General features: G+C 58.4%; 59 protein-coding genes (2 of these 59 running past the window's edge). 38 read left to right on the top strand and 21 right to left on the bottom strand.

Annotation, left to right across the window (positions count from 1 at the left end; all coding sequences use genetic code 11):
- Together uvrA and ACZ5C3_RS15205 are read right to left on the bottom strand one after the other, a co-directional pair.
- Positions 1-466: the 5' portion of an excinuclease ABC subunit UvrA gene (gene uvrA / locus ACZ5C3_RS15200; RefSeq protein ID WP_464030938.1), read on the bottom strand. The gene continues 2,525 nt to the left of window position 1, outside the view; 466 of the gene's 2,991 nt are visible here — the first part of the coding sequence; its start codon is at positions 464-466; its stop codon lies beyond the left edge, outside the window.
- Positions 467-739: 273 nt separating this feature from the next.
- Entirely contained in the window at positions 740-1,462 is a 723-nt protein-coding gene (locus ACZ5C3_RS15205; protein WP_464030940.1) for an outer membrane protein, read from the bottom strand.
- A 477-nt stretch (positions 1,463-1,939) separates the two neighbouring features.
- Here ACZ5C3_RS15205 and ACZ5C3_RS15210 point away from each other — a divergent pair, with 477 nt between their 5' ends.
- Positions 1,940-2,422 (top strand): single-stranded DNA-binding protein, encoded by a 483-nt coding sequence (locus ACZ5C3_RS15210; protein ID WP_464030941.1) that lies wholly within the window; start codon positions 1,940-1,942, stop codon positions 2,420-2,422.
- A gap of 149 nt (positions 2,423-2,571) precedes the next feature.
- Here ACZ5C3_RS15210 and ACZ5C3_RS15215 read toward each other — a convergent pair whose 3' ends face one another.
- Both ACZ5C3_RS15215 and ACZ5C3_RS15220 read right to left on the bottom strand, forming a co-directional pair.
- Positions 2,572-2,928, bottom strand: a complete 357-nt coding sequence (locus tag ACZ5C3_RS15215) for a hypothetical protein (RefSeq protein WP_464030943.1) — start codon at positions 2,926-2,928, stop codon at positions 2,572-2,574.
- 141 nt (positions 2,929-3,069) lie between these two features.
- Positions 3,070-3,696, bottom strand: coding sequence for a MarC family protein (locus ACZ5C3_RS15220; RefSeq protein ID WP_464030945.1), 627 nt, complete (start codon positions 3,694-3,696; stop codon positions 3,070-3,072).
- A 245-nt stretch (positions 3,697-3,941) separates the two neighbouring features.
- On the opposite strand from ACZ5C3_RS15220, the gene gyrA reads away from it, so the two are divergent.
- On the top strand, positions 3,942-6,662 hold the full coding sequence (gene gyrA, locus ACZ5C3_RS15225) for a DNA gyrase subunit A (RefSeq protein ID WP_464030947.1): 2,721 nt from the start codon (positions 3,942-3,944) through the stop codon (positions 6,660-6,662).
- Between the two features lie 32 nt (positions 6,663-6,694).
- Here the strand turns inward: gyrA and ACZ5C3_RS15230 are convergent, their stop codons facing one another.
- Positions 6,695-6,967 carry a hypothetical protein gene (locus ACZ5C3_RS15230; protein ID WP_464030949.1) on the bottom strand — a complete coding sequence of 91 codons (273 nt, stop codon included), beginning with the start codon at positions 6,965-6,967 and terminating at the stop codon, positions 6,695-6,697.
- Between the two features lie 327 nt (positions 6,968-7,294).
- Between ACZ5C3_RS15230 and coaD the strand changes: the two genes are divergently transcribed.
- The 6 genes from coaD (at position 7,295) to tgt (ending at position 11,567) form a co-directional block, all read left to right on the top strand.
- On the top strand, positions 7,295-7,792 hold the full coding sequence (gene coaD / locus ACZ5C3_RS15235) for a pantetheine-phosphate adenylyltransferase (protein WP_464030951.1): 498 nt from the start codon (positions 7,295-7,297) through the stop codon (positions 7,790-7,792).
- Positions 7,793-7,813: 21 nt separating this feature from the next.
- A complete protein-coding gene (locus ACZ5C3_RS15240) occupies positions 7,814-8,356 on the top strand; it encodes a peptidylprolyl isomerase (protein ID WP_464030952.1) in 543 nt (180 codons plus the stop codon).
- A gap of 24 nt (positions 8,357-8,380) precedes the next feature.
- The gene (locus ACZ5C3_RS15245; RefSeq protein WP_464030954.1) at positions 8,381-8,827 is read left to right on the top strand and encodes a hypothetical protein; all 447 of its coding nucleotides are present in this window, start codon (positions 8,381-8,383) and stop codon (positions 8,825-8,827) included.
- Entirely contained in the window at positions 8,800-9,270 is a 471-nt protein-coding gene (locus ACZ5C3_RS15250) for a peptidylprolyl isomerase (protein WP_464030956.1), read from the top strand. The genes ACZ5C3_RS15245 and ACZ5C3_RS15250 overlap by 28 nt, the downstream gene beginning before the upstream one ends.
- Before the next feature lie 68 nt (positions 9,271-9,338).
- Complete coding sequence (gene queA / locus ACZ5C3_RS15255; protein ID WP_464030958.1) at positions 9,339-10,415, top strand: tRNA preQ1(34) S-adenosylmethionine ribosyltransferase-isomerase QueA; 1,077 nt, start codon at positions 9,339-9,341, stop codon at positions 10,413-10,415.
- Between the two features lie 15 nt (positions 10,416-10,430).
- The gene (gene tgt, locus ACZ5C3_RS15260) at positions 10,431-11,567 is read left to right on the top strand and encodes a tRNA guanosine(34) transglycosylase Tgt (protein WP_464030960.1); all 1,137 of its coding nucleotides are present in this window, start codon (positions 10,431-10,433) and stop codon (positions 11,565-11,567) included.
- Between the two features lie 103 nt (positions 11,568-11,670).
- On the opposite strand, the gene ACZ5C3_RS15265 is transcribed toward tgt, so the two are convergent.
- Positions 11,671-11,889 carry a hypothetical protein gene (locus tag ACZ5C3_RS15265; RefSeq protein ID WP_464030961.1) on the bottom strand — a complete coding sequence of 73 codons (219 nt, stop codon included), beginning with the start codon at positions 11,887-11,889 and terminating at the stop codon, positions 11,671-11,673.
- Positions 11,890-12,123: 234 nt separating this feature from the next.
- Between ACZ5C3_RS15265 and cysK the strand changes: the two genes are divergently transcribed.
- Positions 12,124-13,101 (top strand): cysteine synthase A, encoded by a 978-nt coding sequence (cysK, locus tag ACZ5C3_RS15270; RefSeq protein WP_464030963.1) that lies wholly within the window; start codon positions 12,124-12,126, stop codon positions 13,099-13,101.
- A gap of 16 nt (positions 13,102-13,117) precedes the next feature.
- On the top strand, positions 13,118-13,363 hold the full coding sequence (locus ACZ5C3_RS15275; RefSeq protein WP_464030965.1) for a BrnA antitoxin family protein: 246 nt from the start codon (positions 13,118-13,120) through the stop codon (positions 13,361-13,363).
- Here the strand turns inward: ACZ5C3_RS15275 and ACZ5C3_RS15280 are convergent.
- A complete protein-coding gene (locus tag ACZ5C3_RS15280) occupies positions 13,360-14,286 on the bottom strand; it encodes a glycine/sarcosine/betaine reductase selenoprotein B family protein (RefSeq protein ID WP_464030966.1) in 927 nt (308 codons plus the stop codon). The two genes, ACZ5C3_RS15275 and ACZ5C3_RS15280, sit on opposite strands and share 4 nt — an antisense overlap.
- A gap of 112 nt (positions 14,287-14,398) precedes the next feature.
- On the opposite strand from ACZ5C3_RS15280, the gene ACZ5C3_RS15285 reads away from it, so the two are divergent.
- From ACZ5C3_RS15285 to ACZ5C3_RS15330, 10 genes are all read left to right on the top strand, one after another.
- Positions 14,399-14,611, top strand: coding sequence for a hypothetical protein (locus ACZ5C3_RS15285; protein WP_464044134.1), 213 nt, complete (start codon positions 14,399-14,401; stop codon positions 14,609-14,611).
- 439 nt (positions 14,612-15,050) lie between these two features.
- Positions 15,051-16,883, top strand: a complete 1,833-nt coding sequence (locus ACZ5C3_RS15290; RefSeq protein ID WP_464030968.1) for an arylsulfatase — start codon at positions 15,051-15,053, stop codon at positions 16,881-16,883.
- Between the two features lie 177 nt (positions 16,884-17,060).
- A complete protein-coding gene (locus ACZ5C3_RS15295; protein WP_464030970.1) occupies positions 17,061-18,122 on the top strand; it encodes an SDR family oxidoreductase in 1,062 nt (353 codons plus the stop codon).
- A 132-nt stretch (positions 18,123-18,254) separates the two neighbouring features.
- Complete coding sequence (locus tag ACZ5C3_RS15300) at positions 18,255-19,901, top strand: class I adenylate-forming enzyme family protein (protein WP_464030971.1); 1,647 nt, start codon at positions 18,255-18,257, stop codon at positions 19,899-19,901.
- A 216-nt stretch (positions 19,902-20,117) separates the two neighbouring features.
- Entirely contained in the window at positions 20,118-21,764 is a 1,647-nt protein-coding gene (locus ACZ5C3_RS15305) for a class I adenylate-forming enzyme family protein (protein ID WP_464044135.1), read from the top strand.
- Positions 21,765-22,020: 256 nt separating this feature from the next.
- The gene (locus ACZ5C3_RS15310; RefSeq protein WP_464030975.1) at positions 22,021-23,646 is read left to right on the top strand and encodes a class I adenylate-forming enzyme family protein; all 1,626 of its coding nucleotides are present in this window, start codon (positions 22,021-22,023) and stop codon (positions 23,644-23,646) included.
- Positions 23,647-23,789: 143 nt separating this feature from the next.
- Positions 23,790-23,999, top strand: coding sequence for a hypothetical protein (locus tag ACZ5C3_RS15315; protein ID WP_464030976.1), 210 nt, complete (start codon positions 23,790-23,792; stop codon positions 23,997-23,999).
- A gap of 116 nt (positions 24,000-24,115) precedes the next feature.
- Positions 24,116-24,370, top strand: coding sequence for a DUF2171 domain-containing protein (locus ACZ5C3_RS15320; protein ID WP_464030977.1), 255 nt, complete (start codon positions 24,116-24,118; stop codon positions 24,368-24,370).
- A gap of 228 nt (positions 24,371-24,598) precedes the next feature.
- Entirely contained in the window at positions 24,599-26,182 is a 1,584-nt protein-coding gene (locus ACZ5C3_RS15325; RefSeq protein ID WP_464030978.1) for a tetratricopeptide repeat protein, read from the top strand.
- Between the two features lie 24 nt (positions 26,183-26,206).
- Positions 26,207-26,779, top strand: a complete 573-nt coding sequence (locus ACZ5C3_RS15330) for a hypothetical protein (RefSeq protein WP_464030980.1) — start codon at positions 26,207-26,209, stop codon at positions 26,777-26,779.
- A 57-nt stretch (positions 26,780-26,836) separates the two neighbouring features.
- On the opposite strand, the gene ACZ5C3_RS15335 is transcribed toward ACZ5C3_RS15330, so the two are convergent.
- Positions 26,837-27,007: a hypothetical protein gene (locus ACZ5C3_RS15335; protein ID WP_464030982.1), complete on the bottom strand. Its 171-nt coding sequence runs from the start codon at positions 27,005-27,007 to the stop codon at positions 26,837-26,839.
- A gap of 28 nt (positions 27,008-27,035) precedes the next feature.
- On the opposite strand from ACZ5C3_RS15335, the gene ACZ5C3_RS15340 reads away from it, so the two are divergent.
- Positions 27,036-27,419, top strand: coding sequence for a hypothetical protein (locus ACZ5C3_RS15340; protein WP_464030984.1), 384 nt, complete (start codon positions 27,036-27,038; stop codon positions 27,417-27,419).
- A 15-nt stretch (positions 27,420-27,434) separates the two neighbouring features.
- Here ACZ5C3_RS15340 and ACZ5C3_RS15345 read toward each other — a convergent pair whose 3' ends face one another.
- The gene (locus ACZ5C3_RS15345; protein ID WP_464030985.1) at positions 27,435-27,653 is read right to left on the bottom strand and encodes a hypothetical protein; all 219 of its coding nucleotides are present in this window, start codon (positions 27,651-27,653) and stop codon (positions 27,435-27,437) included.
- A gap of 481 nt (positions 27,654-28,134) precedes the next feature.
- On the opposite strand from ACZ5C3_RS15345, the gene ACZ5C3_RS15350 reads away from it, so the two are divergent.
- Positions 28,135-29,646 carry an amidase gene (locus ACZ5C3_RS15350; protein ID WP_464030987.1) on the top strand — a complete coding sequence of 504 codons (1,512 nt, stop codon included), beginning with the start codon at positions 28,135-28,137 and terminating at the stop codon, positions 29,644-29,646.
- A gap of 237 nt (positions 29,647-29,883) precedes the next feature.
- Positions 29,884-31,209: a TAXI family TRAP transporter solute-binding subunit gene (locus ACZ5C3_RS15355; RefSeq protein WP_464030989.1), complete on the top strand. Its 1,326-nt coding sequence runs from the start codon at positions 29,884-29,886 to the stop codon at positions 31,207-31,209.
- A gap of 49 nt (positions 31,210-31,258) precedes the next feature.
- On the opposite strand, the gene ACZ5C3_RS15360 is transcribed toward ACZ5C3_RS15355, so the two are convergent.
- On the bottom strand, positions 31,259-32,005 hold the full coding sequence (locus tag ACZ5C3_RS15360) for an SDR family oxidoreductase (RefSeq protein ID WP_464030991.1): 747 nt from the start codon (positions 32,003-32,005) through the stop codon (positions 31,259-31,261).
- Positions 32,006-32,146: 141 nt separating this feature from the next.
- On the opposite strand from ACZ5C3_RS15360, the gene gcvA reads away from it, so the two are divergent.
- Positions 32,147-33,073, top strand: coding sequence for a transcriptional regulator GcvA (gcvA, locus tag ACZ5C3_RS15365; protein ID WP_464030992.1), 927 nt, complete (start codon positions 32,147-32,149; stop codon positions 33,071-33,073).
- Between the two features lie 80 nt (positions 33,074-33,153).
- The gene (locus ACZ5C3_RS15370) at positions 33,154-35,088 is read left to right on the top strand and encodes an ABC transporter ATP-binding protein/permease (protein WP_464044136.1); all 1,935 of its coding nucleotides are present in this window, start codon (positions 33,154-33,156) and stop codon (positions 35,086-35,088) included.
- Between the two features lie 25 nt (positions 35,089-35,113).
- On the opposite strand, the gene ACZ5C3_RS15375 is transcribed toward ACZ5C3_RS15370, so the two are convergent.
- The 3 genes from ACZ5C3_RS15375 to ACZ5C3_RS15385 form a co-directional block, all read right to left on the bottom strand.
- The gene (locus ACZ5C3_RS15375; protein WP_464030993.1) at positions 35,114-35,431 is read right to left on the bottom strand and encodes a DUF1476 domain-containing protein; all 318 of its coding nucleotides are present in this window, start codon (positions 35,429-35,431) and stop codon (positions 35,114-35,116) included.
- Positions 35,432-35,678: 247 nt separating this feature from the next.
- A complete protein-coding gene (locus ACZ5C3_RS15380) occupies positions 35,679-36,485 on the bottom strand; it encodes an RMD1 family protein (protein WP_464030995.1) in 807 nt (268 codons plus the stop codon).
- A 108-nt stretch (positions 36,486-36,593) separates the two neighbouring features.
- Positions 36,594-36,812 (bottom strand): DUF6894 family protein, encoded by a 219-nt coding sequence (locus tag ACZ5C3_RS15385; RefSeq protein ID WP_464030996.1) that lies wholly within the window; start codon positions 36,810-36,812, stop codon positions 36,594-36,596.
- 276 nt (positions 36,813-37,088) lie between these two features.
- On the opposite strand from ACZ5C3_RS15385, the gene ACZ5C3_RS15390 reads away from it, so the two are divergent.
- From ACZ5C3_RS15390 to ACZ5C3_RS15400, 3 genes are all read left to right on the top strand, one after another.
- Complete coding sequence (locus ACZ5C3_RS15390) at positions 37,089-37,511, top strand: PRC-barrel domain-containing protein (RefSeq protein ID WP_464030998.1); 423 nt, start codon at positions 37,089-37,091, stop codon at positions 37,509-37,511.
- Positions 37,512-37,647: 136 nt separating this feature from the next.
- The gene (locus ACZ5C3_RS15395; protein WP_464031000.1) at positions 37,648-37,800 is read left to right on the top strand and encodes a hypothetical protein; all 153 of its coding nucleotides are present in this window, start codon (positions 37,648-37,650) and stop codon (positions 37,798-37,800) included.
- Positions 37,801-37,955: 155 nt separating this feature from the next.
- Positions 37,956-38,168: a hypothetical protein gene (locus ACZ5C3_RS15400; protein ID WP_464031001.1), complete on the top strand. Its 213-nt coding sequence runs from the start codon at positions 37,956-37,958 to the stop codon at positions 38,166-38,168.
- A 57-nt stretch (positions 38,169-38,225) separates the two neighbouring features.
- Here ACZ5C3_RS15400 and ACZ5C3_RS15405 read toward each other — a convergent pair whose 3' ends face one another.
- From ACZ5C3_RS15405 to ACZ5C3_RS15430, 6 genes are all read right to left on the bottom strand, one after another.
- The gene (locus ACZ5C3_RS15405; protein WP_464031003.1) at positions 38,226-38,585 is read right to left on the bottom strand and encodes a PRC-barrel domain-containing protein; all 360 of its coding nucleotides are present in this window, start codon (positions 38,583-38,585) and stop codon (positions 38,226-38,228) included.
- A 96-nt stretch (positions 38,586-38,681) separates the two neighbouring features.
- Positions 38,682-39,020, bottom strand: a complete 339-nt coding sequence (locus tag ACZ5C3_RS15410) for a hypothetical protein (RefSeq protein ID WP_464031005.1) — start codon at positions 39,018-39,020, stop codon at positions 38,682-38,684.
- Positions 39,021-39,065: 45 nt separating this feature from the next.
- Entirely contained in the window at positions 39,066-39,233 is a 168-nt protein-coding gene (locus ACZ5C3_RS15415; protein WP_464031007.1) for a hypothetical protein, read from the bottom strand.
- Between the two features lie 51 nt (positions 39,234-39,284).
- Positions 39,285-39,752, bottom strand: coding sequence for a hypothetical protein (locus ACZ5C3_RS15420; protein WP_464031009.1), 468 nt, complete (start codon positions 39,750-39,752; stop codon positions 39,285-39,287).
- Positions 39,753-39,769: 17 nt separating this feature from the next.
- Entirely contained in the window at positions 39,770-40,729 is a 960-nt protein-coding gene (locus ACZ5C3_RS15425) for a S1C family serine protease (RefSeq protein ID WP_464031011.1), read from the bottom strand.
- Positions 40,730-40,946: 217 nt separating this feature from the next.
- A complete protein-coding gene (locus tag ACZ5C3_RS15430; protein WP_464031013.1) occupies positions 40,947-42,581 on the bottom strand; it encodes an acetolactate synthase large subunit in 1,635 nt (544 codons plus the stop codon).
- 286 nt (positions 42,582-42,867) lie between these two features.
- Between ACZ5C3_RS15430 and ACZ5C3_RS15435 the strand changes: the two genes are divergently transcribed.
- Entirely contained in the window at positions 42,868-43,467 is a 600-nt protein-coding gene (locus ACZ5C3_RS15435; protein WP_464031014.1) for a biliverdin-producing heme oxygenase, read from the top strand.
- The gene (locus ACZ5C3_RS15440) at positions 43,464-46,019 is read left to right on the top strand and encodes an HWE histidine kinase domain-containing protein (RefSeq protein WP_464031016.1); all 2,556 of its coding nucleotides are present in this window, start codon (positions 43,464-43,466) and stop codon (positions 46,017-46,019) included. The genes ACZ5C3_RS15435 and ACZ5C3_RS15440 overlap by 4 nt, the downstream gene beginning before the upstream one ends.
- 1 nt (position 46,020) lies before the next feature.
- Here the strand turns inward: ACZ5C3_RS15440 and ACZ5C3_RS15445 are convergent, their stop codons facing one another.
- Positions 46,021-46,257, bottom strand: a complete 237-nt coding sequence (locus ACZ5C3_RS15445; RefSeq protein WP_464031018.1) for a hypothetical protein — start codon at positions 46,255-46,257, stop codon at positions 46,021-46,023.
- Positions 46,258-46,771: 514 nt separating this feature from the next.
- Between ACZ5C3_RS15445 and ACZ5C3_RS15450 the strand changes: the two genes are divergently transcribed.
- The 6 genes from ACZ5C3_RS15450 to ACZ5C3_RS15475 all read left to right on the top strand — a co-directional run bounded on the left by ACZ5C3_RS15450 (position 46,772) and on the right by ACZ5C3_RS15475 (position 52,310).
- Positions 46,772-47,530, top strand: a complete 759-nt coding sequence (locus ACZ5C3_RS15450) for a GntR family transcriptional regulator (protein WP_464031020.1) — start codon at positions 46,772-46,774, stop codon at positions 47,528-47,530.
- Between the two features lie 3 nt (positions 47,531-47,533).
- On the top strand, positions 47,534-48,349 hold the full coding sequence (locus ACZ5C3_RS15455; protein WP_464031022.1) for an ABC transporter ATP-binding protein: 816 nt from the start codon (positions 47,534-47,536) through the stop codon (positions 48,347-48,349).
- Between the two features lie 25 nt (positions 48,350-48,374).
- Entirely contained in the window at positions 48,375-49,205 is an 831-nt protein-coding gene (locus tag ACZ5C3_RS15460) for an ABC transporter permease (RefSeq protein ID WP_464031024.1), read from the top strand.
- Positions 49,206-49,247: 42 nt separating this feature from the next.
- The gene (locus tag ACZ5C3_RS15465; RefSeq protein ID WP_464031026.1) at positions 49,248-50,303 is read left to right on the top strand and encodes an ABC transporter substrate-binding protein; all 1,056 of its coding nucleotides are present in this window, start codon (positions 49,248-49,250) and stop codon (positions 50,301-50,303) included.
- Between the two features lie 73 nt (positions 50,304-50,376).
- Positions 50,377-51,774, top strand: a complete 1,398-nt coding sequence (locus ACZ5C3_RS15470) for an LLM class flavin-dependent oxidoreductase (RefSeq protein ID WP_464031028.1) — start codon at positions 50,377-50,379, stop codon at positions 51,772-51,774.
- Positions 51,771-52,310, top strand: coding sequence for a flavin reductase family protein (locus ACZ5C3_RS15475; RefSeq protein WP_464031030.1), 540 nt, complete (start codon positions 51,771-51,773; stop codon positions 52,308-52,310). Before ACZ5C3_RS15470 ends, ACZ5C3_RS15475 begins: the two co-directional genes overlap by 4 nt.
- A gap of 21 nt (positions 52,311-52,331) precedes the next feature.
- Here the strand turns inward: ACZ5C3_RS15475 and ACZ5C3_RS15480 are convergent, their stop codons facing one another.
- On the bottom strand, positions 52,332-53,123 hold the full coding sequence (locus tag ACZ5C3_RS15480; RefSeq protein WP_464031032.1) for a DeoR/GlpR family DNA-binding transcription regulator: 792 nt from the start codon (positions 53,121-53,123) through the stop codon (positions 52,332-52,334).
- 250 nt (positions 53,124-53,373) lie between these two features.
- Between ACZ5C3_RS15480 and ACZ5C3_RS15485 the strand changes: the two genes are divergently transcribed.
- Both ACZ5C3_RS15485 and ACZ5C3_RS15490 read left to right on the top strand, forming a co-directional pair.
- Positions 53,374-54,387 carry an ABC transporter ATP-binding protein gene (locus tag ACZ5C3_RS15485; protein ID WP_464031034.1) on the top strand — a complete coding sequence of 338 codons (1,014 nt, stop codon included), beginning with the start codon at positions 53,374-53,376 and terminating at the stop codon, positions 54,385-54,387.
- Positions 54,388-54,427: 40 nt separating this feature from the next.
- A protein-coding gene (locus ACZ5C3_RS15490) for an ABC transporter substrate-binding protein (protein WP_464031035.1) crosses the window boundary here: on the top strand, positions 54,428-54,524 show its start. The gene runs 1,181 nt beyond the window's last position; the window shows 97 of its 1,278 coding nt (coding positions 1-97); the start codon lies at positions 54,428-54,430; its stop codon lies off the right edge, out of view.

Below are 54,524 nucleotides of genomic sequence, written 5' to 3' on the forward strand. Positions count from 1 at the left end.
CGCGATCGACCATTTGCGAAACGATCTGGCTTTCGATCGGCAGGCCCGTTGCCGGCGAATAAGGATTGCCGACGCGCGCCCACAAGAGGCGCATGTAATCATAAATCTCTGTGACGGTGCCGACGGTGGAGCGAGGATTTTTCGAGGTTGTCTTCTGCTCGATAGAGATGGCCGGCGACAGCCCGTCGATTTGATCGACGTCCGGCTTCTGCATCATCTCGAGGAATTGACGAGCATAAGCCGATAGCGATTCAACGTAGCGCCGTTGTCCCTCGGCGTAGATCGTGTCGAACGCCAGCGAGGATTTGCCCGATCCCGACAAGCCAGTGAACACCACGAGCTTGTCACGCGGAATTTCGAGATCAACGTTCTTGAGATTATGTTCGCGGGCACCGCGGATCGTAATCGCGCGCAGACTTGATGCTGCAGCAGTCGACTTGCGGCTCGCCTTCACTACTTCATCCATGGAATCGTTTCCGGTGACGCGCCGGGCGCAAACAGAACGTCATCCCCGGAAACGCGGAGAGACTGTCACCAGTTGCTCGGCCAGATTTCAATGCTCGGAACATAGGAAGAACGGTTGGAGATTTCCAGTCCCCACGTCGCGCCATCAACCGTTTGATTCGGTTCCGGGGATGGAGTTCCGTTCAATGTCGCCTCATCGGCGCACGAAACAAAAAAGCCGGCTCGAAGAGCCGGCTTTTCCGCAATTCCCTGAGAAGCTCAGGTCAGGCGAAGATCAATACTTCGCGACGACCGGGCCGGCCCAGTTGAAGTGATAGTTCACGCCAACCTTCACAGTGTGCAGGTCGTCCTTGTAGCTGACGAAAGCGGGACCACCGGCGACCACAACGTTGGTGGTGTCGAAGTTGTAGTACTGGTACTCAACCTTCGCCGACCAAGCCGGAGCGAACATGTACTCGAAACCGCCGCCGACTGTGTAGCCGGTGTCCTTGCGATCGGTCACGGCCGGCAGGAAGCCAGCAGTTGCTTCGAGGCTCTTGTCGTCACGGAATGCGACACCGCCCTTAGCGTAGATCATGCCGGGACCCCAGGTGTAGCCGAGGCGACCGGTGACCGAAGCGAGCCAGTCGGAACGATCACGAAGCGAATCGACTCCGTTCGAGAAGTTGCGGTCGCTGTTCGACAGGCCGCTGATCTGGCCTTCAACACCGACAACCCAGTTCGGAGCGAACTGATAGTCAGCACCGATCTGACCACCGCCGAGGAACGCTGCGTCGCGGTTCGAGCCGGTGATGCCGAGGATGTTCGACGAGAAGCTGTCGTCACCACCGAATGCAGCGCCGATGTGACCGCCGACGTAGATGCCCGACCAGTTGTAGACAGGTGCCGGAGCGTAAGCAGGAGCCTTGGTGTAGGTGCGAGCCGGCAGGTCAGCCGCGAACGCCGATGCGGTACCGAAAGCAACGAGTGCTACGGTGCCGAGCAGAAACTTCTTCATTTCAATTCTCCAGTTATGCCTGCTTCATTTGTCTGAAGCAGTTTTTCTTGAAAGCGAACGCAGTGGCATTGCGATTCCATGAGGGGAATATACTGGCTTCTGCCAAAAATGCCGTCTCCCAAAAGCAACACTCGATGGGGAAGTCATTCCTTCTAACGCAAGGAATTGTTTGGAACTTTTCAACTTTTCACTCCACGTTTCGATCACGCTTTCGACACATTCCGGGGCCGCATTCGTAAAATTGTCAGATATTCAATGAGTTCCAGTGGAGGTAAGGGCTTGCCTAGGAACAAATAGAGTACATACTGTGTTGACAGTGCCTCCGGCTCAGCCGGATGCGGTGGATAACCGCACAGTGGGCGTCGTCGGGAGGACCAGAACGTATAGGGTCAGCCCAGACACGGCGTCCGGCATTTGAGGTCGGGGCCCGACGACATAAGTAGAGGGCGCATTGGAGCGCCAGAGTGGAGATCGATCATGGCGGGAAGCGTCAATAAAGTAATCCTGGTTGGCAACCTTGGCGCCGATCCTGAAATCAAGCGCACGCAGGATGGACGCCCCATCGCCAACCTGAGCATTGCGACATCGGAAACCTGGCGGGACCGTGCGACTGGCGAGCGCAAAGAGAAGACGGAATGGCACCGGGTCGTGATCTTCAACGAAGGGCTCTGCAAGATTGCAGAGCAATATTTGAAGAAGGGGGCCAAGGTTTATCTCGAGGGTCAGTTGCAGACCCGCAAATGGCAGGACAAGGACGGCAAGGACCGCTATTCGACGGAAGTCGTCCTTCAGAACTTCAATTCGACCCTGACCATGCTTGATGGGCGAGCAGGCGGCGGCTCGTTTGCGCCTGAAGAAGGTGGCGGCGATTTCGGATCGTCGGGGCCGCGTTCAGCGCCTCCGCGCCGGGTGGCTGCAGGCGGCCGCAACGACGACATGAACGATGACATTCCGTTCTGATTGTTCAGGACGAGCATTTCTGCGGGTGTCCCAAGCGAGGGACACCCGTTTTCTTTTTGGATATTGGTCGCAGCGGGAATAACGGCGCGAAACTCACCTCGAATGCGCGGCGATCTTCGGCAAAAATATCTGCCAGGACAGGCCTACAGTCACGCCGCCTTGGTGAACATTGTCAGCGTGCCTTTCTCGTCGATGTTGATCGCGACAACTTGGGCTGAGGTGACACCTTTGGCTTTCAGCGCAGACGAAATCGCAGGCGATGCATCAATCGATGTTCGCAGTGACTTCAAGTCCTCGTCGCTCGTCCGCGACACAAGCGCGTCAACCTGCGAGCGCACTTCCGGTGACAAGTCCTTGACGTCCACCACCTGAACGTTGCGAATTGTCGGCTGTGTTTGAGATTGTGCCTGAGACTGCGCGGGAGGCTGTTTAGCAGGGGCCTGTGCCAGCGCTGGTACGCCGAACACGAGTAATGTGCCGGTGGCGACTGTTGTAAGCATTCGCATGATCGATACCTTTCAAGATCGGGGTACGGAACACGCGTGGTATCGTCGAAAGGTGGTGAGGGACTGGTGCTGATGCGGTCATTCAATGAAAGATGTGATCACAATGTGCACTCTTTATCGAGGACGCGGCAGCGAGATCCGCTAGCCCTGGCCAAATGCGGTCCGGGCTCCGTCAATCACGAACTGTACTGCCAGTGCTGCGAGCACTACGCCAAGCAACCGTGAGAGCACGACGTTCCCGGTAATCCCGAGCAGCTTCGCCACGCGTCCCGCAAAGGCGAAAGCAGCCGCGCACAGCACCGCCACAATGGCGATGATGGCAATTAGAGCAGCCAACATCAGCGGATCATTTCCGGTTCGTCCCGCCAGCAGCAGTGTGGCGGTGATCGCACCCGGACCCGCGATCAATGGCGTGGCGACAGGAAATGCCGCGATATCGCGGACTTTCTCTTCGATGGCCTGTTCCGCTTCGCGCACTTCGCGCGCCGGGCGCGTCCCCAACACCATTTCAAAGGCAACCACGAACAGCAAAATGCCTCCCGAAATCCGGAAGGCGGGCAGACCGATACCCAAGCGATCGAGCAGCCAGTTCCCAACCAGTGCAGTTCCCGCAAGAATGACGGCTGCAATCACGGCAGCGCGTAAGCCAACGCCTTTACGGGCTTCGGCAGGAAGACCGTGCGTTGCAGACAGAAAGGCTGGGACGATCCCAACCGGATCGACGACCACGATCAATGTCACGAAGGCAGTCAAAGCGTAGTCAAGCACGGCGATCTTTCTGCCTTTTCAGAAGGCTTTTGGCGAGCCGGCGAACTATATCGCAAGGAAAGGAATCACGCGCTAAACGCGTGTTTTGCCGCAGCCAGAACGGGCATCCAAAGGCGGGTTTTTCGCCCTCGTAACCCGCTGAAAGTGTGGCGTTTTTCTGGTCGTTTTTGAGTGCTGCTGCGGTTGGCTTTGCCGAATGAATTCGCCTATATAGCGGTAGCAATTTCGCACTCAGGATTCGCATTTTGGCTGACCCGCAAGATCCGCCGTCCGGTCCCACCGAGACGAACGATATCCGTCCCGTTTCAATCACGGATGAGATGAAGCGCTCCTACCTCGATTACGCGATGAGCGTGATCGTGGCGCGTGCGTTGCCGGATGCGCGTGACGGTCTGAAGCCCGTTCACCGCCGCATTCTCTATGCGATGTATGAAAACGGGTTTGAGTGGAACAAGCCGTATCGCAAGTCCGCGCGAACCGTCGGCGACGTGATCGGTAAATACCATCCCCACGGCGACCAGTCGGTGTACGACGCAATGGTGCGCATGGCGCAGGACTTTTCCATGCGCGTGCCGCTGATCGACGGGCAGGGCAATTTCGGCTCGGTCGACGGCGATATGGCGGCGGCCATGCGTTACACCGAAGCGCGCCTGCAGAAGGTCGCGCATTCGCTGCTCGATGACATCGACAAGGACACTGTTGACTTCCAGCCGAACTACGACAGCTCCGAGCGCGAGCCGAAGGTTCTGCCGGCGAAGTTCCCGAATTTGCTGGTCAACGGTGCGGGCGGCATCGCGGTCGGCATGGCGACCAATATTCCTCCTCACAATCTGGGTGAGGTAATCGACGCATGTATCGCGCTGATCAACGATCCAGCGCTCAGCATCGATGATCTCATCAATATCATTCCGGGGCCGGATTTCCCGACCGGCGGCATTATCCTCGGCCGTCAGGGCATTCGCTCGGCCTATCACCTCGGCCGTGGCTCCATCGTGATGCGCGGAAAGGTGACGATCGAGACGATCCGTAAGGACCGTGAGGCGATCGTCGTCTCCGAAATCCCGTATCAGGTAAACAAGGCCAGCATGGTCGAGCGCATCGCAGAACTGGTGCGCGAAAAGAGGATCGAAGGCATTGCGGACCTGCGCGACGAGTCCGATCGCGATGGCTATCGCGTCGTGGTCGAACTGAAGCGCGATGCCGTTCCGGATGTTGTGCTGAACCAGCTCTATAAGTTCACGCCTCTGCAGACGAGCTTCGGCGCCAACATGGTGGCGCTGGACGCTGGCCGTCCACTGGTGATGAACCTGAAAGATCTGCTGACGATCTTTGTTACGTTCCGCGAAAACGTGGTTTCGCGGCGGACCAAGTTCCTGCTCAACAAGGCGCGTGATCGCGCGCACATTTTGGTCGGCTTGGCGATTGCGGTTGCCAATATCGATGAAGTCATTCGCGTCATCCGGACTTCGCCTGATCCAGCTACCGCGCGTGATACTCTTATGTCGCGCGACTGGCCTGCTCAAGATGTCGCGACGATGATCACTTTGATCGACGATCCGCGTCATAAGCTGTCCCCCGATGGCACCGCACGGCTGTCGCTGGAGCAGGCAAAAGCGATCCTCGATCTGCGCTTGCAGCGCCTCACCGCACTTGGTCGTGAAGAAATTTCCGACGAACTCGACAAGCTTGCCACCGAGATCGCCGACTACCTCGACATTTTGCGTTCGCGTGCGCGCATCCAGGGAATCGTCAAGGACGAACTCACCGCTGTGAAGGACGAGTTCGCCACGCCACGCCGGACCGTGATCATCGATCAGGAAGGCGAGGTCGAGGACGAAGACCTGATCCAGCGTGAGGATATGGTCGTGACCGTGTCGCACGCCGGTTATGTGAAGCGTGTGCCGCTCTCCACCTATCGCTCGCAGAGGCGTGGCGGCAAGGGCCGCTCGGGTATGCAGACGCGCGATGAGGACTTCGTCAGCCGCCTGTTCGTTGCGTCGACCCATACGCCGGTGCTGTTCTTCTCCTCACGCGGCCAGGTCTACAAAGAAAAGGTCTGGCGTCTGCCGGTGTCAGCTCCGAACTCGCGCGGCAAGGCGCTGATCAACATCCTGCCGCTGGAGCAGGGTGAGCGCATCACCACCATTATGCCGCTGCCCGAGGATGAATCGTCGTGGGCCAACCTCGACGTGATGTTCGCCACCACCGGCGGCAACGTCCGGCGTAACAAGCTGTCCGATTTCGTCGATGTTCGTCGTTCCGGCATCATTGCCATGAAACTCGATGAGGGCGAGGCGATCGTTGACGTGCAGATCGCCACCGAGAACGACGATGTGCTGCTGACCGCTGGAGGCGGACAGTGCATCCGCTTCCCGGTCACCGATGTGCGCGTATTCACCGGCCGCACCTCGATGGGCGTTCGTGGCATCGCGCTGAGCGAAGGCGACAAGCTGATCTCGCTGACGATCTTGCGCCACATGGACGTCAATGCCGATGAGCGCGCTGCCTATCTGCGCCGTGCCAATGCGGTGCGTCGTGGCGGTGCAGAAGAAGAAGTGGCTCCGGATCAGGAGGAAGCCACCGGCGCAATCGAGCTCGGCGAGCAGCGCTATGTCGAGATGTCGGCCGCCGAGCAGTTCGTGCTGACTGTCTCCGAAAACGGATATGGCAAGCGCTCGTCGTCTTACGAATACCGCACCACTGGCCGCGGCGGTAAAGGCATCGTCGCGATGTCGGTCAACAACCGCAATGGCAAACTGGTGGCATCCTTCCCAGTGGAAGACAGCGACCAGATCATGCTGGTGACCGACAAGGGCCAGCTCATCCGCTGCCCGGTGGAGGACATCCGCATCGCTGGCCGTTCGACGCAGGGTGTGATCGTGTTCGACACCGCCGACGACGAGCACGTGGTGTCGGTCGAACACATTACTGAAGAGACTGAGAACGGAAACGGGAACGGCGGTTAATCCGCCGTTCTTCGGCCGAGAATGCGCCGGCCTTACCGCCGGTCCGTGGTGATCACACGCACAGGTTGGATTGCAGTGTTACCGCTGCCGCGCAGACATGCCGCGTCGATGTGGGGCCAGGACTGGGCGGCACAACCCGTGTCAGGCAGTACGACGGCTGGGGCGGGCGCCTCAGCTTTGGCAATGGTGGTTTGGCTGGCTTCGGTCGTTTGGCCTGCTTCCACTTCAGGAGCGAGGCCCGGCGCAAAGGTAATGGCTGCTGCAATCGCTGCCGCGGCAACGATCGCCGAAATCGCTTTGATCATGGTGGTGTCCCTGTCCCTGTGGCCTTGGCTAGTGTCCCGAATCCAAAGTTCGCTTAATCGCGCAGAGAGCTCCGTAGCGAACTTTGGATTCGAGAGGACACTAGGAAGCTTATGATTCTAGTGTGGTTTAGGTTCAGAAGTTCGCTGGAAGGACTCGCAGGAAAGATCGAGCGAACTTCTGAACCACCACACTAGCCTGCTTGCCAAGGAGACGCGGAAGCGGGCCGAAAGGTTCACAAGTCCTTAAAAATATAACTGCCGGACTTTGCGGACTGGGCGGGAACTATGCGCGCTTGCGGGCGTTCGCCGGGCAGGGTAGGACGGAGCATGTCCCGAGTTGCATTCTATCCGGGGTCGTTCGATCCCGTTACCAACGGTCATCTGGATGTCGTGCGGCAGGCCTGCGGCCTGGTGGACCGCCTCGTCGTGGCCATCGGCATCCATCCCGGCAAAGCGCCGCTTTTCTCGACGGAAGAACGGCTTGAGATGGTGATGGAGGTGTTTGCGCCCATCGCTGCCAAGGTTGGCTGCAAGATCGAGTGCGTCACCTTCGGTGACCTGACCGTGACTGCTGCCCAGCGGGTTGGCGCGACCATTCTGATCCGCGGCCTGCGCGACGGCACCGACCTCGATTACGAAATGCAGATCGCAGGAATGAACCAGACGATGGCACCCGAGGTCCATACGGTTTTCATCCCTGCCTCCACCACCGTCCGCCCGATCACCGCCACACTGGTGCGGCAGATCGCTAGCATGGGCGGCGACATCTCTCCCTTCGTGCCCAAGGCCGTGGCAACACGCCTCAAGACCAAATTCGCTGGATAGTCAGCCTTCCTCGGAGTTTCCATGATCCGCATTCTCGCTGTTTTCGCGGCCCTCGTTCTTGCTTCGCCCGCATTTTCGCAGGCGCTGCCCGCCGGCCTCGATAAGAACAACGCCATCGTGATCGACACCAACAAAGGTCGTGTCGTCATCAAGCTGCGTCCCGACCTTGCTCCCCAACACGCCGAGCGCATCAAGCAGCTTGCGCGTGATGGCTACTACAACAACGTGCCGTTCCATCGCGTGATCGAAGGGTTCATGGCACAAACTGGCGATGGCCAGCGCTTTAACGGCACAGGTGGTTCCAAGTATCCGAACTTGCAAGCTGAATTCTCCAACGTGCCGTTCAAGCGCGGCATTGTCGGCATGGCCCGCGCTGGCGACCCTAATTCGGCCAATTCGCAGTTCTTTATTATGTTCGCTGAGGGTTCGTTCCTGAACGGCAAGTACACCGTGGTCGGTGAGGTCGTCTCGGGGATGGATGTCGTCGACAAGATCAAGCGCGGCGAGCCGGTTCAAGACCCGGACAAGATGATCAAGGTGCAGGTCGCGTCCGACATCAAGTAGGACACCACCATTCACGAGGCGGCGATGCTGCGAAAGCGAATTATAGTTGTTTTCGCGGCATTGCTCGCCATATCAGTCCTGACGACGGGCACCCAGGCGCGTGCCGAAGAAGCCCAGGCCAACACCCTTCAGGAGATTTTCGCGAAGCTGAAACAGTGCTGGAAACCTCCCAGATTGTCGCCTTCGCATCCTGGAATGCAGGTCACGGTGCTCGTCAGCTTCACGCGCAATGGCGAGATCCTTGGTCACCCTCGGATTACCTATGAATCTCCTGATGCGACCGATGACGACCGGCTCCAGTACCGGATTGCCGTGATGAACACACTGCAGGCCTGCACGCCGATGCCTTTTAGCGATGGCCTTGGCAATGCAGTAGCTGGACGCCCATTCACCGTGCGGTTCGACGACCGCAGACGTAAACCCAAACCGACAGAGAGACAGGCATGGCTGAGACCACCGAAAATACTTTGATCCTCGAAACCACCCAGGGCCCCGTGACCATCGAAATGCGTCCTGACCTTGCGCCGGGCCATGTTGCCCGCATCAAGGAATTGGTGCGTGATGGCTTCTACGACGACATCGTCTTCCATCGCGTCATCGACGGCTTCATGGCGCAGACCGGTTGCCCGGAAGGCACCGGCATGGGCGGTTCAGGCCAGAAGTTGAAGGCCGAGTTCAACGAGGAGCCGCACGTGCGTGGCACCGTGTCGATGGCACGCGCTGCCAACCCGGATTCCGGCGACAGCCAGTTCTTCATCTGCTTCGACGATGCCCGCTTCCTGGACCGTCAGTACACCGCGTGGGGCAACGTGACCGACGGCATGGACAACGTCGACAAGATCAAGCGCGGCGAGCCGGTCCAGAATCCGGACAAGATCGTTAAGGCCTATATGGCTGCTGACGAAGCCGCTTGATCGGGATACTAATCTCTATTCGATCGCGGATGGCCGGGCATGTCCCGGCCATCGACATTTGAGCCACCATGCGTACCGATCTGTTCGATTTCGACCTGCCCGAAACCAGCATCGCGCTGCGGCCCGCGAGCCCGCGCGACGCCGCGCGCATGCTTGTAGTGCGCCCCGGCCAAGGTTTGCAGGACACGACGGTTCGCAACCTTACAGAATTTCTCAGGCCCGGCGATCAGATCGTGGTCAACGACACCAAGGTGATCCCGGCGCAGCTTTCCGGCCGACGGATCGGCCGAGAGACCGAACCGAAAATCGAAGCGACGCTGATCAAGCGGCTCGATGGATCGCGCTGGCAGGCGCTGGTGAAGCCGGCGCGGAAGCTGTCGGTCGGAGACGTAGTGCGCTTTGGCAACGAGGGGCGTGTCTGCCTGCTCGGTAATCTCGACGCGCAGGTCGAGCAGAAGGGTGACAACGGCGAGATCGTGCTGTCGTTTTCGTTTCACGGTCCGGTGCTGGATCAGGCTATTGCGGATGTCGGCACACCGCCGCTGCCGCCTTATATCGCGTCGCGCCGGACGCCCGATGATCGCGACACGAGCGATTATCAAACCATGTTTGCCGCGAACGAGGGCGCCGTTGCAGCTCCCACGGCTGGCTTGCATTTCACGCCGGATCTCGAAGCCGCCCTCAAGGCGCACGGCATCGGCCTCAATCGCGTGACGCTGCATGTCGGTGCCGGGACCTTCCTGCCGGTGAAGGCGGACGATACCGCCGAGCACCGCATGCATGCCGAATGGGGCACTGTGTCAGCAGAGACCGCGGATGCACTCAACGCGGCGCGCGCCAAAGGTGGACGTATCGTGGCAGTTGGGTCGACCTCGCTGCGGCTCTTGGAAAGCGCCGCAGCTGAGGATGGCACCATTCAGCCCTTCACGAACGACACCGCGATCTTCATCACGCCAGGCTACCGTTTCAAGGCGGTCGACGTGATGATGACGAATTTTCATTTGCCACGCTCGACACTGTTCATGCTGGTCTCGGCCTTCAGCGGCCTCGACACCATGCAGCAGGCCTATGCGCATGCCATTACGAACGGCTATCGCTTTTATTCCTATGGCGACGCGTGCCTGTTGTTTCGCGCGCCGAGCTGACCCATAACGCCGCAGATGACAGTCGCCAATCATTTCAAACTTCTGGGCCGGGACGGTGAAGCACGCACGGGCGAGCTGACCACGCCGCATGGCGTTGTTCGGACGCCGGCCTTCATGCCGGTCGGCACCGCCGGCGCGATGAAGGGCATTCACTGGCGCGATATTCGCGACACGGGTGCGGATATCGTGCTCGGCAATACCTATCACCTGATGCTCCGGCCAACTGCCGAGCGCATCGCAGCATTGGGCGGTCTGCAGAAATTTACCACCTGGAACGGCCCGATGCTCACCGACTCCGGTGGTTTCCAGGTGATGTCGCTGGCCAAGCTGCGGAAGGTAACCGAGCACGCGGTGACGTTCAGCTCTCACATTGACGGCGCAAAGATCGAGCTCTCGCCTGAGCGCGCTATCGAGGTGCAGCGGCTGCTCGGGTCGGACATTGCCATGCAGCTTGATGAATGCGTGCGGCTGCCCGCCGAGCGCGCCGATATCGAGCGCGCTATGCATCTGTCGCTTCGCTGGGCGGAGCGCTGCAAGCGTGCCTTCGATACCGCGCCCGATGGCTACATGCTGTTCGGGATCGGGCAGGGTGGCGACATTCCCGACCTGCGGCGCGAAAGTGCCCGTGCGCTGATCGACATGGGCTTTCATGGTTATGCCATTGGCGGACTTGCGGTCGGCGAGCCGCAGGAGGTCATGCTGGCGATGATCGAGGAGGTCGCGCCGATCCTGCCGCAGGACCGTCCGCGTTACCTGATGGGCGTAGGTACGCCCGATGACCTTCTGCAAGCAGTGGCGCGTGGTATCGACATGTTCGATTGCGTCATGCCGACGCGGAATGGCCGTCATGGCCACGTCTTCACCCGCCACGGCGTCATCAACCTGCGCAACGCCCGGCACGCCAATGATCCAAGGCCGCTTGACGAGCAAAGCTCCTGGCCCTCCACGCGAACTTATTCGCGTGCCTATTTGCATCATCTCGTGAAATCGGAAGAGGCGCTCGGCGCGATGCTGCTGTCCGAGGTTAACATCGCCTACTACCAGCACCTGATGCAGGGCGCCCGCGCCGCCATTGCCGCCGGCAAGTTCGATGATTTCCGCGCCAGCACACGCGAGGGGTGGGCACGGGGAGATATTGCTCCGCTCGCTTGATGTGCGGTGCAACGTTACTTCCGAAGACAGCTCATCCAGTTTGTGAACGAAGAGCTTCAGCGAATTTCAGCTGCGATGTTTCGAGTAATCGGGCGCGTTGCGATCAGATGCAGGCGAAAGGTTTTGTCGCCAGGTGCTTGGTGACGAAACCGCAGCCGCAAGTATCGCAGGTCCAGAGATAGCTTACTTCGTTGTCAGCAAGCAGGACCGAAGCTTCCGCCGCGACCAAGGTATCCGAGCAAATCACGCAAATGGGCTTATCGCTCGGACGCAATGACGTCAGGGACGAATTGGTCGACAGAATTTCAGCGATTGCTGACATCGTGACCCCCTTGGAGTTCGGAGACAGGTGGTACGATACGCGAGAAGTTTGAACATGGGGCAACACAAATACGTTCCTTTTGAGATACTTCCTGTGATCTTTTTGTTTTGCAGCGCAACGGGTTCACTGCGCTGTGATTGCCTCTTGCATGAAAGTACCGACGCATCTTAATGGCGGAAGTGTCTTTCGTTTCGCGCTGCTTTACCGTTCACGCATAGCTCCCGGAGTACCACCATGGACACACGCTCAGGCACTGATGCTGCGCACAACGCTGGCCGCGGCCGCGTCTACGACAGTATTGTTGATGCATTCGGCGATACGCCGATCGTTCGTCTGCGCAGGCTTCCGGAGCAGCACGGGGTGAAAGCGACAATTCTCGCCAAACTGGAATATTTCAATCCGGCGGCCAGCGTGAAGGATCGCATCGGTGCGGCGATGATCATCGCCATGGAGAAGGCCGGCGTGATTAATCCAGATACCGTGCTGATCGAGCCGACGTCGGGAAATACCGGTATCGCCCTTGCGTTCGTCGCAGCGTCACGCGGTTACAGGCTGAAACTGGTGATGCCCGAATCGATGTCGATCGAGCGGCGCAAGATGCTGGCCTTCCTTGGCGCCGAGATCGTCCTCACACCCGCCGCCCAGGGCATGAAGGGCGCAATCGCCACCGCTGAGGAATTGATCCGCAACACGCCCAATTCGGTGATGCCGCAGCAGTTCAAGAACCTTGCGAACCCGGAGGTGCATCGCCGCACCACGGCTGAAGAAATCTGGAACGACACCAAGGGCAACCTTGATATCTTCGTGGCAGGGGTCGGTACTGGCGGGACCATTACCGGTGTCGGGCAGGTGTTGAAACCGCGCAAGCCGTCCTTGCGAGTTGTCGCCGTCGAGCCGGAGGAAAGCCCGGTGCTGTCCGGCGGCCAGCATACACCGCATAAAATTCAGGGCATCGGCGCCGGCTTTGTGCCGGACATTCTCGACCGTTCGGTGATCGACGAGATTGTGAAGGTCAATAGCGCCACAGCCATTGAAACCTCGCACGCGCTGGCGCGGCTGGAAGGTATTCCCGGCGGCATTTCCTCCGGCGCGGCGATTGCGGCCGCGCTTGAACTCGGCAAGCGGCCGGAGAATGCCGGCAAAGTCATTCTCGCTGTCGTGCCGTCGTTCGCGGAGCGCTATCTCTCGACCGCCCTGTTTGAAGGGATCTGACCCAAGGAATTTGATGATGGCATCACCTCCACGCCGGCCCCGGACTCTGAGTGACGCGAAGACGGAAGCCGAAGCGGTCTTCAAATCGATCACCACCAAGAAGGCGGAGCCTGTTCCGCAAAAAGCAGCCATTCCCGGTGTGAAAGAACTGGTGTCGCTGCGGATCGATCAGGACGTGCTCGAACGCTTCCAGGAAGATGGGCCGGGCTGGCAGGACCGCATGAATGCGGCCCTGCGAAAAGCCGCTGGATTGGCGGACTAAGCGACACGATTGGCGCGGGCGGCCTCCTTCTGGGCCTCGAAATCCCGGCGGCGGCGCGACAGCTCTTCCGGCGCCATGCGATCGACGTTGTTGTAATCGAGTTTCCATGAGGCGTCGTCGCTCCAGCGCAGCGGCGACTGGACCGTGGTCCGCGCGGCCGGTGCACTTTCGAGCACCTTCAGCGCCAGCTCGAATGTGAAAGCCTGCGACGCAACGTCGTGAGGCTTGCCCGCCGAATTGCCCAACGGAAAATCACTGAACAGAAAGCGCGGTGCGCCGGCGTGCTCAACGATATCCTTGGCGCAGCCCATGACGACCGTCGAGATACCGTTCGCCTCCAAATGCCTCGCGATCAGAGCCGTCGTCTGGTGGCAAACCGGGCAGTTCGGCACCAGCACAGCAGCATCGACACCGTCGGCCTTGCAGCGCGCAAGGATCTCCGGCGCATCGGTCTCCACAGTCACGCGATGGCTGCGGTTGGTGGGCGCGCCGAAGAAGCGCGGTGCAATGGAGCCGATGCGGCCTTCGCGGGCAAGGCGATGCAATTGCGGCAGCGGAAACCAGGTGCCCATATCCGTCGCGGTCGTGTGGGCACGGTCGTAAGCGATGTGGGAGATGCGCAGGTCATGCTGCTGCGCGGTGTCGCCGTCGTACACCTGATAGAATTTTGCGCTGCCGTTATACGCCGCGCCCGGGCCTTGATCGCCTTTGGTGGGATCGAAGCGGGCGGCCGTGGTGATGATGGCGACGCGGGATTGCGCGAGGGGCTTCTTCAGCGGCTGGAATGGGGCGTCGATGTTATGCGCCCAGCGATAGGGCGTGTCGTAGCCGATGGCCAGATAGTAGTTGCGCGTCCGCTGCATGTAGGGGATCGGGACATCGTAATCCGCCACATTAACCTCATGCGCAGGTCCGTCCGTCATCGCGTCTCTCCCGGGAATTTACCGCTTCACAGCTAACAGATGCCCTTCACCCCGGCCATATTCAATGGATAATGGCAGAGCTGATCTGCGTCGCGGGAGGAAAGCTGAGGGCATGACACAAAAGAAGCAAAACGGACGCGTTGAGGGGGGCGGCAGCAAGCCCGCTAAGAAAGCAACGACTCCGAAAAGAAAGCGTTCAACCGACCCCACACGTGATGCGCCGTTCCGTGTCGATATCGCGAATGATGGCGATCTCGCCTCCGTCCGTAACGATCTCAGCGAGGATGAGATCAAGGAGCAGGCGGACAGGTTGAAGACGAAGTAAACAGAGCGCGAAAGAAAGTGCACATCGTAATCGTCACCGTCATATAAGGTGGATGCGTAAGCATTCATGACTCATTGCTCGTTATATTTTGATCGAGCTTACTCAGGCTTACCCCTTCAATCATCTTGTCAATGTCTGGTATCTGACTTAGCGTTGGTTCGAGGTTCGCCGGAATTTTCAAGACGCTCCCTTCGTGCAGTGCGGTTTTCCGCAGAAAGAAGGTGATCATGCGGCAACTCGCTACCTCTGCATTGTAACGTCTACATCATCTCAACATTCGATGTTTCGCTTTTGGCGCGAACGATGCGTTTGTGCGTTCCGCACGCGCAAGCCGTTGCTCTGTCACGCCCATACCGTTGCATATCCGTCGAACGGAGAGCCATCGCACCGCACCAGGCTTTGCGACACCGATTTGATACACAGCAGTGAGGAGTGCGTCATGACCAGCAAGTATCCGTCGGAATCAACCTCCCACAACAACGCGCCGCTAAGCGGTGGGTTGAAACGCCGCGATCTGTTGCTGAGCGGCGGCTCGCTTGCGGCAATATCGGCTCTGTCAGCCGCCGGGCTGACAGGCTCGGCGCAAGCGCAGCAGCCACCAAGACCGCCGCAGCCAATCCCTGCACAGCCGGCACAAGCGCAGGCGCCGCAAACGGCACCGGCTTCGTCCGGGAGGCGGCCGAACATCCTCGTCATCATGGGGGACGATGTCGGCTGGTTCAATGTCGGCGCCTACCATCGCGGGATCATGTCGGGAAAGACACCGAACCTCGACAAATTGGCGTCTGAAGGCATGATGTTCACTGACTACTACGCCGAGGCAAGCTGCACAGCAGGCCGCGCGAATTTCATCACCGGCGAGTTACCGATCCGTACCGGGTTGACGACCGTGGGTCAGGCCGGTGCCGACGTCGGCATCCCGGCACAGGCGGCGACACTCGCTACTGGCCTGAAGACACTCGGCTACGCCACCGGACAGTTTGGAAAAAACCACCTCGGTGACCTGAACAAATATCTGCCAACCTTGCACGGCTTCGATGAGTTCTTCGGATACCTGTACCACCTCGACGCGATGTCGGATCCGTACTGGTACTCGTTCCCCATCGATGAAAAGTTTTACAACGAACATGGCCCGCGCAGCCTGATCCACAGCTATGCGACCGAGACGGACGATCCGACCGAAATGCCGCGTTGGGGCAGAATAGGCAAGCAGAGGATCGTCGATGAAGGGCCCTTGCCGCCGTTCCCGGACATGTCGAACGTGCCAAACATGCACGACTTGCCGTTCGTGAAGGCAAAGTACGACATGACAACCTTCGACGAGGTATTGGTCAAGTCGTCCACCGACTTCATGAACAGAGCCAAGAGAGACAACAAGCCGTTCTTCGTCTGGCACAACACCACGCGCATGCACGTCTGGACGTTTCTCTCGAAGAAATACAGCGCGATGCAGAACAACGAGACAAACTATGGTCTCGAGGAAGCCGGAATGACGCAGATGGATGATGCCATCGGCGCGCTGATGAAGCATCTCGACGATATCGGAGAAGCCAACAACACCATCGTCATCTTCACGACGGACAACGGCGCGGAAGTCTTCACATGGCCGGATGGTGGCATGACGCCGTTCAAGAACACCAAGGGCACCGTCGGGGAAGGCGGCTTCCGCGTCCCGTGCATCATCCGATGGCCAGGCCAAATCAAGCCTGGCACCGTCGAAAACGGCCTCATGTCCGGCCTTGATTGGTTCCCCACCCTGATGGCCGCAGCGGGCAACCCGAACATCACCGAGCAGTTGTTGGGCGGTGTGCAACTCGGCGCGCGCACCTATAAAAACCACCTCGATGGCTACAACCAGACGGATCTTCTCACCGGCAAGGGCCCATCGAAGCGCCGTGAATTGTTTTATTTCGGAGGCCCACATCTGGGCGCGGTTCGTCTCGACAACATGAAGTTCACGTTCTTCCAGCAACCGTACGGCTGGCCCGGCGAAAAAGTCACCACGGATATGCCTGTCCTGACCAATCTCCGTCAGGATCCGTTCGAGAGGTTGTCGAGCCTGCGTGGCGAAACGCTGAACACCGGATCCCCCGGATACATGAATGACTTCTTCGCCCGTGAGTTCTGGCGCTTCGTCCTGGTGCAGCAGATTGTCGGGAAACTAGCATTGACGGCGGTCGATTACCCGCCGATGCAGGACCCGGCATCGTTCAACCTCGACGCGGTCAAGAAGAAGATCGATGAGATGATCAAGCACCGCGAAGGGCAGTAACTATTCGCAACCTCGAGGCCGTGAGACAATCGCGGCGGCGAGCAAGTCTTCACGCCATTCGTGAACCGATGGTCTTGCCTTTATGGTAGCTACCTCAAGGTGCCCATGTTCCTCATGGGCACCTTCTCGAACGCGACACATTTCATGACTACTTCTCGCTGAAGAGCAGGAGTGATCATGGCGAATAGAGCACTGGTGGTGGGCGCAAGCGGAATTGTCGGCAGTGCGACCGCGAGCGTCCTTAGCGAGAACAACTGGGAGGTCTGGGGGCTTGCCCGCAAACCGGTCGTGCAATCCGGCGTGTTGCCTGTTGCTGCCGATCTGCTTAATCCCGCTTCTCTTGCGAAGGCGCTGGCCGGCCTCGCACCGTCGCATGTCTTCTTCTCCAGCTGGCTGCGGCAGGCAACGGAAGCAGAGAACATCCGCGTCAACGCCGCCATGGTGCGCAATCTGATCGATGCGCTGCGGCCCGCGATATCCATTCGCCATGTCGCGCTCGTCACCGGCCTCAAGCACTATCTCGGGCCGTTCGAAGCCTATGGCAAAGGCGCACTACCGCAGACGCCGTTCCGGGAAGAGCAGGGCCGTCTCGACATCGACAATTTCTACTACGCACAGGAAGACGAGGTGTTCGCCGCGGCCAAGCGCGACGGCTTCACCTGGAGCGTTCATCGCCCGCATACCATTATCGGCGAAGCTGTCGGCAACGCCATGAATATGGGCACCACGCTTGCCGTCTATGCCTCGATCTGCAAGGCAACGGGCCGCCCATTCCGCTTTCCAGGCTCCGAGACGCAGTGGAATAGCCTTACCGACATGACGGACGCCAAGCTGCTTGCGCGACATCTGCTTTGGGCGGCGACCACGCCCGCCGCCGCCAATCAGGACTTCAATGTGGTCAACGGCGACATCTTTCGTTGGAGCTGGATGTGGGGCCGCATCGCAGGCTGGTTCGGCATCGAGGCCGAGCCGTTCGACGGTGTGGTTCGTCCGCTCGAACAGCAGATGGCCAACGACGCTACCGTCTGGCGCGACATTGCCGAGCGTCACAAGCTCGCCGAGCCGGACATCGACCAGTTGATTTCACCATGGCACACCGACGCCGACCTCGGCCGTCCTATTGAAGTGGTGACGGACATGTCGAAAAGCCGGAAGCTCGGATTTACGGTCTATCAGCCGACGGATGATGCTTTCTTCGCGCTATTCGAGCAACTGCGACGGGAGCGGCTGATTCCGTGAAGACATCCGATCGGTAATGGCTCCTTTGCGACGTATTCCGGTTACAGCCGTAGCCATCTTTTCCCCGGAGTGAAACCAGCGTGTAGGAGGGCTCATCTCTCATCTTGGCGTTCACGCACCCAGGATGAGATGATGACAAAGACTCCGATCGAGGCGCTCCTGCACCACGTGCAGACAAGACCACAAAGCACGGCATTTGTTTTTCACGAGGAAGCGTGGAGCTATGAACGGATCGCCTCTGAATCCGCTCGCCTCGCACGCGCATTGACCGCGCAAGGCGTGGGAGCGGGTGATCGCGTCGCCCTGCACATGATGAACCGACCTGAGATGATCGTCGCCTATTATGCCTGTTTTCAGCTCGGTGCCATCGCCGCTCCATTGCGAACAGCATTCACAACGGCCGAACTTTCTGGTCTTTTGCAGCGATTAACTCCAACGGTCTATCTCGGCGAACTCAGCCTCTATTACAGCGTTGCGGCGATTGATGCCGCGATCTTACCGCGCGACAAACGCTTCGTGATCGGGGCAGGGGGCGATAGCGTCGACCCACAGTCATGGGAGATGCTTTTCGATGGACAGGAATCTAACCAACCGTCCGTTGGGTCTGATGTTCACCGGCCCGCGGTCGTCATCAATACATCTGGGACAACCACCGGTCAGCCCAAATTCGTCGCGCATTCGGCCGCGACCTTGGGAGAAACGGCTGAACTGATCGCTCTTAATTGGGGCTTGTCGGCCAAGGACCTTGTCGTTCAACCGTTGCCGCTGGCGCATATGGGCGGCCTCGGTACCTTTCTCTCCTATATCAATGTTGGCGCGCCTTTCGTCCTGGTCGAGAGTTTCGACGCCGATGTCGTGCTCGATGCCTTTCAACGCTATGGCTGCACGTTCTATATCGGCTTTCCGTACCAGTATGCGGCGATGCTTGGACGCCAGCGCGCTCACCCGCGTAATCTCTCGTCGCTACGGCTTTGTCTTACGGCGGGAGATGTATGTCCCATCGAACTCCAGCAACAAGTGTCTTGGACGTTTAAGGCGCCACTCTACAACGTTTGGGCCGCATCAGAAGTTGTAGGATCTGTGGCGTATGGATTGAAGTTGGGGCCGGTTTCGCGCGTCATTAACACGACGCAGATTCGGTTAGTTGACGAGATCGGCATGGAGGTACCAAATGGAGAAGTCGGAGAACTGCTGATCCGCGGCGCGAACGTGTTCTGTGGTTACTGGAATGATATGCCATCCACAGAGGAAAGCCTCACATCCGGTTGGTATCATACGGGAGACCTGATGCGGCTTGGCGCGGATGGTGAGCTCTGGTTCGTCTCTCGAAAGAAAGACATCATCATCCGAGGGGGGACGAACATCTCGCCGATCGAGGTGGAAGAGGCGCTCGTCACTTCGCATTCCGCTGTCAAGGAAGCGGCCGTTGTAGGTGTGCCGGATGCCGCCCTGGGCCAACGTATCTTTGGTTTTGTCACGGTGACGGAGCATGTCGGAGAAAGCGGTGTTTCCGAAATTCTCGACAACGTTGCCGAGCGATTGGCTGCTTACAAAATCCCTGAAGATCTCAAAGTGTTGGATAAGCTGCCTCTCACGCCATTGGGTAAAGTCGATCGAAAAAGGCTGTTAAAAGTCGCTTCTGATCTTCACGAGGCAGGCGAGTTTGAGACGAGAGAGACCTCGCCCTCCCATTCAGGCAGTACTGCGGCACTGCTGCCGTCGCTTGAAGCCGATGTTTTCAAACGGCCAGTTGCGATGACGCCGCAGAGCGGTCACTAGAGTTCTTCTGTACGTCCTTGGGCGCCTCTTTGGATGAATGGATGGATTACGGATTTTGGTCCGTAATCTTACAATGCTTTGCGTCTTGAGAAGCCGTGATGAATGAGCGCTCTGCCGCCGGAACTACAACTGTAACAGTCTCTCCCAGGCTTGAAATAGCCCTGTAGTGCCGCCGGTCTCGAATGAAGAGCTCGTTCATGCGGACAGGAGAAGACGATGAAGCGGACTCCAATGAAGGCTTTAATGCACCAGGTTGGCACTCGGCCTCAAAGCACGGCATTTATTTTTGATGACACCGTGTGGACTTACGAGCGGCTCGCATCCGAATCCGCGCGTCTGGCGCGCGCGTTGGCAGCGCGTGGCGTGAGAGCGGGTGATCGCGTCGCCCTGCACATGATGAACCGGCCCGAGATGATCGTCGCCTATTATGCCTGCTTCCAATTGCGCGCGATCGCGGCACCATTGCGAACGGCATTCAAGGCCGCCGAGCTTGCGGGTTTACTGCAACGCCTGGGGGTTGCGCTCTACCTTGGCGAGATGAATCTCTATCACAATGTTGAATCGATCGATGCCGCGATTCTTCCGCAAGACCGACGCTTCGTCCTCGATGCGGTGCGCGATGGCGTAGATGTCCAGCCCTGGGAGCTTCTGTTCGACGGGGCCGACAGCGAACCATCGTTCGCGTCATCCGAAGTGCAATACCCGGCAGTCCTCATCAACACATCCGGGACTTCCGGCCAACCCAAATTCGTCATGCATTCGGCGGACACGTTGGGAGAGAGCGTCAAGTTGATGGCGGAGGCTTGGGACGTATCGGGCAACGACGTCGCGGTTGTCGCGCTATCTCTGGCGCACTTGAGCGGGCTCATTACCTCTCTCGCCTGGCTCGATATCGGCGCACCGTTCGTTCTGCTCGAGAGTTTTGACGCCGAAGCGGTCCTCGACGCCGTACAGCGCCATCGTCGTACCGTCTATCTCGGCTTCCCTGTCCAGTACGCCGCGTTGCTCGATCTCCAGCGCGCCCAACCGCGAGATCTTTCGTCGTTGCGATACTGCCTCACTGCCGCGGATGTTTGTCCGGTCGAACTTCAGGAGCAGGTGAGCGCGACGTTCAATGCCCCCCTCCGCAATCTATGGGCTTCAACGGAAGTTGTCGGATCACTGACTTACGGGCTAAAATCGGGGCCGGTGGCGCGCATCGTGAAAGGCGCGGAGATTCGACTGATTGACGGATCTGGCGCAGACGTCCCGCACGGCGACGTCGGCGAACTGTTGGTTCGCGGACCAAACGTTTTCATGGGTTATTGGGGCGATACGCAAGCGACAGAGCAAGTACTCGAAGGCGGTTGGTATCATACTGGCGATCTCATGCAGCGGGGCGAGGGTGATGAGCTTTGGTTTGTGGCGCGGAAGAAAGATATCATTATCCGTGGTGGCACCAACATCTCGCCGATCGAAGTGGAGGAGGCGCTCGTTGCCTGCCATCCTGCGCTGAAAGAAGCATTAGTCGTCGGCGTACCGGACTCCGTACTCGGTCAGCGGATCTTTGGCTTCATCACGGTTACGGAGGATGCCGGGGAGACGGTTGTCTCCGAAATTCTCGAAAAAGTCGCCGAACGATTAGCCGCTTACAAGGTCCCCGAAGATCTCAAGGTCCTGGAAAAGCTTCCTCTCACGGTGCTGGGTAAAGTCGACCGCAAGAGGCTGTTAAAGGTCGCTTCTGATCTCTACGAGTCAGGCCAGCTTTGGACGAGGGATATATCGTCCTCCCATTCAAAGGGGACTCCAGCTTTGGGGCGCCGCGCGAAGTCGGTAGCTGTTTTCAAACGGCCAGTTGCGACAACGACGCTGAACGGTCACTAGATTTTTTGTACGTCCTTGAGCGCCTCCTTGCATGAATGGATGGATTACGGATTTTGGTCCGTAGTCCTGCAATGTTTTGCGTCTTGGAATGAGAGGCCGTGATGAGCTTCAACGACATAAACAGTGCACGCGCCCCGCTTTTGTCCTCCGTGTGTCGCCGGACCTACAACTGTAACAGTCTCTCCCAGGCTTGAAATGGCCCTGTAGTGCCACCGGTCTCGAATGAGGGGGTCGTTCATGCTGACAGGAGGAGACGATGAAGCGGACTCCAATGAAGGCTTTGATGCACCAGGTTGGCACTCGACCTCAAAGCACGGCATTTATTTTTGATGACACCGTTTGGACTTACGAGCGGCTTGCAACCGAAGCCGCGCGTCTGGCGCGCGCGTTGGCAGCGCGTGGCGTGAGAGCGGGTGATCGCGTCGCGTTGCATATGATCAACAGGGCTGAGATGATCATCGCCTTTTATGCCTGTTTCCAATTGCGCGCGATCGCTGCACCATTGCATACTACATTCAAGGCCGCGGAGCTTGCCTCCCTGCTCCAGCGCCTGGATCCCGCAATCTATCTCGGCGAGATTAACCTCTATCCCAACGTTGACCCGATCGATGACGCTATCCTTCCGCAAGGCAGGCGCTTTGTGCTCGATGCGACGCGCGACGGCGTAGATGTCCAGCCCTGGGAGCTTCTGTTCGACGGGGCTGACCACGAGCCGCCGTTCGCGTCATCCGAAGTGCAATACCCGGCAGTTCTCATCAACACATCCGGAACTTCTGGCCAGCCTAAATTCGTCATGCATTCAGCGAACGCGCTGGGAGAGAGCGTGGGCTCGTTGGCTGAATATTGGAACGTGTCGCATAACGACCTGGTCATGGCCTCAACACCTATGACGCACATCAGCGGTCTCTTCACCATTCTAACCTGGATTGATCTCGGTGTACCCTTCGTTTTGTTCAATAGCATCGACGCCGAAGCGATGCTTGACGCCATAGAGCGCTATCGTTGTACGCTCTTTGCCAGCTTTCCCTATCAGTACGCAACGCTGCTTGATTGCCAGTGCGCCCAGCCACGAGATCTTTCGTCGTTGCGATATTGTCTCACAGGCGCCGACGCATGTCCTATCGAACTTCAGGAACAAGTAAGTTCGACGTTCAAGGTACCGCTTTACAACATCTGGGGTGCAACGGAAGTTGTCGGATCACTGACTTACGGCTTGAAGCCAGGGCCGGTGACGCGCATCGCGAAAGGTGCGGAAATCCGATTGGTCGACGAGTCCGGCGCGGAAGTGCCGCATGGCGAAGTCGGCGAACTGTTGCTTCGCGGACCGCATCTTTTTATGGGCTATTGGAACGATCTGCAGGCTACAGAACAAGCCCTCGAAGGCGGCTGGTACCATACCGGCGACCTCATGAAGCGGGGCGACGGTGATGAGATCTGGTTTGTCGCCCGGAAGAGAGACCTCATCATTCGCGGCGGCATCAACGTCTCGCCGATCGAAGTGGAGGAGGCGCTTGTTGCCTGCCATCCTGCGGTGGAGGAGGCATTAGTCGTCGGCGTGCCGTCCCCCGCGCTCGGCCAGAGGATCTTTGGCTTTGTCACGCTCACCAAGAATGCTGGACAGGGTATTGTTCCTGAGATCCTCGAAAACGTTTCTGCGCGATTGGCCGCTTACAAGGTCCCTGAAGATCTTAAGATCCTGGATAAGCTGCCTCTTACTCCGCTTGGTAAGATCGACCGCAAGGGTTTGCAAAAGACGGCTACTGAGCTCTACCCGACAGATCAGTTTCGGACGAAAGATAAGTCGTCCTACCCTTCAAAAGGCACTGCAGAGTTGCGCCGCCGCCAAAACCCGATAGGTGCCTCAAGCGGCCATCTGGGATGACGCTACAAAGCGAAGATTAGCGAGCAGGGGTTCGTGCCGATCAGCCTGCTTCGGTGCAGCGCAAAATAACTCATTCGCTTGGCTTCCAGCGGAGCCGGAAGACTATCTTCCGGCCCCTCTAACCGTGTCCGACCGATGGCTTTATGAAGGTGCTGGTCGCGGCCGAAGACGACCGAATCCTGGGCTTTAGCATGATCGGCTCCGAGGCTGGTGAAGTGATGGCAGCGATCCAGACCGCCATGCTGGCCGAATTTCCATATACCAGGCTGCGAGATGCGGTGATCTCCCACCTCACCATCGCGGAAGGTTTGGGTCCGCTGCTCGGGAACGTGCCGCCGCGATCTGCGTCATAATCATGCACCACGAGCATCGCTAAGCTTGGGCGGCCGCAGCAACGATCGGCCGCTCGGGCCGTGGCTTGATGTGCCGCGAACTTCGAAACGCCAACCCCTGTAGCAAGGAGAGACAGATGAGCGACAGTCGGATCAAGGAACACATGGAAGTAATCGGAGCAGATGGCGTTCACGTCGGGACTGTCGACCGTGTCGAGAAGGACAGGATCAAGCTCACGAAGGCGGACAGCGGCGAGGGAAGTCACAAGGGCCATCATCACTACATCGATCTCGGATTGGTCGCGGATGTCGAAGGGCAGAAAGTACGCTTGTCGGCAAATGCCGCCGTCGCGGTCACTTTCGAAGATGAGGCGTCGGGCAAGCCCGTCTGATTCACTCCACAATGATGACCGGCCGTCCGTCGAGACGGCCGGAGTTCTTCAAGCGCTGTGCATTCCCATGAGCGGCACACCTCGTAGTTGCTGACATGGAACGCGAGCGATCCGGCAGCAGCTCTGACCCAAAGCTCACAAATGGGTGCGTTGAGCGACGCGGCTCAAGGGCCTAGCATTCCCGCAAATGTGAAGGGAGATTTATCACTATCCAGCCGGGAGGACGTCATGCGTGCATCGCTACTCGCATTCACTCTCACAGCCGTCGTGACGCTCGGGCCTTGTCACCCCGTTCTTGCTCAGGACAATTCGGACCAGAAACTGGGAAAGGTCCATTTCGAGACTTCATGCAATGAGACCGCACAGCGGCGGTTCGATCGTGCCATGCGGTACCAGCATTCATTCTGGTACAGCGCGTCGAAGGAAATTTTCGAGGAAACACTCAAAGCCGATCCGGAGTGCGCCATCGCTCAATGGGGCATTGCACTCGCGTTGCTCTATAATCCGCACACACCAGTTCCCGCGCCTAATCTTCCGCTCGGGCTTGCCGCCATCGAGACGGCAAAGGCGATCGGCGCCAAGACGCAGCGCGAGAATGACTATATCGATGCTCTTACGGTGATGTATCGCGACTACGACAAGCTTCCGCATCAGGCGCGCGTTCAGGCCTATCTGCAGAAGATGTCAGATCTCGCCGCCCATTATCCGGACGACGACGAGGCCCAGATCTTCTATGCGATCACGCTCAATGTCTCAGCACCTGCTGCAGACAAGACCTACGCAAACCAGTTGAAAGGCGCGGCGATCCTTGAGCCGATCTTTCAGCGCCAGCCGCAGCATCCGGGCGTCGCTCACTATTTGATCCACCTGTATGACTATCCGCCAATCGCGGCCAGAGGGCTGCCGGCGGCACTTCGCTATTCGAAGGTGGCGCCGAACGCACCACATGCCCAGCACATGCCGTCGCATATCTTCACGCGCGTCGGATACTGGAAAGAGTCGATCGCGGCGAACGCGGCGTCGGTCGACGCGGCGAAATCCAACAATGAGATTGGCGATCAGCTGCATGGCCAGGACTATATGGTCTATGCCTATCTGCAGCTTGGCCAGGACAAGGAGGCACGCGGCGTCATCGATGAAATCGAGAGCGCGCAATTCGGCCCTGATGCCTTTGCGGCTGCATACGCGCGCGCCGCATCACCAGCACGCTATGCGATGGAACGTGAAGAGTGGAAGGAAGCCGCGAACCTCACGGTCCGGTCGAGCAAATTTCCGCATGTTATGGCGGTAACTTACTTTGCCCGTGCCATTGGTGCGGCGCGCTCCGGTGACGCCGATGCCGCGAACGTCGATGCGGACAAGCTTGCTGCACTTCGTGACAATTTACGCGAAGCAAAGAACGACTACTGGGCCAGTCAGGTCGACGTTCAGGAACAGGAGGCCCGTGCATGGATTCTCCACGCTGAAGGGAAATACGATGACGCCTTGAAAGCGATGAGCCTGGCGGCCGATGCAGAGGATAAAACCGAAAAATCGCCGGTCACGCCAGGGCCCCTGATGCCGGCGCGCGAGCTTTATGCTGTCATGCTGCTCGATCGCGGCATGACGACCGAGGCACTCGCTGCGTTCGAAGCGACGCTGTCGAAGGAGCCGAACCGCTACCATGCGTTTATCGGTGCGGCAAAGGCAGCGCAGGCCACAGGTGATAACGCGAAAGCAAAGGCGATCTACGAGAAGCTAGTGGACACAGCAGGCGCCATGTCTGAAAGGCCGACGCTTGCGGAAGCCAAGGCGTTTGTGGCGAAGAATTAGCGGCTTTCTCACAGGCGGTGCGTGATGAAGAAAACCATCGCGATGGCTGCGATCTGCGGCCTGTTGATCGGAGGCGTTGCTGGGGCGCTCAGCCATCTGGCATGGCCGCTGCTGTCGAAACGTAGCCAGGCGGGCGTCATCTCGGAACGTCCTATCTGGACGGAAGTGGAGTGGCCATTTGCGATGGATGAGTGGGGTAAGGGCAAGGCTTTTCGCTGTGCAGCCGCCCAATGCGGCGCGGACGTCAATCTCTATGTTCGTGCCAAGATCGGCTTCTGCAATTGTACGACAGGCGTCGCGGATGATGACGAGCTTCATCGCCTGAGCGATTTCCGATTAATGGGAGATAAGCCGTCAGCGCTTGGGCCTGGTCGTGAGATCAGCGTGCGTTGGATGAAGGGCCGCAGCCGTGCTTATCTCACCGGTGATCGTTCGCATAGCACAGCACTGGCGATCGCCTTTAATGACCGCTGCGACGCTGTCGTCGCAACTGTTGTGACGGCTCGGGATCGCCCGGACCTCGTAGAACCAAGTGCGATCGCCTTCCTCAATAGCGACAAGATTATTCACTGGGCGACCGACACACTTGGGCTATGAGCAACAGGGTGACTGCAAGGACAGTCTCAAAAATGCTTTCTGCTCAGAGATAACAAACTAGTTTTCGGACATTTCCCGCCGGCTTTCGAGCCATTCTTCCTCTTCAGCAAGAGAGCGCCACGCATCCGCCATACGGCGATATCGATTTTGCTGTGGCTCATCCAGCGCAGTGCTGGCAAGGCGCAGGCTGTCTTCAGCGTATTGACGATATTGTTCGGACCTCTTCATCGCGTGTCAGTCCTGCGGTTATTAGTCAATGACCGTGCTGCTGGTTTCAAGTGTAACAATGCCAACGATCAACAAAGCCGATGAATACTGGCCGTTGACGGGTCTGTTTTTCTTCCACTTCATTCATGGTAATTCCCCGATGGATGACACGAAAACGCCGCGGTTACAGACGAGGTTCCGCGAACTTTTTGTGACATTGCATTTGGGGGATGAGCGAATGCGTAAGAAACATCTTGAGGTCTATCGGGCGGCACTAAAGATTGCGGGTTCGGGCAAAGTGCAGGACTGGAAGGGGATCCAGGAAAAGCTTGTCGACGGCGGATATCCCCGCGCTCCCGAATTTCTCGACAGCCAGAAGATACGCGCCATTCTCGACATGCGCTGCGACGAAGTTCGCAAAAGCGGGGGCTAGTTCAGACATCTCAGCTCAAGCCGCTTTTCCGGATACCAGAATCGACAACGCCGAATTTTTCAAGCGTTCGATATCCCGCTCGCCCGCGGCTGCAACAGAAAGAATGTGTTCTGCCATTTCAAGTGCGGACACAGATGAAGTATTGAGAAAGCGTGGGTGCGTGAGCACTTGATCGAGCGCGCGCCGCAATGTTGCGAGAGTTGCGGCATCATAGGCGACCTTGACGTCCGTCATATTGATCTCCGTGCGGCATTCCAGATTTCAAACGCAAGCAGAGTCCAATTCGAAGAAGCAAAAATGGCCGCATAACGCGGCCAAGTTGTGCGAGTACCTATGCTGATGGCTGGATGACCATCACGCCTCGCACATTAAATGCGATGTCTGACGAATTTATTACATTTAAATTGATTTAATGTGGTTTAATTACGAGGCGAGAATCCACGCGTTTTGCGGCTTTTCGATTCGTGTGGAACGAAAGCTGTTTCGCTGTTTCATCCGATGAAGAAGATCATGCTGCAGTTGCTCATGCACTGAGCACGCAATTGTCCAAGGCGAAGGCAAATCAGCCAAAACATCCTCAGCGAAAATTCAATCACGCAAACGTCATGTGTCGCGCGTGCAATGACTGATGAACATCGACATTCATCTCTTGAACGTTTTGACAGACCAGAGAAGTATCGCGCGCCGGTATACGAACTCACACGAGAGATAAATTATGACTGATCAGATAAGGCGGCGAGATTTTCTGGGCGTTGCCGCCGCTGCTGGCGCAGCAGTTGCGTTGCAAGGTGGATCGATTGGCTCCGCGGCCGCCGCAACAGAGGCCGCGACCGATATCACATCGGCATCCGCAACCGATCTCGCTGCCCGCATTCGTTCCAAACAGGTCAGTTCAAAAGCTGTGGTGGAGGCGTATCTCAACCGTATTGCAGCGGTGAACCCGAAGTTGAATGCCGTTGTACAACTGACAGCCGACGCCGCACGGAAGGAAGCTGACGAAGCCGATGCAGCTTTGGCGCGAGGTGAGCTAAAGGGACCACTTCACGGTGTTCCAGTTACGATTAAGGATACACTCGAGACGACTGGTGTCATTTGCACAGGTGGGACGAAGGGGCGAGCCCACTACGTTCCTAAAGCTGATGCGACTGCTGTTGCGCGACTGCGTGCGGCGGGAGCCATCATGCTCGGGAAGACCAACGTCCCGGAATTGGCTGGCGCCGTTGAAACCGACAATCTCGTATATGGACGCACCAACAATCCCTACGATCTGACGCGAACACCTGGTGGCAGCAGCGGCGGAGAATCCGCGATCATTGCTGCGGGCGGTTCTCCTCTCGGTCTCGGCACCGACGCGGGCGGCAGCATCCGAATCCCAGCCCATTTCTGCGGTTTGGCAGCGATCAAGCCGACGTCGGGTCGTGTCCCGCGCACGGGCCAATTTCCAATGCCGTTGGGCGCCCGCAACGCGGTCTTTCACGTGAGCCTGATTGCACGCAAGGTGGAAGACCTTGCACTTGCGTTGCCGATCATCTCGGGACCGGATTTCCGTGACCATTCGATCGTTGGTATGCCGCTCATTGATCCGAAGACCATCAAACTGCAGGATCTCAAGATCGCCTATTTCACCGATGACGGCGTGGCTACGCCGACGAAGGAGATCATTGCCGCGGTGCAGAACTCGGCAAAGGCCTTTGCAGATGCCGGGGTCAAGGTCGAGGAGAGCAGGCCGCCCGACGCTGGGAATGCCGGAAAGGTCTATCACGATATGAGCCGTGGCGATGGCGGTGCGGGGACCCGTGCTTTTCTGAAAAGCATCGGTTCGGACGAGATCTCACCTCTGTTCGAAAAAGCATTGACGTATTCAGTCGCTCCGGCGATGGCAAATACAACCGATGCCCTCGCGGCATTCGTGAGATGGGATCTGTTTCGCAATTCGATGCTACGCTACATGGAAAACTACGATGCGATCCTGTCGGCCGTTGCGCCGTATCCCGCATTGCATCATGGCACCAGTTTTGACGACGAGAACCGCCGCGGATTTGGCTATGCCCAGGCGCACAATCTGACCGGTTGGCCGACGGCAACGGTCAGGGTCGGCACATCCCCTGAGGGGTTGCCGCTCGGCGTGCAGGTTGCGGCGCGCCCATGGCGTGAAGACGTTGCGCTGGCCCTCGTGCAGCATCTCGAGAAAACGTTCGGTGGCTGGAAAATGCCCACGGCTGTTTAAGGCATCCTTCGCATACTGAGTTGAAAGCCCGGCATTTGCCGGGCTTTTTGCTTGAGATTACGCTTTCGCCTGATCATCATCCTGATGATGGGCGAGGTGACTGATTGCCCTGATCCAAGGAACACTGGCTGTTCTCATGGCCCATAAGTCCGTGCTAGCCTCGAAGTCCTTCGACTGGCTTAGCTTGCTGCGTCCGTTGGATAAGGACCATCTCCCGATTGATGTTGGGGACGCAAAGTGAATTCGATCAGGTTACCGACCTGGGTTCGTTTCGCGCTGGTCGTCGGCGTCATTTTGATTGCCGCCGGTGCAGGGCTTGTGGGTTACCGCTGGTATACCCGTCCGACGACGCTGAGTATCGCGGTCGGCTCGCTTGACGGCGAGGCGGGCAGGGTGATGACGGCGATTGCCAGCCGCCTCACATCAATGTCTGCGCCGGTTCGTCTGCGCGTCGTTGAAGTGCCAAGTTCGCTTGCTGCTGCGGATGCCTTCTCATCCAACAAGGTCGATCTGGCGGTTGTGCGCGGCGATGTGGGGAATCTGTCGCAAGCTCAGGCTGTTGCGGTCGTGGCGAAAGCCGTTGTCCTGCTTGTTGCGCCGCCTGGATCGTCGGCGACTTCGATTGGGGGATTGAAACGCAAGACCGTCGGCGTGGTGGCCGGTGAGATGAATCAGCGCGTCGTTGACGTCCTGAAGACAGAATACGACCTCGGCAACACAATCACCTTCAAAAACCTTGCTCCGGCGGACACACGCCGTGCGCTGGAAACGAAAGAGGTCAATGCGATCTTGATCGTTATTCCGTTGACCGAAAAATACCTCACGCTCGTACGTGGTCTCTTTCCCCAAAACGCAAAGACGCCTCCGGTTCTGATCCCGATCGAGTCTGCCGGGGCAATCGCGGAAACGCAACATGCCTATGAGAGCTTTGATGTGCCGAAGGGTACGCTGCGTGGCGCGCCTCCCGTTCCCGATGACGACCTGACGACGCTGCGAACGACATTTTATCTTGTGGCCCACAAGAAGCTCGACGCCGACATGATTGCGAACTTCACGCAATCACTGATGAGCGCCAAACGCGATCTGATGGGCGAACTTCCGATCCTCGCGCAAGTGGCTGCGGCCGATACGGACCCCGGCGCGTATCTTCCGATCCATCCTGGCGCGGCGGAGTACTACAACGGCACCCAACAAAGCTTCATGGATAAATGGAGCAACGCCATCTATCTGACACCGATGGTGCTTGGTGCGCTTGCCTCGATAGCTGCCGCGGCCTGGAAGTTTCTTGGAGTCGCGAAACGTCAAGCTGACGTACCCGCACTCGATGCGCTGTATGCGTTGGGGCGCAGAATTCGCAAGGCCGAGAATGAAGCCGAACTCCAAGACATCGAGAACGATATCGACGACATCTTGGGCACCCAGCGGGCGAAAGCCGATGCCAGCGATTCCGATCCGACGGAAGTCGCAACGCTCAATGTCACGGCGCACCGGCTGCAAAACTTGATCCATGATCGCCGAGCCATTCTCCGCGCACGGCTGGCGCGCGGCGCGGCGGCGAGCTGAGCCGCAAACAGGCGAAGGTCTGGAAACCTTCGCCCGAGCTGCGCAAGCATTAAAGCTGCGTGATGCCGCCGTCGACAATCAATTCCGATCCCGTCATGAAGGATGCGTCGTCGCTTGCCAGGAACACGGCCGCCTTTGCGACCTCCGCTGCCTCACCGAAGCGGTGCAGCGGGACTTGGGCTTCAATCGCTGAAGCTGCTTCGTCAAGCTGTTGATCGGAGAGGCCCAGCTTGCCATGAAATGGCGTGCTGACCGGGCCTGGGCTGACGGCATTGACGCGAATGCCGCGCGGCGCGAGTTCGGCGCCGAGCGAGCGCGCCAATGATCGCACAGCGGCTTTTGATGCGGAAAGAATCGAGAGGCCCGGTGTGCCGACTTCATTCAAAAATGACGTTGTCAGCACGATGCTGCCACCTTGTGACATCAGCGGAGCCGCTTTCTGAACGGTGAAGAACACACCTTTGAAATTGACATCGAACTGCTCGTCGATCTGCTCCTCCGTGACGGCGTCTAACGGCGACGCAATGCCCATCCCGGCGTTCGCAAACAACACATCGATGCGTCCGAATTGCTCGCGGATTTTCGCGACAATACCATCAATGTCAGCGGGCTTTCTCACATCGCCGCTCAACACGGTGACGTTGCTGCCGAGGTCATGCAGAACGGATTGAAGGCGGGCAGGGTCCCGGCCGACCACCACGACGTGTGCTCCTTCGTCCCGAAACAACCTGGCCGCTTCGCGTCCGATGCCGGAAGTGCCACCGGTGATGACGGCGATTTTATTGGACAGTTTCATGGTCTTTCTCCTGATCCGAGAGTTTTCTTGGGTTCGTGAACCGGAGCGCGCGATCCGTGAACACGACCATGTTCGTTGACCTTCAAAGTCACAACAGAGATGATCTGTGCGGTTGGAATAGAAAAACTTGTCCGAAAATTCATGAGAGCCCCCAATCACTTAAATGCGCTTCGGGCGTTCGAAGCGGCAGCCCGCCATCTCAGCTATGTCGCGGCGGCTGACGAGCTCAACGTGACGCCCGCCGCTGTCGGTCAGCTCGTTCGCGGCCTTGAGGAGATTGTCGGCGTGCAATTGTTTCATCGCTCGCAGGCCGGTCCGGCGCGGCTTGTATTGACCGATGAGGCTCGCGCAGTCCTGCCGGATCTTCAGGCGGGATTCGACCGGCTGACAGTTGCGTTCGAGCGGCTGAAAGCCTCGCACCAACAAGTGGCGCTCAATCTGACCGTGCCACCTGCCTTCGCTGACAAATGGCTACTGCCGCGTGTCGAGCGGTTCACAGCAGGTCATCCTGAATATGATCTGCGCATTGATACAAGCGGCAGGCTGGTGGATTTTACGGCAGAGAGAATGGATGTCGGCATCCGTTACGGCAATGGACGCTGGGCTGGACTCGAGGCCACCTTCCTGTTGCGCGATGCATTCTTCCCGGTGTGTAGTCCTTCTCTGCTCGAAGGCACGCATCCATTACGCGGCGCGGAAGACCTGCGGCATCATACACTCCTTCATGATCGCTCGATGGCCTTTGAAAGCACATTTCCGACATGGCGGTCGTGGCTGGCAGCGGCGGGATTTCCGCTCATCGATTGCGAGCGCGGATTGCAGATCAACGACTCTGCCGCGGCATATCAAGCCGCCATCAATGGCGGCGGCGTTGCGCTTGGCCGGACAACACTCGTTGCAAACGATTTAGCGGCGGGCCGTCTTGTTCGTCCGTTCGGTGACGCATTGGACTATGAATTCGGATATTTCCTCATCCATCGCCCCAAGGCAGACAGCGACCCCGCGATCTCGGCATTCAAGGCCTGGATCTGCGCCGAAGCGCAATCGGCATCAACAACGGATCGCTAACGCGGAACATAGCGGGGTGGCACTAGGCGGAAAAGTTCCACGTTAGTGGAACTCCCGGGTCTTGTTCCCGTTATTGCTTTATGAAAGCCAAGGAAATTCAAGAAGTTGTTTCCGAAGATGGAAAAACCGTCGAGCCGCCACCGCCGGAACTGGTCGAGCCGGAATTATCCCCTGAAGAAGCTGAGGAGTTGCGCAAGCAGTATCTGCTGAAGCGCTTCTGGATCAGTGCGCGCGGCTTCTGGGGCGTGAAAGGCGGCAAATTCGCCTGGGTGGCCACGGGCGGATTGCTGCTACTAGTCCTGCTCGCGGTTGGCTTCCAGTACAGTATCAACGTCTGGAATCGCGCGATCTTCGACAACTTCCAGAAGAAGGATTCCGCGGCCGTCATGTGGCTGGCGGCGGTTTTCTTTCCGCTGGCCATAGGCAGCGTCATCGTCGGGGTGCTGCAGGTCTTCACCCGCATGCGCATCCAGCGTCTGTGGCGGCAGTGGCTGACCAACGCGGTGATCACGCGCTGGCTGACCAACGGCCGCTATTATCAGCTCAATCTCGTCCAGGGTGACCATACCAATCCCGAGTATCGCATTGCCGAGGACCTGCGCGTCGCAACCGATGCCCCGGTGGACTTCGTTACCGGCGTTGTCTCAGCATTTCTGTCGGCGACGACGTTTATCGTGGTGCTGTGGACCATCGGCGGTGCGCTGACGCTGTCGTTCGGCGGTACATCCGTAACCATTCCCGGCTTCCTGGTGGTTGCTGCCGTGATCTATGCCGCCATCGCCAGCACCTCGATGATGATCATCGGCAGGCATTTCGTCGCCATCTCTGAGAGCAAGAACCAGGCTGAAGCGGAATTTCGCTACACGCTGACCCGCGTCCGCGAAAACGGCGAAAGCATCGCGTTGCTCGGTGGGGAGGACGAGGAACGTGCGGGCATCGATGGTTCGTTCGGCAATGTCCTCAAGCAATGGGCGCTGCTGTGCGGGCAATACATGCGCACCACGGTCGTCTCGCAGGGATCGAGTATCATCGCGCCAGTCATTCCGATCCTGCTATGTTCACCGAAATTTCTCGACGGCAGCATGTCGCTCGGCGAGGTGATGCAGGCCGCATCCGCTTTCACCATCGTGCAGCAGGCGTTCGGCTGGCTGGTGGACAATTATCCACGCCTCGCGGAATGGAACGCCGGCGCGCGTCGCATCGCGTCGCTGATGATGTCGCTGGACGGGTTGGAGCGAGCCGAAAGCGGAGAGGGGCACAACCGCATCGACCGCGGCGAGACCGAGGGCGAAGCGATGATGCAGCTCAATGATCTTTCTGTGGCGTTGAACGACGGTACAGCCGTTGTCGGCGAAACCGAGGTAACGATTGCACCAGGTGAGCGCGTGCTGGTCTCCGGCAAATCCGGCAGCGGCAAGAGCACGCTTGTGCGGGCGATCGCCGGCCTGTGGCCTTGGGGAAACGGCAAGGTACTGTTTCACCCCGACCGCCGCCTGTTCATGCTGCCGCAGAAGTCCTACGTGCCGTCTGGCACCTTGCGCCGCGCCACGGCATATCCGGGCGCCGCCGACGATTGGACCGAAGAGCAGATCGGCGAGGCGCTGGACAAGGTTGGTCTGGGACATCTCAAGGAACGAATCGAGGAGGAGGCACCGTGGGACCAGACGCTGTCCGGCGGGGAGAAGCAGCGCCTGGCTTTCGCGCGCCTGCTGTTGCACCGGCCCGATATCGTCGTGCTGGACGAGGCGACATCGGCGCTCGACGAGGCGAGCCAGGACAAGATGATGAAGCTGGTCAATGACGATCTCAAGGACGCGACCGTCTTGAGCGTCGCGCACCGCCCGGAACTCGAGGCCTTTCATAGCCGCAAGATCACCCTGGAGCGGCGTAAAGGCGGTGCAAAACTCGTCAGCGATATCGAATTGATCCCGCGCAAGGGCCGGCGCAAGCTGCTCGGGCGCTGGCTGCGCCGCCAAAGCCCATCACCATCGAAGAAGCAGCGGAAAGCATCGTGAGTTCACGCTGGGGCGAGCAGTCAAATCAGGTCCCGTCTTGGACTTGTTGAATGGCAACGAGCAGAAACTCACCCATCTTCTGACGGATCAATTCCTCGGAGATACCATTGTCGGCGAGGTCGTGGGAGAGCTTTTGCAAAACTTCTTCCGCCCCAGGGGCAGCAACCTCTGCCGCAACGAGATCCTTCGCATAAGAGACTGCCACCTCGCCGCGAAGTCCTAATCGCTCGGCGGCCCACATACCAAGCAGTCTGTTGCAGCGGGCCGTCGCCTTGAATTTCAGTTCTTCATCGACCACGAATTTCTTTTCAAAGGCATGCTCACGTTCATCGAAGGTGGTCATAGGAGGTCCTCATAGGCGGATGCATTCTCCGGCCGGCGGTGGACGGCAATCGTCAAGAACACCGCTGTTATAAAGTTGACGGTGGAGTGGCGTTTTTCAAGGCGGGGATCCAAAAATCGCGAACGGATGGCGACGGCGCGGCACCAGGGTGCGGCGACGTTCGCCCGTCCAAATGACCCGGAAAATGAATTCGCTGGCGTGCAGCAAAAGGCGCGCGCGTGGAATGGTGCGCGCAATCGTGATTGCGTCAGTGGCCTCTCTGCCAGAAAAGTTGATACAAGGTGATGACGACTTCAAATGAGATCAACAGAACGATAATCACTTCAAGCCGCAACGAGCGGCGAGTATCTATGAAGTCAGCCAGCGTGTTCGCTGTCTTTGCGACGATCTCAAGTTTTCGATTGAGCGTGTCGAGACGCTCTTTGAGTTCGTACTCGTCCTCAAGGCGGGCATACAACCGCTCCAGGTCCGGCCGCTCCCAAAGCACGTCCGGCTTCTCTGCGACTGCAACGCGTCCCGAAACACGATTTTGAACAAGCAGGGAGTTACCGATCAGCCGGAGGATCGCTCTGCGATCACGTCGGGTCCTGCCTTGTGCAGCGAGCTCATGCGCAAATGGTTCGATGACTTCAAACACTTTCGCGACGTCGCGTTCATCGTGGGCTAGCGTTACGCTTTTTGAGAGGACATCGGCAATCAGAAGAAAGCGGTCGAGCGACATTCTCGCCAACTGAATGGGACCGCCGATCGGGATCTTGTCCTCTTTTTCAGGGGACAATTCCACCACAGCAAATTCATCTTCGTGGGGCGTAAACTTTCCCACAATGCGAGGCGTGAGGCGCTCCAACAGAGCGGTATCTTCTGCAGGAGAAAGGCCCATGGTGACGACGACGCCATATCGGAACAGCACGACAACCCCGTCCGGGCTCTCCCGAACAGTCAGTGGGGCAGGCGAGAGCACCTCTCCATCATATCCGGCCGTGTTGATGCGATCGCCGACATGGAATGCGCGAACCACGCAGCGCTGCGTCGTAAAGGAGAAAGCCTCTTTCATCGGTGAGCACGCCTCCGGCGGCGGATGACGTACATCATCGCAACCAGAGGGCGGCCGCGCAATGGGTTCCAGGCGTCAAATGGGTCGTCTGTTTTTGCGGAAAGCAACTCAGTGGAGCATGTTATTCAGCTCTGCCCTATAGACTTCCTCACCTTGATCGTCTTTTACCCGCACGGAGAATCCTTCTTGCACGAGTTCAGGTTCAGCCATCGAGAGCTCTGCCGCGAGTTTATCCGCGAATTCGGTCGCGGCGACCGCGTCCTCGAATTCATGATCAGCGGCTTCAGTGACGACGTCGGTCCCAATCAGGTCAAAGTGGAAGATCATCAGGCATCTCCATAAATTAAAACCCCGCCAGCCTTTGAGAAACTGACGGGGCTTTTGAGCTTTTATCCTTGGCTGGATTTCTCCTTCCTTAGCTAATCGCTCCATCGGAGAAACGTGCGCTTACGCGATTGGTTGCGCGGTCTTTGGAATTTTTTAGATCCTCATTGTTCCGCAATGTTCTTCTATGCTCGCAAGTGCGTATGCGCTCAACGTTGAGGATGGAACAGTCAGATATGTTGTCTGTTGTTGAAGCATCTATTCAACAGGAGACTTCAAATGCGCGTTTTATCTGCGGCTCTTCTCGCTTGCATCATTGCCTCACCTGTCGCGATTGCGCAGGTCCCCGCAAACACACCATCCGCTGCGGCAGCTCCTATTGCCGCTGCTGGAAAGTGGAGGGCGTCGAAGGTGATCGGAGTCAATGTCTATAATGAGCAGAACGAGAAGATCGGCGACATCAGCGATGTGATTATCGACTCAACGGGTAAAGTCGATGGCGCCGTCATCGGCGTTGGCGGCTTCCTCGGGATGGGCGAGCACAACATCATGGTCCCAATGGACAAGATCAAGTTCTCGAACGAGGCCGGCAAAACGACGACAGGATCGACATCGTCGGGCACCAAGCAATGGTATCCAGACCGAGCAGTGTTGAATGCAAACAAAGATCAGCTCAAAGCGCTACCGGAGTTCAAATACTAATTGTATTTGCTGAAATGACTTGGAAAGGGCCTCGTAAGAGGCCCTTTTGCTTTGAATGTGGCACGCAATGACAAATCGTGGCCGCATTCGGAACAAATTCGTGGGGTTCGCTTTCTTTCATTGAGGAGACCACCCCATGGACAACGGATCCTTCAGGGTGGCCGTGCTCGCGACAGTTAGCGTCGCCGCTTTACTCATCATGTGGCTTTCGCAGCCAAAAGAAACGCTGAGCACGCCCATTCTTCATGATGTGAGTGAACAGCCGATTACGATCGGACGCCTGCGATAGAGGCCATTGCGGTCAAGACCAAGTCTCGCGGTTTGGACGCGAAGGGTAACTCTTTTGGGGTATGTTCATAAGTCTCAAAAGTCCGCGGCGCGAACGTTTTCGCACAAGCCGACTCACACCTGCTTGTTAAGCTTACTCTCATAGGGGAGGCGAGCATGCAGCACGACAGAGAGACCGTTGCCGCCATTCGCGCGGCATTTGACGATATCTGCCGATATCTTCCAACCGAACAGCCATCCGCGCGAAGCTACGTCGCGGCGCGGATTCTCAAATTCGCCAATGAGGGAGAACAGCTCACCCTCGACGGATTCAGACAAGCGGGCAATATCGCGCTTCTGGAATTGTATGCGGGGATGGCCCGACTCTGACGATCATTCTCTCAGCCAGTGCGGCGCGCACGCTCTCTGCTGAGCGAGCGCGCTCCATCACATCACGACGCCATAGTAATCGTTGACGCCTTTCCTGCGGTCGACGTTTGCCCAATCCCATTCATTGTCATCGGCGTATTTCGGAGCGGTCTCAAACCGGTCGATAGGAATCATCGTCTGATAGCCACCGAGCTCGACGTTGTACTTGAGCGATGACCACGGCAACGGATAATGATCATCACCGATTCCGAGGAAACCACCGAAACTTAGGACAGCGAAAGACACTCGTCCTGTTGTCTTCTCAATCATGACCCGCTCGATGGACCCGATCTTCTCGCCATCGGCGCCATAGACAGCCGTTCCCTCGACCTTGTCGCTTCCGATTAATGTCGGGGTTTCGCGTGCTTCTTTCACCATTATCGCCTCCAAGGGTTTGCCTCGATGGACTAACAAAAGGCGATCGCGCACGTTCCTCTCAGGTACCTGGTGATTTGATGCATGGAACAACGTCCATCACTTCTTTTTTGTCTTTGGCAAGGGCGCCGATTTGAAGATCACGTCACCGATGACGTGAGTATCTACGTCGTCAAACGAGTCGGCAGAGAACAGGGTGATGTTCTTCCAGTCCCGCCCGAAGGGATCGTATGCGGAAGCAAGTAGCCTGGCCTGGTCTTCTGTCTCCGCAGCGACCAGTGCGACTTGCCGATGAGGCGTCGATAGATCGTTTCCGATTGGGGAAAGACGAATAAGCCGGGTTGTCTCGGCGACCTCGTGCGGACCGGTTGGTGCAATCTCGACGATGTCGTCGTTAGCAGATTCGGATTTCGGCGTACGTGTGCGGATTTTCGCCATCTGTTCGACAGCCTTGCCGTAGCCTTGTGGTCTGTTCCTTTGAATTCAGCGTTCGCGTGGATTGGTGTTGGGGACGAACGGCACGATTACGCGAACAGGCGCATTGCTTGCAGCCACCGTGGGCTTCGCGGCCACGGACGAAGCCGGCTCGAACAACGAGATCACGCCGACAAAGCTTGCACTGATCAGCATGACCACCGAAAGCAGCAGCATGTCGTAGTTCCGTTCCATGAACAACAAACGTCCACGAACGGAGTTTGGTTCCTATTGGAGCGTCAACTGTTTGGGCAGAACCATGACGATGTCGATAGGGCGCTTCAAGATGCGCGACGCAATGGCTGCAATATGGATCGCATATTTCTCTTCGAGCTCTGTAGCGAGATCTTCGTCGAGCGCCAGAACGTAGAGAATATCGCCGTCTACCTCAACGAACTCCACGCCCATGAACAGGCGATCGAACTCGTGTGCGCCCACGGTGAGCGCCATACGAGCCATGATGGCTTGTTCCTGAACAAGAGAGAGATTCATTTTCATTGCCGCTTCAACAAAGGTGATAGCCGGTAGATAGCCGCGCGAAGCGTCAGAACAAGGGTTTTTGGAAATTTTTCCGGCAGAGGATGTTCCTCCGGATGAGCGCGTCGAGCGGATGCAGCCGCCCAGTGGCGATAACAACGAACGTAAAAAAGAGCCCGGCGCGATTGATCGCGCCGGGCTCCATGGTGGTGAGCGCAATGCGTCCTGTGGAGGGGTCAGGCGCGTGCTGCTGGCACCACTGTTCTTGTCTCGATCTTGCCTGCCAGCGAATAGATCAACAGGTCGGTGTCGTGGCCAATCTTGTCTCCATCCATCAGCCGTATGATGTCATCGACGCCGCCGACGGGCTTGCCGTTGATGGCGAGAACGAAATCGCCTTCCTTCAACCCGCCGCGATCGGCAGGCCCTCCTGGCTCGACGCGACGCACGCGAACTGACGTCGCCTGCCTCGTGCCTGCCTGCAGCGCGATCCTGCGCGGCAACTCGATGGTGTCGCCGGCGATGCCGATGAAGGCGCGCCGGACGTGGCCGTGACGCAGAATCTCCGAGATCACAAAGTTCGCCGTATTGGACGCCACCGCAAACGCGATGCTCTGCGCACCGTGAATGACGGCGGTGTTCACGCCGATCACTTCGCCGCTCGACGAGATCAGCGGTCCTCCGGAGTTGCCCGGATTCAATGCCGCGTCCGTCTGGATGACGTCATCCATCAGCCGTCCGCTCTGGGCGCGCATGGTGCGGCCAAGCGCGGAGACGATGCCGGCCGTCACCGTCCACTCGAACCCGAGCGGATTGCCGATGGCGATGGCAATGTGACCTCTGCGCAGGCGCTTCGAGTCACCAAGCTTCGCCCATGCGCCGACGCTTGAGTTCGCGCGGATCAGAGCAATGTCGGTGTCAACGTCACGGCCGAGCACGCGGCCTTCGGTCACGAAGCCGTCAGGTGTCGTGATGCGAACGCCATGCGCGTCGCCGACGACGTGGTTGTTGGTGACAATCAAGCCGTCCGGAGAAACAGCAAAGCCTGAGCCATGACCCGCCCGCGCACCGAGCTGTTCGATGCGGCTGACAGCGGGACCGACCAGATCGACGGCGCCGGCAATGGCCTGCGAATAAGCATCCGTCAGTGCGCCGTCGTCAAAGACGGGCGCGATAGTCCTATCCATGTATCCCATGATGTTGACCCTCCAACAGCGGCAGGCAAACTCGGCTGCTGACCACTCGCCAATAAAGATCCGGCTAGTGGGAGTAGGGCGCTTGGCGCTGTCGCCACATCAGATGGAGAGATTTCGACGATTTTCAAGCACTTGCATGGACCCCGCTAAGTGACGGGCAGGCATGCGCTTTTTGCGCGCGATCAAGTCTGCAATTCCAGCTTGTGCTTGTCTGGTGCTACGCGTTCTGCTCGCGCAGTTCGTTCACAAGAACGCGGACATTCTCCGAATAATCCACCGGCACACTGACGAGGTGGACACCGCCGCCCGTAAACGCAGCTTCAAGCACCGGCGCTAGGTCGTTGGCGCTTTCCACGCGGCTGCCCTTGATGCCGTAGGCGTTGGCATAGGTGACGAAGTTCGGATTGTTGAAGGTGAGGCCAAAGTCCGCAAAGCCGTCCACCGCCTGTTTCCACCGGATCATGCCGTAAGCATTGTCCTGCAGGATCAGGACGACGAGGTTGAGCTTGAGCCGTGCTGCGGTTTCCAGCTCCTGCGAATTCATCATGAAGCCGCCGTCGCCGCACACAGCAAGCACGCGCCGCTGCGGATAGAGCAGGGCCGCCATCATAGCGGACGGCAGACCCGCGCCCATGGTGGCCAGCGCATTGTCGAGCAGCAGCGTGTTGGCGATGCGGGTGCGGTAATTGCGGGCGAACCAGATTTTGTACATGCCGTTGTCGAGGCAGACGATGCCGTCTTCCGGCATCACCTGGCGCACATCGTGCACGATGCGTTGCGGGGTCAGCGGATAGCGGCTTTCCTCAGCGCGATCCGCGATGTGGGAGAGTATCTCCTCGCGCAAAGGCAGCAGTGCGCCTGCATTCGGCAGTTTGCCTTCAAGCCGGTCCGCCAGCAGCGTCAGGCTTGGCCCGACATCGCCCACCAGTTCGGCGTTTGGGAAGAACACTTCTTCCACCGTCGCGGGAAGGTAACCCACATGCAGCACGCTCGGGCCGTTCGGCCCCATGAAAAAGGGCGGCTTCTCGACTGTGTCGTGGCCAATGGAGATGATGAGGTCGGCCCGGTCGATCGCGCGGTGTACATAGTCGCGCTCAGACAGGGCGGCTGTGCCCATATAGAGCCCCGATCCGCCGGACACGGCTCCCTTGCCCATCTGAGTATTAAAGAACGGAATCTGCAGCCGTCGTACGAAATCCGACAAAGCATCCGCCAGCCGCGGACGGCTCGCAGCCGCGCCCAGCATGATCAGCGGCCGCTCAGCCTTGAGGATGAGCTCGGCCGCGCGGTCCAGCGCTTCGCGTGGCGCGACAGGCGGGTCGATCGGGTGAGGAGGCACTGGCGAAGCGGCGGGGACACTTTCACTCGCGATGTCTTCCGGCAGTTCGAGCAGCACGGGACCCGGCCGCTCTTGCTGGGCGATACGAAATGCTTCGCGCACGATGGTCGGAATGCTGGCAGCGCTGACAATCTGGCGTGCCATCTTGGTCAGCGGCGTCATGGTCGAGACCATATCCACGATCTGGAAGCGGGCCTGCTTGCGGCTGAGGATGCCTTTCTGCCCCGTGATCATGATCATAGGCATCGCGCCGAGCAGGGCGTAGGCCGCCCCTGTGGTGAAGTTCAGCGCTCCCGGCCCGAGGGTGGAGAGGCAGACTCCGGGTCTGCCGGTCAGCCGTCCGTGGGTTGCCGCCATGAATGCGGCCGCCTGTTCATGGCGCGTCACCACAAGCTTGATGGTCGAACGCCGCAGCGCTTCGACGAAATCAAGGTTCTCTTCGCCTGGCACGCCGAAAATCTGTTTGACGCCCTCGTTTTCCAATGCGGCTACAAGCAGTTCAGCGCCATTCATGATCATACTCCTCAGGCTGATCCAGCCCCTGACGTCAGCGGCGGCCGGATCGGCGTCGCCTATCCATCAGACAGCATAAGACCCGTCTCCGACAAGCTCGGTCCTGACGGGAGCTGCCATCGATTTCGAGGGGGCGGAAGCTCGCGGCTCCACCTCAGATACGCACTCTCCACTTGAAGTTGCTCGGGGCGGCACAACGCGAATTCAATCGAAGATGGAACCAATTATGACGCTCTTCGTTAGCGTTAGTTCATCACTTCCTGCCCCGATTTCTGAGGCTTTCTCCATGCATGCTTTGATCGATTTAGCCGGCTCCCGCGATGATTCGGGGCGACGGACGGGAGGCGCTGATTTACGCACCCGACTGAAGGATGCCACGGCGGATGCACATCGCCAGCTCGACGCCAGCCTGGTGGCTTTCGACATCAAGACCACAAACGGATATCGCCGCTTTCTCGAAGTCAGCGCCGGAGCGCTGCTGCCGCTTGAAGCGGCTCTGCTCGAATCCGGTGTGGACGACATCATCAAGGATTGGCCCAGCCGGTCGCGAACCGATGCCATTCTGGACGACCTAAGCAAGGTCGAGGGGCAGCTACATTTGATGCCGGCGCTGGCGGGGTTCGGTCGCGGCGCTCTGCTTGGGACCATGTACGTCCTGGAAGGTTCGCGCCTTGGCGCCCGTTTCCTGTTGAAGATCGTGACGCGCTCTGCCGACCCGGCGGTCGGACTGGCGACGGCTTACCTCAGCCACGGGGCGGGACAACCTCTCTGGGAGAGATTCCTCGCGTTGCTCGCACACGAGGCGCCCGGCCTCGATGAAGAGGAAGTCATCGCGGGGGCTCGATCGGCCTTTGGCGTGTTCAACATGGCGGCGGCACGCGCATGAACCGCGAAGTCGACCTCACCAATTGCGATCGCGAGCCCATCCATATTCCGGGCAGCATTCAGCCGTTCGGCTTTCTGATCGCACTGTTGTCGGACTTCACGATCTGCATCGCGTCGGAAAACGTGCAGCAATATCTCGGCATCGAGTGCGCCGATCTGCTGCAGCGCCCGGTCGCCGGGGTGCTGTCCGAGGCTGCCGTTAAAACAATCCGCAGCCGCGTGGATTATCTGAATGGCCCCGACGCAGTCGAACGCGTGTTCGGGGTGCAGCTGCAGGCCGATGGTCCACTGTTCGATCTCGCGATTCATTTCTCGGGAGTCTATCTCGTCGTCGAGGCGGAGCCGAGCGTCATCGAGACCGATGTGAACTCGGGCGAGCTTGTGCGCCTCATGCTCGGCCGCGTGCGCAAGACCAGGACACTGGCTGAACTGGCCCAAGAGTCGGCGCGTCAATTGAGAATCCTGACCGGCTTCGACCGCGTCATGGTCTATCGCTTTCATCCAGATGGGTCCGGCGAGGTCATCGCTGAGGCCGCCTCATCAGGGTTGGAGTCGTTTCTGGGGCTGCATTATCCAGCCTCGGACATCCCGAAGCAGGCGCGACTTCTCTACCAGCGCAACTGGCTTCGGATCATCGCCGATATCAATGAGAAGCCGGCGACGTTGCTGTCGTCGGCGAGCCATACTGCGGAGTTGCTCGATCTATCGATGAGCGTCCTGCGCTCGGTGTCACCCATTCATGTCGAGTACCTGCGCAACATGGGCGTCGGCGCGTCGATGTCGGTGTCCATTCTGCGCGATGGCAAGCTGTGGGGTCTGTTCGCATGTCACCACTATTCACCTCGGCATCTGTCGTTTGAACGACGAACAGCCGCAGAACTGTTCGGCCAGATGGTGTCGTGGATCATCGAAGGGCGGGAGCGGGAGGACGATGTCGCCTATGAGGCCAAGGCCCATCAGATCCAGGAACGGCTGATGGAGACGGCCGCCGGTCACGCCCACAGCAAACGGGCTGTGATCGATTTCATTCCAGACTATCGCCGGATGATCGCATGCGACGGCGTTGCCGTCTGGTCGGAAGGTGAGGTGACGCTCGAAGGCGAAACACCGACCGAGAAAGAGGTGAAAGACCTGGTCGATTTCATCAACCGCACCTCACCGGGCCGGATCTTCGCAACATCGGAGATCGCCAAGGTCTATGCCGCGGGCGAATCCTATCGTGACCGCGCTGCCGGTTTTCTCGCCATCCCCATCTCGCGCATGCCACGCGACTGCCTGATCTTCTTTCGCAGGGAGATCCTGCGTTCGGTCAACTGGGCCGGCGATCCGGACAAGCCGTATCTCGAAGGACCGAATGGCCCGCGCCTGACGCCGCGCAAGAGTTTTGAGCTCTGGCAGCAGGTGGTCCGCGGCCAAACAAAGCCATGGTCGTCCGCCGACCTCCACATCGCGGAGGGCCTCCGCATCACGTTGCTCGAGGTCATCCTGCAATTAGCCGATCTTGCCGCACGGGAGCGCCAGGGCGCGCAGGAACGCCAGGAGCTGATGATCGCAGAGCTCAATCACCGCGTCCGCAATATCCTCAGTCTCGTGCGCGGACTGGTCGCGCAAGGCAAGGATACAGCAACAAGCATCGAGGAATTCACCAGTGTGCTGGGTGGACGTATTCAGGCGCTGGCGCGTGCCCACGATCAGATCACCAATCTGAACTGGGCGCCGGTCGCTTTGAAGGCGCTCGTGGAGTCCGAGGCGGGTGCCTATCTCGGCTCGCGTGCGGATCGTATCCAGATGGAAGGGCCAGACGTCGCGCTTGATCCCAAGGCGTTCGCAACACTGGCGCTGGTCGTCCACGAGATGATGACCAACTCGGCGAAGTACGGCGCGTTGGCGGACTCCGTCGGACAGGTCGACATCGTGTGGAAGGTCGATCCAGGATCGGGGCTGGTCATCAACTGGAAGGAAAAGGGCGGTCCACCGGTGCAGCCGCCGTCCCGTCGCGGTTTTGGCACCACGATTATCGAGCGCTCCATTCCGTTCGACCTCAAAGGCGACGCCGAAATCCGCTTCGATCTGTTGGGTGTGCAGGCGCGATTTGTCATCCCGGCAAATTACGTTGAGATGATGCCGTCGCTGGCTAATGCACCGGGCCGCCTGGAAGTGAAGGAGCAGGCTGCGCCACGACTCTCCGAGACAGCTCTGATTGTCGAAGACAATCTCATCATCGCCATGAGTGCCGAGGTGATCCTCCTGGAGCTTGGCGCGCGCCACGTCGACACGGTCGCGTCCGTCAACGAAGCTATGAAGTCGATCGAACGCACGCAGCCGAGCTTCGCGTTGCTCGATCTCAACCTTGGGAGTGAGAACAGCATTCCCGTGGGGACGACGCTTTTTGAACTCGGCGTCCCTTTCATCTTCGCGACTGGCTATGGCGAACGGGCTCCGATACCGGAAGAACTTGGCTCTGTGCCGGTGATTCAGAAGCCGTATACACGCGAGGTCGTGGAAAACGCGCTCGGCAAATTGAGCAAGAAGCTGCAGTCACGGGATACGTAGATTAACGATCCCAATCCTCTTTGCCGTTCTTGCTTCCATCTCCGCCGCCATTGCCTTTACCGTTATTGCCCTTGTTGTCTTTGCCGTTCGAATTGGCCACGGCCGTTGAATTCAACGACGTCGACAGCAGGAGCGTGATGGCGGGTGGGGTGACAACGGCAAACTTGCCGCACGCAGCCAGGAATTTGCGGCGGTCTGCATCCGCCCTGTCAGGGTTGTTGTACTGATTTTCTGACATTCCACTCTCCTTTGCCCGCCATACGGCGTTTGAGACACAAAAGGTAACAGAATACGAAACTCCTGCGATCACCCGAAGGAGTTACCTCGCAGCACGATTAAGCCTTAGATCATGAGAGGCGAGTCCGACATCTAACTCGTCGATCGCGAGAGCTCACCGCATCATTGCTGGGCAAGTTCCGGACAAAAATTGCGCACAGTGAAAATGCACTGCCCCTCGATTTCGAAGCTGCGCATCACTTTCAATCAAATTCAAACGCCAAGTCAAAGACATCACGCGCGACGCAGTGTGCTTATCGGGAATCCCATAATGCACATTCATTCCGCTTGAAGCTCAAGTCCCTCTGATTTAGCCTTCAACTCGTCAACTAGATGAGAAGTTTGTTAGTCGACCGATTAACTCATCAAGCATTCCGAGTTCAGTTGCTATCTCGATCGCCAACGGCGGCGTCGAATGAATCGACAGATTAAAGGTCTTGGTTGCACTGCGGCCGGGACTGCGATGGAGGGACGCAATGCTCGGCATCGACGAAGCGGGGGCCGCTTCCATCACTTACCGCGAAATCAAGCGCAGGATCATCGACCTGCATTACGAAGTCGGCGAACGATTGTCCGAAGCACGCCTTGCGGAAGACCTCGGTGTTGGCCGCTCACCCATCCGCACCGCGTTGCTGCGCCTGAAGTCGGAAGGGTGGATCGACATTTCCCCGCAGAGCGGCACCTACATCAAAGCGATGACTCCTCGCGAAATCCGCGAGGTCGCCGACTTGCGCATGCTGCTGGAAATGCGCGCAGCGAGCGATGCCGCAACGCGGATTTCCGATGATATCCTGCGCGAATTACGCGCCGAGTTCATTGAGCGCGAACGCGACGTCAACAACGGTGACGCCGATGCATTCATCGCGATGGATAATCGCCTTCACGCCGCAATCTACGACGCTACCGACAACTCGCTCATTCGCGACATCCTGCTCAACCTGCGCGACAAGGTGCAATGGATCCGTCGGATCTGCGCTGTGTCGAATGAGCGCGTGCAGGACGGCTTCAGGGAGCTAGAGCGCATCCTGATCGCAATCGAGCAGCGCGACGAAACGCAGGCAGCCCAAGCCATGCGCGATCACGTGAAGACCGCCGCGGCCTTCTGCGAACAACTGGAAATCGAAAAGCTCAGCCGGCAGCCCCGCGCGCGGTTCATCGTCGATCAACTCAGGTCAAGCATCGCGCCGTTCGAGGACGAGACATCACGAGCAGGCGTGTTTGGGAAGGATATTTGAACCATGCTGGCAACCGCAAATGTAGCGCCCGTGATCGCTGATAAACCGCATGCACCCGCCGTTGTCACGCTGCGGGATATCACCAAGATCTATGACACCGCCGCCGGCGGCACCGTGCATGCCCTGAGCAAGATCAATCTCGAAGTACGGTCCGGTGAATTCGTTTCCGTGCTCGGCGCATCCGGGTGCGGCAAGACCACATTGCTTCGGATCATCGGCGGCCTTGAAGATGGTTATGGCGGCGAATTGAAGCTACGCGGCCGCTCGGGTGGAAGCTCCCATCAGGATGTCGGCATCGTCTTCCAGGATGCCAATCTCTTGCCTTGGCGCAGCATTCTCCAGAACGTTTTGCTGCCAGCGCAAGTGTTGAAACTCGACAAGGTTGCATCGCTGGCACGAGCGCACGAATTGCTTGAACTCGTCGGCCTGAAAGGCTTCGAAGACAAATATCCGTTCGAACTGTCCGGCGGTATGCGCCAGCGTGTCTCTATCGCGCGGTCGCTGATCCATGATCCATCGATCCTGCTGATGGATGAGCCGTTCGGCGCACTGGATGCGCTGACACGCGAAGTCATGAACGAAGAGGTCCTGAAGATCTGGGACCGAACGAAAAAGACCGTGTTCATGATCACGCATTCGATTTCGGAAGCCGTGTTCATGAGTGACCGCGTGGTGGTGATGTCGCCACGCCCTGGACGCGTCATCGCCGAGGTAGACATCCCGCTGCCGCGCCCCCGCACGCTGGACATGCTCAGCGAGGAACGGTTCGGCGCACTTACAAAAGAGCTTCGACGTCTTCTCGATATCGGCAAGGTTTGATTTTCAGGATCACGAGGTAGTCGCAATGGCCATTGATGCATCCGCCGCCGCTGAAATCCTGGAATCCCGCAAACGACACCGCTTGCAATGGAAGGCATTCGCCAGTTCCGACACGCTTATTTCTTTCCTGGGATTCGTGCTGCTGGCCTGCGTGTGGGAAGCTGCGGTGTACCTCTTCGCGATCCCCGATTTCATTCTGCCCGCGCCATCGGCGATTGCGTTGTCGCTATATCGCGGTCTCGCGTCCGGCGTCTTTGTCTATAACTTCCTCGTCACCGCGTTCCAGACGCTGGTCGGGTTCGTCATTGCGGCTGTCATCGGCACCGCAATCGGGGCGGCGGTCGCACAATTCAGCATCGTCGAGCGCGTGGTCTATCCCTGGCTCGTCGCACTGCAGACCCTGCCAAAGATCGCACTGGCGCCGTTGATCATCATCTGGGCGGGCTACGGCATCTCGTCAAAGATCATTATCGTTACACTGGCAGCAATCTTCCCGGTGCTGGTCAACACGATCATGGGCTTGAAGTCCTGCGACCAAGGCAAGCTGGATCTCATGCGCTCGCTCGGTGCCGGCCGATGGGAGACGTTCCGGACCGTACGCCTACCCAATGCGCTGCCGTTTATTTTCGCCGGGCTGAATGTCGCGATCGTGCTCGCGATCCTGGGATCGATCGTCGGCGAGTTCGTCGGCTCGAAAGCCGGCCTGGGCAACCTGATTCTGGAAGCGAACTTCCAATTCGACGTGGCGCGTATCTTCGCCGTGCTCGTGATCCTCGGCGTGTTCGGGGTCTTCCTCAGCCATCTCATGCGCATGGCGCAGCGACACTTCCTGTTCTGGAACAAGGCGCTGACCTGATGACGCAACGGAATTGCCGGACAATGAAAGGTAAGGACGACTATGCGTAGGATCTGTCTATCCCTGTGTTCGCTGACCATGCTTTTCGGTCTCGGCCATCAGGCTAACGCGCAAGAAAAGGTGGTCTATGCGGTGACCACCTCCAATATTTCCGTGGGGCACGCCGCGCAATCATCAATCCCGCTCGCGCAAGGATACTGGAAGGCTGAAGGCCTTGACGTCGAAGTGGTGGGATTGTCCGGCGCCACCGCCGGCATACAGCAGGTCGCGAGCGGGCAGGTGGACTTCGCCACTGTCGGCCCCGATGCGCTGCTCGTCGCACGCGGGAAGGGGATCAAGGTCAAAGCTGTCTACACTTATGCGCGCAAGTCGATCTATCGGATCGTTGTCCCGGAAGACGAAGCAATCAAGACGCTGGCAGACTTCAAGGGTAAGACACTCGGTACGCCGGATATGTCCGCAGGCTCAGTGCCTTTTGCCCGTGCCGCATTGGCGGCCGCAGGCGTTGATCCGCAAAGCGGCGTGAAATGGCTCTCGGTCGGCATTGGGGGATCAGCTGCCAATGCGTTTCGCCAGAAAGCCATTGAAGGGTGGGCCGCGTGGGATACCGTCATCGCTTCGCTGGAGAATAACGGCTTCAAGTTTCGCTATATCGATCCGCCATGGATCGATGAAATCCTCGGCAACGTCGTGATCGCCCGCGAAGAAACCATCGAGAAGCGGCCTGATCTTGTCGTGAAGGTTGCGCGCGCCATCGCGAAATCGTCGGTGTTCGCCCTCGCAAATTCGGACGCGGCACTCCGCAATCACTGGAAGATGTATCCTGAGACCAAGCCGCAGGTCGTGAACGACGAAACATTCCGTCAGGCGCGGCACATCTTCGATTCCCGCATCGAGCTCACCAAACTCGAACCGGGCGTGAAGTGGGGCGAGAACATGCCGATGCAGTGGAAGCGGTTGGCCGACATCAGCATCGAAGAGGGACTGGTGCCGAAAGGCTTCGACGTGAGCGCCTGCTACACCAATCAGTTCATTCCGCAGATCAACGATTTTGACCAGAAGGCCACCGAGGCCGCGGCGAAGTCCTCCAATTGGTAACAGCAACCGGGTGCGCGTGATCGCGCACCTGCCAATTTAAAGAAAAGCATCGGCCTGACGCAGGGAGAGAACAATGACACGACGTCAAGATCAAATGCGGTTAGGGGCCTTCTTCCATCCAACGGGGCATCACGTCGCCGCCTGGCTGGACAAGGGCGCGCAGATCGACGCAGGAACCAACTTTCAACATTACGTTCAGCTGGCCCAGACGGCTGAGAAAGCCAAATTTGACCTGATATTCCTCGCGGACGCGATTGCAACGCGCGATGGCAATCTACAAGCGTTGCGTCGCTGGCCGCAATACATGGCGTATTTCGATCCGATCACGTTGTTGGCCGGCCTCGCTGCGGTTACGCGCAACATCGGTCTTGTCGCGACTGCCACCACGAGCTTCAACGAGCCGTATCATGTCGCTCGCAAATACGCCTCGCTCGACCATATCAGCGGCGGACGCGCAGGCTGGAATGTGGTGACATCGTCCAACGCGTCCGAGGCGTTCAACTTCGGCCGTGACCAGCACTACGGTCACTCTGAACGCTACGAGCGGGCCGGCGAATTTGTGAAGATCGCAAAAGGCCTTTGGGATAGCTGGGATGACGATGCGTTTGTCAGGGATCGCGCGTCTTCGCTCTATTTTGATCCCGACAAGGTGCATTTTCTCAATCATAAGGATAAGCACTTTACGGTCCGCGGTCCCTTGAATGTTGCACGACCTCCGCAGGGCTATCCCGTCCTGTTCCAGGCAAGTGCGTCGGACACGGGCAAGGAATTGGCAGCGCAGATCGCCGAAGTGATCTTCACGCCGCTTCACGATCTGGAACATGCGCAGAAATTCTATCGCGAGCTCAAGGATCACGCCGCAAAATATGGACGGACGGACGACGATCTCGTGGTCATGCCGGGTCTCAATGTCGTGGTGGCGGAAAGCGAGGCCGACGCAGACGAGAAGATCCGATACCTACAGAGCCTGATTCACCCGGATGTCGGCAAGGAATTGCTCTCAACCGCGCTCGGTGGTGTTGACCTCAGCGATTGCGACGTGGACGAACCGCTTCCTGACCACATTATTTCGCAGGAAGAGCGGAAGAACAATTCGCGCGTGTCCTACATGTTCAAGGGCAAGCCCACGCTCCGCCAGATGTACGAGAACTTTGGCACGGGACGCGGCCAGCGCACGATCAAGGGCACACCGACGGCGATCGTCGACCAAATGGAGCAGTGGTTTCTTAGCCGCGCCGTCGACGGCTATTTGATACAGCCGCCAATCCTGCCGGCATCTCTCGACGAGTTTGTCGAGAAGATCATTCCTGAACTGCAGAACAGGGGACTGTTCCGTACCGAATACACGGGTTCAACATTGCGCGAAAATCTCGGGCTGCGGCGGCCGCCAAGCCAGTATGCACCCGGCGCAGAAGATGCGCCACATACCGCCGCCGTCGAAGACAGACCTCTCGCCAAGGAAATGCAATGAGTGCCGTGACGGCTTTCGATGGCGACCCGACTGCAGAGCCTGAGGCATTTCGCCGGTGTCTTGGGCAATTTGCAACCGGTGTGACGGTCGTGACTGCGAATATCAACGGTGAACTTGTCGGGCTCACCGTCAATTCGTTCGCGTCGGTGTCGCTCAACCCGCCGTTGATCTTGTGGTCGATCAATGCGGCGTCCAGCAGCTACGCAAAATTCAGCGTGGCCGACAGTTTCATCATCAACGTGCTGGCGGATGATCAGATCGCGCTGTCGCGTCATTTTGGCCGTTCGGGCGGCGACAAGTTCACCAGCGTTCCATGGTCGGAAGGCGTTAATGGAGCGCCTATTCTCGACGGCGTTGCGGCCTTCTTCGAATGCAGTCGAGAATCCGAACACCAGGGCGGAGATCATCTCATTCTTGTCGGCCGGGTTCGGCGCGCTGTGCAATTTGATCGCAACACTCTGCTGTTTGCCCAAGGGCGCTACCGCATCGCCGCCGATCATCCGGGCGAACAGGATACTATTCGCGCTGCCAGCTGAGAGACGGTCGACGCGTTCATATCAGAGAATATCTGGGTCGCCTTCACCGGCGATGTGAATGTTGCCGGCATACTGCTCGGTCATTGAACCGAAATCAGGCGGCACTGATTTGTCCGTGAAGAAGTGATGACAATCGTTGATATGCCCGGCGCGCACGGTCGCGTTACGCCCGAACTTGCTGGCGTCTGCAACGAGCAGGGCGGTCCGGCAATTGGCAACGATGGCCTGACGGGCCTGCACTTCGCCGGAATAGAAGTCCAGCAATGTGCCATCTTCATCGATTCCGCCGACACCGAAGATTCCGAAATCTGCTTTGAAGCGGGAAAAGAAATTCACCGCGGTGTCACCGATGATGTCCCTATCGAAAGGACGCAGCGTTCCACCGGCGATGGTAATTTCCGCATCGGGGTTGCGTGCGAACGCCGCCGCGACATTGAGGTTGTTGGTGATGATGCGCAGGTCCCGGCGGTTTGAAAGTGCCTGTGCGACGTATTCAGGTGTCGTGCCGAGACCGATCATGAGGGACGCACCGCCTTCGGGAATGAACTCGGCCACCGTAAGCGCGATGCGCCGCTTGGCGTCAGGATTCAGTCCCTGCCGGCTGCCATAGGCGAGGTTCTGGTCCTGCACCGGAAGGCTGACGCCGCCATGAACGCGACGTAGCAAACCCTGGTCGCACAGCTGGTTCACCATCCGGCGAATGGTCTGCGGCGTAACCTCGAACTGCCCTGCCAGATGATCAATCGAGGCGAAGCTCTCTTCGCGCACGATCTCCAAGATCCGGGCCTGCCGTTTGGTGATGATTTTCAGCATCGAGGCTCGTTGTCACAAAACCTTATCATTCGAACACTAAATGTGCATTTTATATTTCATTCGATCAAGCGTTATGTTCATATGAACTTCGGGAGAGAAAACGAACGCGGCGAAAACAAAGAACGCAAGTCTGTCGATGCCTCGCTGGAAGCGTCGCAACCACGGCCAACAGGAATGACCTTACGAGTTAGACTGCCGCGGGACTGCGCATGCGCCGATCGCACGCGGGTTCATTGAACAGGTTCACATCATGTCTGCGATTACGCTTGATCATGTGTCGAAGAGTTGGGGCGATATGCGCGCCATCAACGATGTCAGCCTCACGGCAGACGAGGGATCGCTGCTGGTTCTGCTTGGCCCATCGGGCTGCGGCAAGTCCACAACATTACGATTGATCGCGGGGCTCGATCAGACCGACACTGGCACGATCACCATCGGCGGCGCGGATGTGACTCATCTTTCGCCCGCGCAGCGGAAGATCTCCATGGTGTTTCAGTCCTACGCGCTGTTTCCGCATCTCAGTGTCGCGGAGAACATCGTGTTCGGTTTGCGCGTGCGACGCGTTTCGCGCGCCGAGCGTGATGAGCGACTAAAGCGCGTCGCGGATATTGTCGATCTCTCGCATCTGCTTGAACGAAAGCCGTCGCAACTCTCCGGCGGGCAGCGTCAGCGCGTCGCGCTTGGACGCGCGATCGTTGCCGAGGCCAAAGTGTGCCTGATGGACGAACCGCTGTCCAATCTCGATGCGAAGTTGCGCCATGAAATGCGCACTGAAATCCGCTCGCTCCAGCAGCGTCTCGGCATGACGATGGTTTACGTCACGCACGATCAGACGGAAGCAATGACGATGGCAGATCGTGTTGTGCTGATGCGCGACGGCCGCATCGAACAGAACGGCACGCCCGAAGAACTCTACAATCGCCCGGCAACAGCTTACACCGCAAGCTTCATCGGTACACCACCAATGAATCTCGTTACGCGTGGTGATGTGTTGCTCGGCGTGAGGCCCGAACATCTTCGCGTTGTGTCGCAAGGTGGTCATCCAGTGCGCGTAAAGGCTGTCGAACATCTCGGTGCTGACAGCATCATTCTCTGCGACATGGACGGCCAGTCCGTGTCCGTTCGGCAGGACGGATTCAGCAAGTGCTCTCCGGGCGACGATATCCAGCTCGCTTGGGAGCAAGGCCTTGAACATCAGTTCGACAAGAATTCAGGGCGGCGGCTTGATGTCGCTGTCAGCGAGATGAAGCGTGTCGCGTCTTGATGGCGCGGGACAGAGCGTTAGATTTTTGGAGGAGAGAGGAATGAAGATCTTTAAACGCACTGCGGTGATGGCTGCGGCCTTCGCTGCGTTGATGTTGAACGGGCGGCCAGCTGCTGCCGTCGATCTGACGATGTACT

This window comes from Afipia dichlorophenoxyacetatis (assembly GCF_055386385.1).

What these genes read in the sequence shown, in the direction of transcription:
- ACZ5C3_RS15205 (WP_464030940.1), bottom strand. Translation starts at nt 1,462, where the DNA reads ATGAAGAAGTTTCTGCTCGGCACCGTAGCACTCGTTGCTTTCGGTACC.
- ACZ5C3_RS15210 (WP_464030941.1), top strand. Translation starts at nt 1,940, where the DNA reads ATGGCGGGAAGCGTCAATAAAGTAATCCTGGTTGGCAACCTTGGCGCC.
- ACZ5C3_RS15215 (WP_464030943.1), bottom strand. Translation starts at nt 2,928, where the DNA reads ATGCGAATGCTTACAACAGTCGCCACCGGCACATTACTCGTGTTCGGC.
- ACZ5C3_RS15230 (WP_464030949.1), bottom strand. Translation starts at nt 6,967, where the DNA reads ATGATCAAAGCGATTTCGGCGATCGTTGCCGCGGCAGCGATTGCAGCA.
- coaD (WP_464030951.1), top strand. Translation starts at nt 7,295, where the DNA reads ATGTCCCGAGTTGCATTCTATCCGGGGTCGTTCGATCCCGTTACCAAC.
- ACZ5C3_RS15240 (WP_464030952.1), top strand. Translation starts at nt 7,814, where the DNA reads ATGATCCGCATTCTCGCTGTTTTCGCGGCCCTCGTTCTTGCTTCGCCC.
- ACZ5C3_RS15245 (WP_464030954.1), top strand. Translation starts at nt 8,381, where the DNA reads ATGCTGCGAAAGCGAATTATAGTTGTTTTCGCGGCATTGCTCGCCATA.
- ACZ5C3_RS15250 (WP_464030956.1), top strand. Translation starts at nt 8,800, where the DNA reads ATGGCTGAGACCACCGAAAATACTTTGATCCTCGAAACCACCCAGGGC.
- queA (WP_464030958.1), top strand. Translation starts at nt 9,339, where the DNA reads ATGCGTACCGATCTGTTCGATTTCGACCTGCCCGAAACCAGCATCGCG.
- tgt (WP_464030960.1), top strand. Translation starts at nt 10,431, where the DNA reads ATGACAGTCGCCAATCATTTCAAACTTCTGGGCCGGGACGGTGAAGCA.
- ACZ5C3_RS15265 (WP_464030961.1), bottom strand. Translation starts at nt 11,889, where the DNA reads ATGTCAGCAATCGCTGAAATTCTGTCGACCAATTCGTCCCTGACGTCA.
- cysK (WP_464030963.1), top strand. Translation starts at nt 12,124, where the DNA reads ATGGACACACGCTCAGGCACTGATGCTGCGCACAACGCTGGCCGCGGC.
- ACZ5C3_RS15275 (WP_464030965.1), top strand. Translation starts at nt 13,118, where the DNA reads ATGGCATCACCTCCACGCCGGCCCCGGACTCTGAGTGACGCGAAGACG.
- ACZ5C3_RS15280 (WP_464030966.1), bottom strand. Translation starts at nt 14,286, where the DNA reads ATGACGGACGGACCTGCGCATGAGGTTAATGTGGCGGATTACGATGTC.
- ACZ5C3_RS15285 (WP_464044134.1), top strand. Translation starts at nt 14,399, where the DNA reads ATGACACAAAAGAAGCAAAACGGACGCGTTGAGGGGGGCGGCAGCAAG.
- ACZ5C3_RS15290 (WP_464030968.1), top strand. Translation starts at nt 15,051, where the DNA reads ATGACCAGCAAGTATCCGTCGGAATCAACCTCCCACAACAACGCGCCG.
- ACZ5C3_RS15295 (WP_464030970.1), top strand. Translation starts at nt 17,061, where the DNA reads ATGGCGAATAGAGCACTGGTGGTGGGCGCAAGCGGAATTGTCGGCAGT.
- ACZ5C3_RS15300 (WP_464030971.1), top strand. Translation starts at nt 18,255, where the DNA reads ATGACAAAGACTCCGATCGAGGCGCTCCTGCACCACGTGCAGACAAGA.
- ACZ5C3_RS15305 (WP_464044135.1), top strand. Translation starts at nt 20,118, where the DNA reads ATGAAGCGGACTCCAATGAAGGCTTTAATGCACCAGGTTGGCACTCGG.
- ACZ5C3_RS15310 (WP_464030975.1), top strand. Translation starts at nt 22,021, where the DNA reads ATGAAGCGGACTCCAATGAAGGCTTTGATGCACCAGGTTGGCACTCGA.
- ACZ5C3_RS15315 (WP_464030976.1), top strand. Translation starts at nt 23,790, where the DNA reads ATGAAGGTGCTGGTCGCGGCCGAAGACGACCGAATCCTGGGCTTTAGC.
- ACZ5C3_RS15320 (WP_464030977.1), top strand. Translation starts at nt 24,116, where the DNA reads ATGAGCGACAGTCGGATCAAGGAACACATGGAAGTAATCGGAGCAGAT.
- ACZ5C3_RS15325 (WP_464030978.1), top strand. Translation starts at nt 24,599, where the DNA reads ATGCGTGCATCGCTACTCGCATTCACTCTCACAGCCGTCGTGACGCTC.
- ACZ5C3_RS15330 (WP_464030980.1), top strand. Translation starts at nt 26,207, where the DNA reads ATGAAGAAAACCATCGCGATGGCTGCGATCTGCGGCCTGTTGATCGGA.
- ACZ5C3_RS15335 (WP_464030982.1), bottom strand. Translation starts at nt 27,007, where the DNA reads ATGAAGAGGTCCGAACAATATCGTCAATACGCTGAAGACAGCCTGCGC.
- ACZ5C3_RS15340 (WP_464030984.1), top strand. Translation starts at nt 27,036, where the DNA reads ATGACCGTGCTGCTGGTTTCAAGTGTAACAATGCCAACGATCAACAAA.
- ACZ5C3_RS15345 (WP_464030985.1), bottom strand. Translation starts at nt 27,653, where the DNA reads ATGACGGACGTCAAGGTCGCCTATGATGCCGCAACTCTCGCAACATTG.
- ACZ5C3_RS15350 (WP_464030987.1), top strand. Translation starts at nt 28,135, where the DNA reads ATGACTGATCAGATAAGGCGGCGAGATTTTCTGGGCGTTGCCGCCGCT.
- ACZ5C3_RS15360 (WP_464030991.1), bottom strand. Translation starts at nt 32,005, where the DNA reads ATGAAACTGTCCAATAAAATCGCCGTCATCACCGGTGGCACTTCCGGC.
- gcvA (WP_464030992.1), top strand. Translation starts at nt 32,147, where the DNA reads ATGAGAGCCCCCAATCACTTAAATGCGCTTCGGGCGTTCGAAGCGGCA.
- ACZ5C3_RS15370 (WP_464044136.1), top strand. Translation starts at nt 33,154, where the DNA reads ATGAAAGCCAAGGAAATTCAAGAAGTTGTTTCCGAAGATGGAAAAACC.
- ACZ5C3_RS15375 (WP_464030993.1), bottom strand. Translation starts at nt 35,431, where the DNA reads ATGACCACCTTCGATGAACGTGAGCATGCCTTTGAAAAGAAATTCGTG.
- ACZ5C3_RS15380 (WP_464030995.1), bottom strand. Translation starts at nt 36,485, where the DNA reads ATGAAAGAGGCTTTCTCCTTTACGACGCAGCGCTGCGTGGTTCGCGCA.
- ACZ5C3_RS15385 (WP_464030996.1), bottom strand. Translation starts at nt 36,812, where the DNA reads ATGATCTTCCACTTTGACCTGATTGGGACCGACGTCGTCACTGAAGCC.
- ACZ5C3_RS15390 (WP_464030998.1), top strand. Translation starts at nt 37,089, where the DNA reads ATGCGCGTTTTATCTGCGGCTCTTCTCGCTTGCATCATTGCCTCACCT.
- ACZ5C3_RS15395 (WP_464031000.1), top strand. Translation starts at nt 37,648, where the DNA reads ATGGACAACGGATCCTTCAGGGTGGCCGTGCTCGCGACAGTTAGCGTC.
- ACZ5C3_RS15400 (WP_464031001.1), top strand. Translation starts at nt 37,956, where the DNA reads ATGCAGCACGACAGAGAGACCGTTGCCGCCATTCGCGCGGCATTTGAC.
- ACZ5C3_RS15405 (WP_464031003.1), bottom strand. Translation starts at nt 38,585, where the DNA reads ATGGTGAAAGAAGCACGCGAAACCCCGACATTAATCGGAAGCGACAAG.
- ACZ5C3_RS15410 (WP_464031005.1), bottom strand. Translation starts at nt 39,020, where the DNA reads ATGGCGAAAATCCGCACACGTACGCCGAAATCCGAATCTGCTAACGAC.
- ACZ5C3_RS15415 (WP_464031007.1), bottom strand. Translation starts at nt 39,233, where the DNA reads ATGCTGCTGCTTTCGGTGGTCATGCTGATCAGTGCAAGCTTTGTCGGC.
- ACZ5C3_RS15425 (WP_464031011.1), bottom strand. Translation starts at nt 40,729, where the DNA reads ATGGGATACATGGATAGGACTATCGCGCCCGTCTTTGACGACGGCGCA.
- ACZ5C3_RS15430 (WP_464031013.1), bottom strand. Translation starts at nt 42,581, where the DNA reads ATGAATGGCGCTGAACTGCTTGTAGCCGCATTGGAAAACGAGGGCGTC.
- ACZ5C3_RS15435 (WP_464031014.1), top strand. Translation starts at nt 42,868, where the DNA reads ATGCATGCTTTGATCGATTTAGCCGGCTCCCGCGATGATTCGGGGCGA.
- ACZ5C3_RS15440 (WP_464031016.1), top strand. Translation starts at nt 43,464, where the DNA reads ATGAACCGCGAAGTCGACCTCACCAATTGCGATCGCGAGCCCATCCAT.
- ACZ5C3_RS15445 (WP_464031018.1), bottom strand. Translation starts at nt 46,257, where the DNA reads ATGTCAGAAAATCAGTACAACAACCCTGACAGGGCGGATGCAGACCGC.
- ACZ5C3_RS15450 (WP_464031020.1), top strand. Translation starts at nt 46,772, where the DNA reads ATGCTCGGCATCGACGAAGCGGGGGCCGCTTCCATCACTTACCGCGAA.
- ACZ5C3_RS15455 (WP_464031022.1), top strand. Translation starts at nt 47,534, where the DNA reads ATGCTGGCAACCGCAAATGTAGCGCCCGTGATCGCTGATAAACCGCAT.
- ACZ5C3_RS15460 (WP_464031024.1), top strand. Translation starts at nt 48,375, where the DNA reads ATGGCCATTGATGCATCCGCCGCCGCTGAAATCCTGGAATCCCGCAAA.
- ACZ5C3_RS15465 (WP_464031026.1), top strand. Translation starts at nt 49,248, where the DNA reads ATGCGTAGGATCTGTCTATCCCTGTGTTCGCTGACCATGCTTTTCGGT.
- ACZ5C3_RS15470 (WP_464031028.1), top strand. Translation starts at nt 50,377, where the DNA reads ATGACACGACGTCAAGATCAAATGCGGTTAGGGGCCTTCTTCCATCCA.
- ACZ5C3_RS15475 (WP_464031030.1), top strand. Translation starts at nt 51,771, where the DNA reads ATGAGTGCCGTGACGGCTTTCGATGGCGACCCGACTGCAGAGCCTGAG.
- ACZ5C3_RS15480 (WP_464031032.1), bottom strand. Translation starts at nt 53,123, where the DNA reads ATGCTGAAAATCATCACCAAACGGCAGGCCCGGATCTTGGAGATCGTG.
- ACZ5C3_RS15485 (WP_464031034.1), top strand. Translation starts at nt 53,374, where the DNA reads ATGTCTGCGATTACGCTTGATCATGTGTCGAAGAGTTGGGGCGATATG.